General features: G+C 62.1%; 50 protein-coding genes (2 of these 50 only partly in view). 31 read left to right on the top strand and 19 right to left on the bottom strand.

Features of this window, described 5'->3' with window-relative positions; all coding sequences use genetic code 11:
* The 3 genes from VKV28_02105 to VKV28_02095 all read left to right on the top strand — a co-directional run.
* Positions 1-6, top strand: partial view of a Phenylacetic acid catabolic protein gene (locus tag VKV28_02105; protein ID HLH75577.1) — the final stretch only. 723 nt of this gene lie to the left of the window's left edge; only the last 6 of its 729 coding nucleotides appear in the window; the start codon falls outside the window, past its left edge; its stop codon occupies positions 4-6.
* Positions 7-21: 15 nt separating this feature from the next.
* Complete coding sequence (locus tag VKV28_02100) at positions 22-222, top strand: hypothetical protein (protein HLH75576.1); 201 nt, start codon at positions 22-24, stop codon at positions 220-222.
* 155 nt (positions 223-377) lie between these two features.
* The gene (locus tag VKV28_02095; GenBank protein ID HLH75575.1) at positions 378-2,000 is read left to right on the top strand and encodes a benzoate-CoA ligase family protein; all 1,623 of its coding nucleotides are present in this window, start codon (positions 378-380) and stop codon (positions 1,998-2,000) included.
* 56 nt (positions 2,001-2,056) lie between these two features.
* On the opposite strand, the gene VKV28_02090 is transcribed toward VKV28_02095, so the two are convergent.
* The 6 genes from VKV28_02090 to VKV28_02065 all read right to left on the bottom strand — a co-directional run bounded on the left by VKV28_02090 (position 2,057) and on the right by VKV28_02065 (position 8,883).
* Entirely contained in the window at positions 2,057-3,556 is a 1,500-nt protein-coding gene (locus VKV28_02090; GenBank protein HLH75574.1) for a mechanosensitive ion channel family protein, read from the bottom strand.
* Between the two features lie 128 nt (positions 3,557-3,684).
* Positions 3,685-4,308 (bottom strand): non-canonical purine NTP pyrophosphatase, encoded by a 624-nt coding sequence (locus VKV28_02085; GenBank protein ID HLH75573.1) that lies wholly within the window; start codon positions 4,306-4,308, stop codon positions 3,685-3,687.
* Between the two features lie 9 nt (positions 4,309-4,317).
* A complete protein-coding gene (locus VKV28_02080; protein ID HLH75572.1) occupies positions 4,318-5,433 on the bottom strand; it encodes a D-alanine--D-alanine ligase family protein in 1,116 nt (371 codons plus the stop codon).
* 29 nt (positions 5,434-5,462) lie between these two features.
* Positions 5,463-6,917 carry an IMP dehydrogenase gene (guaB, locus tag VKV28_02075; GenBank protein HLH75571.1) on the bottom strand — a complete coding sequence of 485 codons (1,455 nt, stop codon included), beginning with the start codon at positions 6,915-6,917 and terminating at the stop codon, positions 5,463-5,465.
* A gap of 210 nt (positions 6,918-7,127) precedes the next feature.
* Positions 7,128-7,616, bottom strand: a complete 489-nt coding sequence (locus VKV28_02070; protein HLH75570.1) for an aromatic-ring-hydroxylating dioxygenase subunit beta — start codon at positions 7,614-7,616, stop codon at positions 7,128-7,130.
* On the bottom strand, positions 7,609-8,883 hold the full coding sequence (locus VKV28_02065) for an SRPBCC family protein (protein ID HLH75569.1): 1,275 nt from the start codon (positions 8,881-8,883) through the stop codon (positions 7,609-7,611). The genes VKV28_02070 and VKV28_02065 overlap by 8 nt, the downstream gene beginning before the upstream one ends.
* A gap of 749 nt (positions 8,884-9,632) precedes the next feature.
* On the opposite strand from VKV28_02065, the gene VKV28_02060 reads away from it, so the two are divergent.
* The 3 genes from VKV28_02060 to VKV28_02050 all read left to right on the top strand — a co-directional run bounded on the left by VKV28_02060 (position 9,633) and on the right by VKV28_02050 (position 11,776).
* On the top strand, positions 9,633-10,016 hold the full coding sequence (locus VKV28_02060) for a septum formation initiator family protein (GenBank protein ID HLH75568.1): 384 nt from the start codon (positions 9,633-9,635) through the stop codon (positions 10,014-10,016).
* A 108-nt stretch (positions 10,017-10,124) separates the two neighbouring features.
* Positions 10,125-11,363 carry an MFS transporter gene (locus VKV28_02055; protein HLH75567.1) on the top strand — a complete coding sequence of 413 codons (1,239 nt, stop codon included), beginning with the start codon at positions 10,125-10,127 and terminating at the stop codon, positions 11,361-11,363.
* Entirely contained in the window at positions 11,363-11,776 is a 414-nt protein-coding gene (locus tag VKV28_02050; protein HLH75566.1) for a CopD family protein, read from the top strand. The genes VKV28_02055 and VKV28_02050 overlap by 1 nt, the downstream gene beginning before the upstream one ends.
* 59 nt (positions 11,777-11,835) lie before the next feature.
* Here the strand turns inward: VKV28_02050 and VKV28_02045 are convergent, their stop codons facing one another.
* On the bottom strand, positions 11,836-13,071 hold the full coding sequence (locus tag VKV28_02045) for a VWA domain-containing protein (GenBank protein HLH75565.1): 1,236 nt from the start codon (positions 13,069-13,071) through the stop codon (positions 11,836-11,838).
* The gene (locus VKV28_02040) at positions 13,068-13,943 is read right to left on the bottom strand and encodes a MoxR family ATPase (protein ID HLH75564.1); all 876 of its coding nucleotides are present in this window, start codon (positions 13,941-13,943) and stop codon (positions 13,068-13,070) included. Before VKV28_02040 ends, VKV28_02045 begins: the two co-directional genes overlap by 4 nt.
* Before the next feature lie 133 nt (positions 13,944-14,076).
* Between VKV28_02040 and VKV28_02035 the strand changes: the two genes are divergently transcribed.
* Entirely contained in the window at positions 14,077-15,174 is a 1,098-nt protein-coding gene (locus VKV28_02035; protein HLH75563.1) for a hypothetical protein, read from the top strand.
* Between the two features lie 19 nt (positions 15,175-15,193).
* Positions 15,194-16,339 carry a cobalamin-independent methionine synthase II family protein gene (locus VKV28_02030; protein HLH75562.1) on the top strand — a complete coding sequence of 382 codons (1,146 nt, stop codon included), beginning with the start codon at positions 15,194-15,196 and terminating at the stop codon, positions 16,337-16,339.
* A gap of 4 nt (positions 16,340-16,343) precedes the next feature.
* On the opposite strand, the gene VKV28_02025 is transcribed toward VKV28_02030, so the two are convergent.
* The 4 genes from VKV28_02025 to VKV28_02010 all read right to left on the bottom strand — a co-directional run bounded on the left by VKV28_02025 (position 16,344) and on the right by VKV28_02010 (position 18,892).
* Positions 16,344-16,946 (bottom strand): uracil-DNA glycosylase, encoded by a 603-nt coding sequence (locus VKV28_02025; GenBank protein ID HLH75561.1) that lies wholly within the window; start codon positions 16,944-16,946, stop codon positions 16,344-16,346.
* 10 nt (positions 16,947-16,956) lie between these two features.
* Positions 16,957-17,382, bottom strand: a complete 426-nt coding sequence (locus tag VKV28_02020) for a hypothetical protein (protein ID HLH75560.1) — start codon at positions 17,380-17,382, stop codon at positions 16,957-16,959.
* Positions 17,383-17,410: 28 nt separating this feature from the next.
* Positions 17,411-18,238 carry an FAD-dependent thymidylate synthase gene (thyX, locus tag VKV28_02015; protein ID HLH75559.1) on the bottom strand — a complete coding sequence of 276 codons (828 nt, stop codon included), beginning with the start codon at positions 18,236-18,238 and terminating at the stop codon, positions 17,411-17,413.
* An 87-nt stretch (positions 18,239-18,325) separates the two neighbouring features.
* Positions 18,326-18,892: a DUF29 domain-containing protein gene (locus VKV28_02010; protein HLH75558.1), complete on the bottom strand. Its 567-nt coding sequence runs from the start codon at positions 18,890-18,892 to the stop codon at positions 18,326-18,328.
* A 408-nt stretch (positions 18,893-19,300) separates the two neighbouring features.
* Here VKV28_02010 and VKV28_02005 point away from each other — a divergent pair, with 408 nt between their 5' ends.
* The 3 genes from VKV28_02005 to VKV28_01995 all read left to right on the top strand — a co-directional run bounded on the left by VKV28_02005 (position 19,301) and on the right by VKV28_01995 (position 21,892).
* Positions 19,301-20,335, top strand: a complete 1,035-nt coding sequence (locus tag VKV28_02005; GenBank protein ID HLH75557.1) for a quinone-dependent dihydroorotate dehydrogenase — start codon at positions 19,301-19,303, stop codon at positions 20,333-20,335.
* Positions 20,336-20,399: 64 nt separating this feature from the next.
* A complete protein-coding gene (locus tag VKV28_02000) occupies positions 20,400-21,212 on the top strand; it encodes a rhodanese-like domain-containing protein (protein HLH75556.1) in 813 nt (270 codons plus the stop codon).
* 17 nt (positions 21,213-21,229) lie between these two features.
* Positions 21,230-21,892 (top strand): pyroglutamyl-peptidase I, encoded by a 663-nt coding sequence (locus VKV28_01995; GenBank protein ID HLH75555.1) that lies wholly within the window; start codon positions 21,230-21,232, stop codon positions 21,890-21,892.
* On the opposite strand, the gene VKV28_01990 is transcribed toward VKV28_01995, so the two are convergent.
* Complete coding sequence (locus VKV28_01990; GenBank protein HLH75554.1) at positions 21,876-23,003, bottom strand: response regulator; 1,128 nt, start codon at positions 23,001-23,003, stop codon at positions 21,876-21,878. The two genes, VKV28_01995 and VKV28_01990, sit on opposite strands and share 17 nt — an antisense overlap.
* Before the next feature lie 325 nt (positions 23,004-23,328).
* Between VKV28_01990 and VKV28_01985 the strand changes: the two genes are divergently transcribed.
* The 13 genes from VKV28_01985 to VKV28_01925 all read left to right on the top strand — a co-directional run bounded on the left by VKV28_01985 (position 23,329) and on the right by VKV28_01925 (position 41,572).
* Positions 23,329-24,612 (top strand): VWA domain-containing protein, encoded by a 1,284-nt coding sequence (locus VKV28_01985; protein HLH75553.1) that lies wholly within the window; start codon positions 23,329-23,331, stop codon positions 24,610-24,612.
* A gap of 62 nt (positions 24,613-24,674) precedes the next feature.
* A complete protein-coding gene (locus VKV28_01980) occupies positions 24,675-25,370 on the top strand; it encodes an FHA domain-containing protein (protein HLH75552.1) in 696 nt (231 codons plus the stop codon).
* A gap of 169 nt (positions 25,371-25,539) precedes the next feature.
* On the top strand, positions 25,540-27,075 hold the full coding sequence (locus VKV28_01975) for a protein kinase (protein ID HLH75551.1): 1,536 nt from the start codon (positions 25,540-25,542) through the stop codon (positions 27,073-27,075).
* Positions 27,072-28,967: a Stp1/IreP family PP2C-type Ser/Thr phosphatase gene (locus VKV28_01970; protein HLH75550.1), complete on the top strand. Its 1,896-nt coding sequence runs from the start codon at positions 27,072-27,074 to the stop codon at positions 28,965-28,967. The genes VKV28_01975 and VKV28_01970 overlap by 4 nt, the downstream gene beginning before the upstream one ends.
* A 2-nt stretch (positions 28,968-28,969) precedes the next feature.
* A complete protein-coding gene (locus VKV28_01965) occupies positions 28,970-31,336 on the top strand; it encodes a serine/threonine-protein kinase (protein ID HLH75549.1) in 2,367 nt (788 codons plus the stop codon).
* 66 nt (positions 31,337-31,402) lie between these two features.
* Positions 31,403-32,275 (top strand): FHA domain-containing protein, encoded by an 873-nt coding sequence (locus VKV28_01960; GenBank protein ID HLH75548.1) that lies wholly within the window; start codon positions 31,403-31,405, stop codon positions 32,273-32,275.
* 6 nt (positions 32,276-32,281) lie between these two features.
* Positions 32,282-33,031 (top strand): hypothetical protein, encoded by a 750-nt coding sequence (locus VKV28_01955; protein ID HLH75547.1) that lies wholly within the window; start codon positions 32,282-32,284, stop codon positions 33,029-33,031.
* Between the two features lie 38 nt (positions 33,032-33,069).
* Positions 33,070-33,861 (top strand): enoyl-CoA hydratase/isomerase family protein, encoded by a 792-nt coding sequence (locus tag VKV28_01950; GenBank protein ID HLH75546.1) that lies wholly within the window; start codon positions 33,070-33,072, stop codon positions 33,859-33,861.
* Between the two features lie 680 nt (positions 33,862-34,541).
* Positions 34,542-34,745 (top strand): cold-shock protein, encoded by a 204-nt coding sequence (locus tag VKV28_01945; GenBank protein HLH75545.1) that lies wholly within the window; start codon positions 34,542-34,544, stop codon positions 34,743-34,745.
* Between the two features lie 905 nt (positions 34,746-35,650).
* The gene (locus VKV28_01940; protein HLH75544.1) at positions 35,651-35,998 is read left to right on the top strand and encodes a hypothetical protein; all 348 of its coding nucleotides are present in this window, start codon (positions 35,651-35,653) and stop codon (positions 35,996-35,998) included.
* A gap of 788 nt (positions 35,999-36,786) precedes the next feature.
* Positions 36,787-38,241: a hypothetical protein gene (locus tag VKV28_01935; GenBank protein HLH75543.1), complete on the top strand. Its 1,455-nt coding sequence runs from the start codon at positions 36,787-36,789 to the stop codon at positions 38,239-38,241.
* A gap of 110 nt (positions 38,242-38,351) precedes the next feature.
* A complete protein-coding gene (locus tag VKV28_01930; protein HLH75542.1) occupies positions 38,352-39,086 on the top strand; it encodes a hypothetical protein in 735 nt (244 codons plus the stop codon).
* Between the two features lie 110 nt (positions 39,087-39,196).
* Positions 39,197-41,572, top strand: a complete 2,376-nt coding sequence (locus VKV28_01925; protein ID HLH75541.1) for an MMPL family transporter — start codon at positions 39,197-39,199, stop codon at positions 41,570-41,572.
* Positions 41,573-41,729: 157 nt separating this feature from the next.
* Here VKV28_01925 and VKV28_01920 read toward each other — a convergent pair whose 3' ends face one another.
* On the bottom strand, positions 41,730-42,590 hold the full coding sequence (locus tag VKV28_01920) for an alpha/beta hydrolase (GenBank protein HLH75540.1): 861 nt from the start codon (positions 42,588-42,590) through the stop codon (positions 41,730-41,732).
* Positions 42,591-42,759: 169 nt separating this feature from the next.
* Between VKV28_01920 and VKV28_01915 the strand changes: the two genes are divergently transcribed.
* The gene (locus tag VKV28_01915) at positions 42,760-43,785 is read left to right on the top strand and encodes an amidohydrolase family protein (protein HLH75539.1); all 1,026 of its coding nucleotides are present in this window, start codon (positions 42,760-42,762) and stop codon (positions 43,783-43,785) included.
* A 13-nt stretch (positions 43,786-43,798) separates the two neighbouring features.
* On the opposite strand, the gene VKV28_01910 is transcribed toward VKV28_01915, so the two are convergent.
* From VKV28_01910 to VKV28_01900, 3 genes are all read right to left on the bottom strand, one after another.
* Complete coding sequence (locus VKV28_01910; protein ID HLH75538.1) at positions 43,799-44,800, bottom strand: hypothetical protein; 1,002 nt, start codon at positions 44,798-44,800, stop codon at positions 43,799-43,801.
* Between the two features lie 102 nt (positions 44,801-44,902).
* Complete coding sequence (locus VKV28_01905) at positions 44,903-45,940, bottom strand: amidohydrolase family protein (GenBank protein ID HLH75537.1); 1,038 nt, start codon at positions 45,938-45,940, stop codon at positions 44,903-44,905.
* A gap of 155 nt (positions 45,941-46,095) precedes the next feature.
* Positions 46,096-47,481 (bottom strand): MFS transporter, encoded by a 1,386-nt coding sequence (locus VKV28_01900; protein HLH75536.1) that lies wholly within the window; start codon positions 47,479-47,481, stop codon positions 46,096-46,098.
* A gap of 168 nt (positions 47,482-47,649) precedes the next feature.
* Here VKV28_01900 and VKV28_01895 point away from each other — a divergent pair, with 168 nt between their 5' ends.
* Complete coding sequence (locus tag VKV28_01895; GenBank protein ID HLH75535.1) at positions 47,650-47,892, top strand: hypothetical protein; 243 nt, start codon at positions 47,650-47,652, stop codon at positions 47,890-47,892.
* Between the two features lie 17 nt (positions 47,893-47,909).
* Here VKV28_01895 and VKV28_01890 read toward each other — a convergent pair whose 3' ends face one another.
* Together VKV28_01890 and nrfD are read right to left on the bottom strand one after the other, a co-directional pair.
* Positions 47,910-50,750: a molybdopterin-dependent oxidoreductase gene (locus VKV28_01890; GenBank protein HLH75534.1), complete on the bottom strand. Its 2,841-nt coding sequence runs from the start codon at positions 50,748-50,750 to the stop codon at positions 47,910-47,912.
* 6 nt (positions 50,751-50,756) lie between these two features.
* A complete protein-coding gene (gene nrfD, locus VKV28_01885; GenBank protein HLH75533.1) occupies positions 50,757-52,283 on the bottom strand; it encodes an NrfD/PsrC family molybdoenzyme membrane anchor subunit in 1,527 nt (508 codons plus the stop codon).
* Between the two features lie 125 nt (positions 52,284-52,408).
* Here nrfD and VKV28_01880 point away from each other — a divergent pair, with 125 nt between their 5' ends.
* The 5 genes from VKV28_01880 to VKV28_01860 form a co-directional block, all read left to right on the top strand.
* Entirely contained in the window at positions 52,409-53,362 is a 954-nt protein-coding gene (locus VKV28_01880; protein ID HLH75532.1) for an ABC transporter substrate-binding protein, read from the top strand.
* A 203-nt stretch (positions 53,363-53,565) separates the two neighbouring features.
* Positions 53,566-54,633 (top strand): cytochrome c oxidase subunit II, encoded by a 1,068-nt coding sequence (gene coxB, locus VKV28_01875; protein ID HLH75531.1) that lies wholly within the window; start codon positions 53,566-53,568, stop codon positions 54,631-54,633.
* Between the two features lie 15 nt (positions 54,634-54,648).
* The gene (gene ctaD, locus VKV28_01870; GenBank protein HLH75530.1) at positions 54,649-56,328 is read left to right on the top strand and encodes a cytochrome c oxidase subunit I; all 1,680 of its coding nucleotides are present in this window, start codon (positions 54,649-54,651) and stop codon (positions 56,326-56,328) included.
* Positions 56,325-56,927: a cytochrome c oxidase subunit 3 gene (locus tag VKV28_01865; protein ID HLH75529.1), complete on the top strand. Its 603-nt coding sequence runs from the start codon at positions 56,325-56,327 to the stop codon at positions 56,925-56,927. Before ctaD ends, VKV28_01865 begins: the two co-directional genes overlap by 4 nt.
* A gap of 13 nt (positions 56,928-56,940) precedes the next feature.
* On the top strand, positions 56,941-57,671 hold the 5' portion of the coding sequence (locus tag VKV28_01860) for a hypothetical protein (GenBank protein ID HLH75528.1). 100 nt of this gene lie beyond the right edge of the window; the window shows 731 of its 831 coding nt (coding positions 1-731); it begins with the start codon at positions 56,941-56,943; its stop codon lies beyond the right edge, outside the window.

The following is a 57,671-nucleotide window of genomic DNA, read 5'->3' as shown; positions in this document are numbered from 1 at the left end:
AATTAAATCGGAGCCAAGCCCATGACCACCATGGCCAATGCCGAAGCTCTCGACGCATACATGTATCAGCTTGTGCGCGCGCTCCATGGCGCGGTGCGCAGCGCCTTGCCCCACGTCAACGACGATCCGCAACTGGTCGATCGTACGCTCCAGGACTGCGGCGAAATTCTCGACGTCATCCTCAAGGGAGACGTCGCGCAGTGGCTGGCCGACGAAGACTGACGACAACGCCATTGCCGATTGTGGCGGTTTGATTGGGATGGTTTGCCGGCTGCATCGAGATAGACGTGGCGTTTCGTCCGCGCGCGATCATTGCAAGAGTGTGACGGCCGCGGCGCGTTTAGTCGCGGCCTAGTCGATTGTCCCAGGTGAGCAGGATGGCGCAGACGCGCAAAGCCATCAGTTTGGCGGAGCTGACCGGCGAAGGATTGGAGCAGACGCGCGCCTGCTGGGCTCAGCTGCCGGCACAATACAACGCTGCCAGTCACTTCATCGACCGCCATTTGAATGAAGGCCGGGGGGCGAAAATCGCCTTCATCGATGACCGCGGGCCGCATTCCTACGCCGCCTTGGCGGCACGCGTCAATCGCGCCGGCAACGTATTGCGCTCCCTGGGCGTGCGGATGGAAGAGCGGGTGATGCTGTGTCTGCACGACAGTGTCGATTTCATCGCGCTGTTTTGGGGCGCGGTCAAGATTGGCGCGGTGCCGGTGCCGGTCAATACCCTGCTCAAGCCCGCCGATTACGACTTCATGTTGCGCGACAGCCGCGCCCGAGTATTGGCAATTTCCGCCGACGTTGTTGAACGTGTTGAGCCGCTGCTGGCCAATCATGCCGGGTTGCAGGCCGTGCTGATTTGTGGCTCCGGCGATGGCGCCGTGCGCGGTCGCGACTTCGAGGCGCTCAGCGCACAGGCGGCGGCCGAGTTGACTCCGGCGCCGACCAAGCCCAGTGATACGCTCTACTGGTTGTATACTTCGGGCACGACGGGCGCGCCCAAGGGGGTGATTCATCGTCATGCCGATATACTGCATAGCGCCCAATTGCTGGGTGAAAAGACCCTTGGTATCGGGCCCGACGACGTGATTTTTTCCGCCTCCAAGCTCGCCTTTTCGTACGGCTTGTGTTGCGCCAATGCCTTCCCCTTGCATGCGGGCGCAAGCGCGGTCCTGATGGCGGGGGCGCCCAGTGTGGACAATGTGGCCAGCGTTATCGCCCGCCATCGGCCCACTATCTTTTGCTCCGTCCCGACTCTTTACGCGCGCCTGCTTGGACATCCCATCGCCAGCCAGCCAATGGCAGGACAGCGGCTGCGCTTTTGCCTGTCGGCCGGCGAGCCGCTGCCCGAGGCGATCGCGCGTCGTTGGAAGGAGCAGGTGGGAGTGGAAATTCTGGATTGTATCGGCACTACCGAGACTCTCCTGATGTTCATTTGCAACCGACCCGATGATGTCCGCTACGGCAGCAGCGGCAAGCCGATCGCCGGCTGCGAGGCGCGCCTGCTGACCGCCGAGGGAGCTGAGGTCGAGGCGGGTGAGGTGGGCGATTTGTGGGTTTATTCGCCTTCCACCGCCGCCGGCTATTGGAACAATCCCGGCCTGTCGGCCCGCACCTTTGTCGGCGGATGGTCGCGCACCGGCGATAAGTACTGGCGCGACCCGCAAGGGTATTATCGCTACGCCGGCCGTGCTGATGACATGCTCAAGGTAGGTGGCATCTGGGTCTCGCCCTTTGAGGTCGAGGCTACTCTCAGCGCCCATCCTGAGGTGCTTGAGGCGGCGGTGGTGGGTGCGCTCGACGATGACGGTCTGACGAAGGCTAAGGCCTTCGTGGTGCTCAAGAAGCCTGCCGCGGCCTCGCCGGCGCAGGCCGAGGCGCTACGGGAATTTGTCAAAAGTCGCTTGGCCCCCTTCAAATGTCCGCGCTGGGTGGAATTCTTGCCCGAACTGCCCAAGACTGCCACCGGCAAAATTCAGCGCTTCAAGCTGCGCCAAGACTGATCGCCCGGCGCCGGTCACGAACTAAGCTGTGGCGGCGGAAAGCTGCGCACGTACGGTTAAAGGTCGAATAGCTCGCGCATCTTGCTCACCAACCAGCCGCGTTCGCCGCGGCGCTCGCCAGTTTCGCCCGCATTGCGTAGCCGCTCGCGAGTCTCGCTCAGGCGCTGATCCATCACCGCGCTGATCTCCTCCAATGCAGCGGGCCGGCGGCGGAATAGATCGGCGAAGGCCTGGCGGTTGAGCTCCACCACTTCGACTTCCGAGCGCGCAATTACGCTGGCGGTGCGCGGCTCGCCGGTCATCAGCGCGATTTCGCCGAAGAAGGCCGGCGGGGTGAGGTTGCCCAGATGCAGGCGGCCGCCGCCGGGCGCGCGGGCGCTGATTTCGACCTGTCCGCGGCGCAAAATGTGCAAGCAATCGCCAGCCCCGCCCTCATGCATCAGAACCTCGCCGGGTCCGAACTGATGGATGCGGCAATTGGGGAGCAGTGCCCCAAGATCCTCGTCACCGAGCCCGCGCAGGAAGTCGACCTGGCGCAATTCTCCCATCAAACGCTGCTCCTGAGCCTGGGGCCGTTGGCTATCCGGCTGGGCGGGGGCTCGCAACAGCGTACGCGTGGGGTAGGGTATTTCGATACCGTTTCGCTTGAGCGCATACCAAAGATTGCTCAGGATTGAGTCGCGCGCCTCCTCGTGAATCCCATAGTCTGCCATCCAGAATCGCATGCGATAAGAGATTGCGGACTCGGCGTAGCCTACCACCAGAACCTGAGGTTCGGGCTTGTCCAAAACCCCGGGCGTGCTGCTTAGGACCGCCATCAAAATTTCTTTAACCTGGTGCGGAGGCTGGCTGGTGGGTAGGCCGATCAGCAGATCTTCGGCTACCGCGGCGGCCGCGTAGTTGATCAGCACCTCCTTGGATAGCAGGACGTTGGGAATCTCCAGCCGCTCCTTGGTGTGGGTTAATAAGCGGGTAGCACGCCAACCGATTCCCACCACTTGCCCCAGATGATCGCCGTAGCGCACCCAATCGCCGGGCTCGAAAGGCTTTTGCAATTGCATCGACAAGCCGCTGAAGATGTTACCCAGGGTTTCCTGTAGGCCCAGGCCCACAATGACCGAGAGCACCGCCGAAGTGGCCAGCAGCGATGTCAGATCGACCTTGGTAGTCGCGCGCAGCACCAACATCACGGTGACCGTGTACAACAGCAGCATCAATAAGTCGCGAAAGATGTTGGAGGCGTTGGCGCCATGCGGCATCAGTAGGCGCAGCAGATCGAGACCTAGGCGGATGACGCCGAAGAAAAATAGCACCAGGCCGACGGCCTCGAACGATACCGCCAGCTCGGAGTGCGCCGGCATCAGGCGCATGATCAGGTCTGCCCCGAAGCCCAGCGCTATCATGACGAAGGGTGCTGGCCCGATCAGGCGTTCGCGCCGGCGCAAGGCGAAGCCCGCCAACGCGGCCATCACCATCGCGCCGGTTTCGATCGCCAGGCTTAGATAGCCGGGCAAAGTAGCCAGTCCGAGTAGCGTTTTCAGCGAGGGAGGTGTCACGGAGGATACTATAATTTCTCCAAGTTAGCAGTTAGGGTCCTGCTTGGATGCAGTATCATACTGGGCAGCGTAACCGCTATCTAAGGTGTCCACCACGCTTAGAAACCTCGAGCGAGTGAATCGAGGGTTTAGAGTTGTGCGGTCGCGATAGCGGTTAAATGACTAGCGGCCAGTTCGATAGCGGTTCGGCGTTGGCTGAGCCGCGCCTCTTCTTCCTCGCTCAATTCCGACACATAGCAAGCGTGCTGCGGCAGATACAGCACCGCGCGATAGGGAAAGCCCGGCCGCAGGGCGGGATGAACCCGCGACGCGATCAGCCCTTCCATCGCGGCTTCTGTCACCGCTTCGACCGCTTCGCCGTTGCACTCGTAGCGCAGCGCCAGGGCGCAGCGCAGACGCGCGGTGCGCGGCACGCCGTCCAAGGCGTTGACCCGTGCCACCACCGCTTCGGCCAGTGCTCGATCGTCGGCCTGTGCGCCCAGCCAGCGATGTGAGGCGACGCCGGGAGCGCCGCCGAGCGCATCGACCTCCAAGCCGCCGTCGTCAGCCAGGGTGGCAATTCGAGCCAAGCCGAAATAGTAGCGCGCCTTGAGCAGGGCGTTGGCGCTGAAGGTCGCGCCGGTCTCCTTGGCTTCCAGATCGATGCCAACTTCACGCAACGAGAGCAGTTCCAGCGGCCAGGACCGCAGCAGCCATTTATATTCCGCCAGCTTGGCCGAATTGGTGGTCGCGATCAGCAGGCGTGCAGCCATGGTTAGCACCTATACCGCGCGGCCCGAGGGAAGATAGTCCACCGTCAGCCGTTGACGCTCGCGATGTTCCTGCAAGGCTAGCTCGATCAGACGGTCCAGCAAGCTTGGCAGTGGCAACCCCGAGACTTCCCATAGCTTGGGGTACATGCTGATAGAGGTGAAGCCAGGGATGGTGTTGACTTCGCCCACTACCAGGCGACCGAGATCGGCGCTGGCCAAAAAGTCCACTCGCGCCATGCCGCGCAGCCTAAGGGCCTGGAACGCGGCGCACGACCAGGCCTGGATGCGTTCGACGATGGGGGCGGGGAGATGAGCCGGGATTGCGTAATTGGCCCCGTTTTCATCGAGATATTTCGACTCATAGCTGTAAAAGTCGTGACTGCTGGAGACAATAACCTCGCCAGGCAGCGAGGCTTGAGGCTCGTCGTTACCCAGCACCGCGCATTCGAACTCGCGCCCCGAGCAGGCCGCTTCGATCAGGACGGCTCGATCGTAGCGAAAGGCGTATTCGATCGCGCCGTGTAGTGCTTCCTCGCTCGTGACGCGACTCATTCCGATGGACGAACCCAGGGCGTTAGGCTTGATAAAGACCGGATAGCCCAGCTCTCGAGCCAACACAGGTGCGCTTTGCGGGTCGCGCTCGTACTCCTGTCGGCGCAAACTATGGAATTCGACCACCGGGACGCCGGCAGCCGCCAGCAACCGCTTCTGGATAGCCTTATCCATTCCGATTGCCGAGCCCAGCACGCCGGAGCCGACGTAGGGGACGCCTTTCATCTCAAGCAGCCCCTGGATAGTGCCGTCTTCGCCGAAGCTACCGTGCAGCACCGGAAAGACTACATCAATTGGGGAGGGACTAGGAGAATTGGCCACCCGCACGCCGCCCTCGTCCGCCGCTACCAGGTCGGTCGCGATGCCTGCGTGTTCGGGCAATTGGCCGCGACCGGCGACGATCGGCTCGAGCGTGGTGGCGGGCTCAGGTAAATATCGCCAGCGGCCCGCGCGCGTGATTCCCACGGCGAACAACTCGTGGGCCGGGTCGAGCGCCCGAATAACGGTCAAGGCCGAGCGCAGCGAGATCTCGTGCTCGCTGGAACGGCCGCCAAAAACAATCGCAACCCGCATCCTACCCCGCGCGCCGCTGGCACTTCCGGCTAATCAAGCCGGTAATTGGGAGCTTCCTTGGTGATAAATACGTCGTGCACGTGGCTCTCGCGCTGGCTGGCCTCGCTGACCTTGACGAAGCGGGCGCGCCGGCGCAACTGGAGCAAATTGGCCGCGCCGACGTAGCCCATCCCGGCCTGCAAGCCGCCCACCAGTTGATCGATGTTAGAGGCCAGCGAGCCGCGGTGAGGGACGCGACCTTCGATGCCCTCGGGTACCAGTTTAGCGTCGGCCACCAGATGCTGGTTGTAGCGGTCACGACTGCGCTCGTGCATCGCGCCCATCGAACCCATGCCGCGATACAACTTGTAGGTGCGACCTTGATACAGAATGGTCTCGCCCGGACTCTCTTCGGTGCCGGCAAAAAGCGAACCTATCATCACCGAGGAGGCGCCCGCAGCCAAGGCCTTGGTGATATCGCCCGAGAAGCGGATTCCGCCGTCGGCGATAACTGGCACGTGGGCGGCCTCGGCGGCGGCCACGCAATCCATGATAGCCGTCATCTGCGGCACCCCCACGCCCGAGACCACGCGCGTGGTGCAGATAGAGCCGGGTCCGATTCCCACCCGCAGGGCGTCGGCGCCAGCCTCGATCAGGGCGCGGGTGCCTTCGGCGGTGGCGACGTTGCCGGCGACCACGTCGATGTCGGTCTGGCGCTTGATGGCGGTCAGCGTTTCGATCACGTTGCGGGAATGGCCGTGGGCAGAGTCGATCACAATCACGTCGACGCCCGCGCGCACCAGCGCGGCGACCCGCTCCTCGCGATCGGCGCCTACGCCAACCGCGGCTCCGACCCGCAGGCGGCCCAAGGAGTCCTTGCTGGCATTGGGGTAGCGCACGGCCTTGTCCATGTCTTTGACCGTGATCAACCCACGCAGGCGATTGTGTTCATCCACCAGCGGCAGCTTTTCGATCCGATGAGCCTGCAGGATTTCCTGGGCCTGCTCCAGCCCGATCCCCAACCGCGCCGTAATCACCTTGGAAGTCATCACCTCGCGCACCGGTTTATCCAGTTGCCGGGCAAAGCGTAGGTCGCGATTGGTCAGGATGCCCACCAGGCGGTCGTCGCTCACCACCGGCAAGCCCGAGATCCGATAGCGGTGCATTACTTCCAACGCGGCGCGGATAGGCTGCTCGGGGGCGACCGTGATCGGATCGCTTATCATGCCGCTTTCGTACTTCTTGACGACCTCGATTTCGGCCGCCTGGCGCTCGATCGACAGGTTGCGATGAATGAACCCCACGCCACCCAACTGGGCAATCGCGATCGCCGTGGCCGACTCGGTCACGGTGTCCATTGGGCTTGCCACCAGCGGAATGTTGAGCGCGATGTGGCGCGAGAGCACAGTGGTGACATCGCATTGATGGGGCAGGACGTTGGATTCCTGCGGGAGTAGCAACAGGTCGTCAAAGGTCAGCCCCTCGCGCAGCTCGGGCAACGGCATGGGCGGTTCTCCTTTAACTGACAGCTAGAAAACGGCCCGCCGAAGGGGTGGACCTGCAATTCGCAACCGAACCGAATGTTGGGTTAACCAGTGGGAGTGCCATGTTTGAGAATAACAAATAGCGTCCGCGGGTGCAAATCAACTATGTGCGCCATGGCGAAGGGTGCGACGCGACAAGCGCTGGCCGGGATTTGCGCGGCTTGCCGCAGACTAAAGCGGTGTTACCAGCAGGGTGGGAATCTTGGCCGTGTCCACCACTACGATCTTCTCGCGCACACGCAACTGGCCTTGTTCCCACACCAGACGATCCTGGTATTCACCCACCGCGAACAGTTCCGAGCGCCCGTAATCCGCCGGGTCCAACATCGTGCGGTAGACCGCCAGGTTGGCACGCACCTCGACTGTGTTCTCCGCCGGCGCTTCCCTCACGCGGAGCGGACCCAACAAATGGCGATAACGATGGGGTGCATAAAGATTGGCCCGCCGATGGGCAGTGACGCGATCGCGCAACATAGCCTGGCTGTCGCCAAACATCAGTGCCACCGGCAGATGCTGGGCCACGTTCTCGTACGGGATGACCTTGTAGACGCAATGCTCCGTGAACAGCGCCGGCCATTCCTCCAACCGATCATCATCCAGGCAAGCGGTGTAGGCGGCCAGAAATTGTTCCACCCGCAGGCGCAACGCTATCTCATCCATGCGATGCTCCGAGGCCGGCGCCGGCTGCTGCCTCCAGCCGCAGTCCCATTGCCTGCCCCCAACTTCGCCAGAACGCCCGCAGCGCGTTTTCGGTAACCAAGGTTTGCGCCGGAGCAGTGTCACGGCCACCCATTTCGATTACCGAATGGGTGGTGGGATGATTAGCCAGCGCGCGCTGGACCAATTCCACCGCGTAGCCGTCTTCCAACGAGATATATCCGGCGGGGCCAATCAGATTGGCCTGCTTGAGCCGGATCGCCCGTAATTCGTCGTCGTCGTCCTGATAGCCGAAATAGGTCACGACCAGCTCGAAGCGATCGACCTCCAGCGGCACAATCTGGCGGGTCGCCAAGGTATTGCTGATCTGCTGCACTACCAGGTTGGGGAAAATCGAGAGTACTGACAGCGCTCGCCGTCCGAACTCGGGCCGCCCCGCCATCAGCGAGGGATCGGCCAGTTTGTATTCGGTGGTCGCGGCCTCCTGGCGGAAGGCCGAGGCTTCGGCCTCGTCATCGCCCTTGAAGGATTGAATGTGGCCGTGATTGGGCCCGGTGGTGGTGGTGCCCTCGGCGGTGGCGCGATGGCTGGTGAAGGTGGCGTGAAACAGATGAAGCAGGCTGGCGTGATAGGGGTCGCGGGTATTTTCCGCGTACAGCTTCCAGTTGCTCCTGATTTCCTGCCGGCTGTAACCCAGAATTTGGATTGGGCGATTGAACACCCGCGCCAACTCTTCCACTACCGCGCTGCCGAGGTAATCGGACAACGCGGGCGCCTGCGGACTGAAAGAGCCAAATAGAACCCCCTGGCAGGATTCCAGCCGCAACTCGGTCAGGCCATGATCGGACAAGCTGAAGTCGGCCGGGTAGCCGCCACGGCCGTTGACCCCGGCGCGAAAGGGAACGCCGCGCAGGCGCCCGGCCAAGTCATAATTCCACTGATGGTACGGGCAGACGATGGTTTTGAGCCGACCGCGCGGGGCCCTGCACACCATCGCGCCGCGGTGGGCGCAGCGGTTGAGCAGCAGATGGAGCTGCCCCTTGAGGTCTCGAGTTGCCACCACCGGCGCGCGCCCAATGGTGGTGGTGCGAAAGGCGCCCGGCTCGGCTAGTTCCGCCTCCAGCCCGACGTAACTCCAAATGGGCCCCTGCCACAACCGATCCTGCTCTTGCTCCTGCACCTCGGGATCGACAAACAGTCGGTAGGGGATACAGGTGCAGTCCAAGCTGGAGCGGTCGGGCTGGGACGCGTCGCGCCGCGCGTTATCCATGGCTGACCTCGGTCTGAACTCCTGATCGTGCTTTAACCGGCGGTCTGCACAGGGTCAAGGGGAAGCGGCGCGGTGGCTGGGCCGGGGGCAGTTGCTCATGACCAGCGACCCACCCACGCACGGATGAAACTGGGTATATCTAGGCTGCGGCGCCGTCAGCGGCCAGCGCAGAGCGTGGATTTCATCGCCCCGGTTGCCCCATCGCTCCTGCCTGATCCTGGAAGGGATTTAAGGGGTAGGCACATTTATCGCCCCGAGGCTTTGCCTGCGAGCTGAGCCAACCGTTATTTTCAAAGCCAGGGGGATGACCGGATGCGCCGCACGGCAGAAAAGGAAAAGCCCTCTGGTTAAGAGGGCTTTTCCGTTTCTCGAGGCCCTGAAGAAAAGGGCCTCGGCTCGTCCCTAGTCTAGCCTCACGGTATCTTGAGCCAGCCCCTTTTGCAGGGGAGTTTTGGGAAGCTTACTTCTTCTTTTTCTTGCCGGCCTTCTTCTTCATATCTGCCTTGAGCTTAGGTTTGGATTTTGCTGCTTTTGAAACCGTCTTTTTTACTGGCATCCGATACCCTCCTCCCCATCGTGATTCTCTACTGGACGAGCTCCGAAACTTATCCGTGGCCTAACTTCAGCCACCAAACGCCAGCGATTATAGAAACCTGTTTTCCAAAATGCAACACGCTGAGCTCAGATTTTAAAAAAAAATTATAAAACGAGAACAGCGGCCATCTGACCTTTGGTTTTCAGCAATTAAAATGGCGTTCAGAGATAAGGTCAGCTTGAATAACAAGCCACACCAGGTTTACGATCAATCGATGCTGCGAGTTAGCCAATGGCTGAAGCGAGAGCGGCTGTCTCTAATCCTGCTGGGACTACTGGTCGCACTTTCGCTTAACTGTCTGCTAGCCCCGCGCGGGGTGCGAGATCTGCTGATCCTGCGCCAGGACCGGATCGCGCTGGGAAATCAGATCGTGCGCGATGCCCAGGAAAATCATCAACTGGTTATCGATATCGATAATTTGCAACACAATGACGCTTATATCGAACGCTTAATCCGCAAAAACCTGGGCTATGTACGCTCTGATGAGTTGGTTTACCGATTTCACTCTGACAATACTGCTAGCGTAAGCTCACATTGACATATCCGGGCTCGGCCGGTTTTCCCCGCCTGTTGTTTCATTCGAGGAGCTGGCCAACAATCCTTTCAAATTCACCCGCCCGACCCTTGGCAATTGTAAAGTTTCTCGATGACCAACGCCGAAGCACTCCACCTCCAGTCTACCCCCGCAAACGGCCGGCACGCCCTGCTCATTCTGTTTCTAACGGTCTTCATCGACTTGCTGGGCTTCGGGATTGTCATTCCTTTCCTACCCTTGTTTGCCGCTCAGATGCACGTGCACGCCGCCGGCATTGGGCTGGTTTTGGCCAGCTATTCGCTGATGCAATTCCTGCTGGCCCCGGTTCTGGGCCGGCTTTCCGATCGTATCGGACGCCGGCCCATCATAATGCTGGGACTGCTGGGTTCGGCGTTGGGCTACTTACTGTATGGTTTTGCGACTACGCTGACTGGATTGTTGCTTTCCCGAGTCCTGCATGGCGGATGCGCCGCGACGATTTCCACCGCCCAAGCCTTTGTGGCCGACACCACCACCCCAGGCAAGCGCGCCCATGCGATGGGAATGATCGGCGCGGCCTTCGGCTTGGGCTTTGTCCTAGGTCCTGCGGTGGGCGGATTACTGGGCCATTATGGATTGCGGGTGCCGGTATTTTTCGCCGCCGTCCTCTGTCTTGCCAATTTTTGTTTTGCCGCCTGGAAATTGCCTGAGTCCCATACCAAAGCCGATCCGGCCGCGGCGCAAAGTAGCCTGATGTGGACCCTGACCGAGCCGTGGCGGCGCCTGCCCAAGCTCGTGACCGGCGGCGGTCCTGGCTTAATGTTCGGTCAAGCCTTTCTGCTGACCTCAGCCTTTGCGGTGCTTGAGACCACCTTCGCCTTGCTCGCCGCCCGCCGATTTGGCTATCGCGCCGGTGCGATCGGCGGCCTGCTGGCCTATGCCGGGTTGCTCCAAGCGCTGACTCAGGGCTACATCGTTGGCCGCCTGACGCGCCGGCTACAGGAGGAACACCTGATTCGCGCCGGCGCGCTCCTGATGGGGTTGGGAATGGCGATACTGGGTTTAACCGCCAGCACACTTTTGCTGTTCATCGCCCTGGCCCTAATCGCGCTGGGCTACGGATTGTCCAGCCCCGCCATTGCCAGCCTGCTTTCCAAGCACACCGAGATCGCCGCTCAAGGCCAGGTCCTCGGACTTAATCAATCGGCGCTGTCGTTGGCTCGAATCTTTGGTCCACTCGTGGGCGGTAGCCTGTTCCAGCTCGCCGCCGGTCCAGGAGCTTATCTGGGCGCGGCTGCGCTCAGCGTGGGCGCACTGGCGCTGGCGCGTTCCCTGCCCACCCGCAGCGCCCTATCCGGCGGAGGAAAGTGATGGCCTGGGTAATCGTCGTGCATGTCTTCGGCGTGATCTTTTGGCTGGGCAGCCTGTTGGTTATCTGTTCGCTGTTGGGACGGTCCGCCGATACCGCGGCCGGCGGCAAGAGCGAACTTATCGGTGCCACCCGCCGGCTTTTCAACGGTGCGCATGCCGGAGCACTGATCACGATCGTCTGCGGCATCATCCTGATCGCGATGGATCCGGTGGTGATGGCCGAAGGCTGGATGCATCTGAAGTTGGGGCTGGTGCTGCTGCTGATCGGCGCCGACCTGCTCTTGTGGCGGCGGATGGTCGCACTGGAAAGCAATCCCAGCGCGCTTGGGCGTAGCCAGTTCGCCATGCTTCATGGGATCATCAGCCTGCTGTTATTGGGGATTCTGATCCTGGTCTTCGTCCGCCCGTTTTGAGCAGAAATCAAGCCAGGGAGGGCCGAGCTGCTCCGAAGATAGGCCCTGAACGCGCGGTATTAGGCCGGCGCGGCGCGGACGGGGAGGCGGCGGGCCAGGGCCTCGGGGTGGGCGAGCCGCTCCAAGCCCAGTTCCAGCGCGCGCAAGTCGCGGCATTCGATCAGCCGGTCGGCCACGCGCGCATAGGCCGCGATCGCGCTGTCGCCCGTCCCCCAGCGCTCGCGCGCCTCGGGCGTAAGCCACAGCACGGTATGGCATAGACGGCGCGCTTGCAGGAGCAAATCGGCGCGCGGCGGGCGGCGATTGTTGCGCCCGTCGCCCAGAATCACGATCACCGTGGCGGGCGTGAGCAGGCGGCGGCGAGTGGCGAGCAATTCGTTCAGCGCCCGGCCGAAATCTGATCGCGCGTAGAGGTCTAGCGGTGGGGTTATGACGAGATGGCCCTGTTCGAAGCTGGCTTCGGCCAGGCGATCGATGAAGACGAAGCTGTTGACGCGGCGGAAAAGATCACGCGCCCCGGCGATCAGCGCCAGCATCAGGGCCGAGGCGTAACGCACCGAGCCCGAGACGTCGCCCAGGATTAGCAAGTCGAAATGGCGCGGCCGGCGCGCGCGCCACTTTAAATCGATAAGCGTGCCGCCGCGCGAGACCGCGGCGCGGATAGTGCGGCGAATATCCACTCGGCCCTGGCGCGCGTGCTTGAGCCGGCGGCCTAGGCGCAGCCGAAAGCGCCGGCGCAGCAGGGCCAGGGTCTGTTGGGCCTGCTCATAATCCAACTCGTTGTAAGTGGCGAAGGGGCGGCTTAACGCGGCGCGATGCCGGGCCAGATGACCCGGCATCGCACTGGTCAGTTGCGCCTGGTGCTCGGCCCGCTCGTCAGTCGTCGAGGCCTGCTCAGGGCCGCCAGATTTTCCCGCCTCCCGATCCTCGGTGCGGGGCTGCGCCCGCGGCCGTAAGCCCGCGGTCGGCTCGGGCTGGCGCGGGGGGTGGGGCGCGCCACCGCCGCTTTGGCCCTGGCCGTGACCGCCCGCCATCCCCTGCCAGCTCTGGCCCTGTCGCGCCGCGGGCGTCCGGAGCAGGCCGGCGCGAAAGAAGCGCGCGAATTCCTGGTCGAAAGTCGCGCGGTCCGCTTCGTCCTTGATCAAACTGGCGGACAGAGCCTCGCGCAAGCGCTCGCGCTCCAAGCCCGTGGCCGCTACCGCCGCAATCGCGTCGAGGCTTTCGGCCACCGAAATCCGCACGCCTGCGGCGCGTAGGCGCACCACGAATTCGTGCAGCCGTGAGCGGAGTGTCACTTGGTGCTACGGGCTAGCAAGGCTGCCCCTTTACCTTCGACCAGGGTCCGATCGGCTTCGTGTTTGAGCAGCAGGCCCAAGGTTGTTCGCAATGCGGCCGCGTCAAGTTCTTTGATTTGCAAGGCCAGCAGCGCACGGGCCCAATCCAGAGTCTCTGCGATAGAGGGTGGTTTGATCAGCTCCAACTTGCGCAATGTGTTGACGAAGCGGGCTGCCGCGGCGGCCAAGGCCGGCTCGAGCTCGGGCAGTTTGAGCTCCAGGATTCGTCGTTCCTGCTCGATGCCGGGGAAGTCGATAAACAGGTACAGGCAGCGCCGGCGCAGCGCCTCTGACAGCTCGCGCGCGCGATTGGAGGTCAGCACCACGACTGGGCGCAGGGTGGCGCGAATGGTTCCTAGTTCAGGGATGCTGACCTGGAAATCGGAGAGCAGCTCGAGCAGAAAGGCCTCAAATTCTTCGTCCGCCTTGTCGATCTCGTCGACCAGCAAGACCACCCGCTGCGGCGAGGAGATGGCCTTGAGCAGCGGGCGCTGGAGCAGGTATTGCGAGGAGAAGATGTGCTCGGAGAGTTCTTCCCAACGCAGGCCGCCGGCCTCGTCCGCCTGCAGGCGCAAGAGCTGTTTTTGGTAATTCCATTCGTACAGCGCGCGCGCCTCGTCCAGCCCCTCGTAACATTGCAGTCGCACCAGTTCCAGACCCAGCATCTCGGCCAGCACCTTGGCGACCTCGGTTTTGCCCGCGCCGGCTGGTCCTTCGATCAAAAGCGGCTTCTCCAGGCTGAGCGCGAGCTGGAGGGCGGTGGCGACCCGCTCGTTGGTGACATAGCGGGCGCGCTCCAGCGCGTCGGCGATAAATTGGGGCGTGACGGTCACAGCAAAAGCATCGCCGCCCCCGACTCCGTAGTCAAACCGGGCCTGGGCGCGGCGGTTGCGCCCACGGTGCGACTGCGCTAGCGCTCAAGCAGCGACTGCGGTGGTTTAATCGCTCTTCAAAGGAGGCAGCCTCATGGGAGAAATCCTCGGTATCGGCGCACCCCACAATCCGATGGTGTGTTGGAACGACCAGCGTATGGCGCACGGTCACGAGGTTGTGATGCGGGCGCCCAAAATCGCCCCGCGCTATCCCGATCGCGCCGCCTGGCCGGCGCCGCTTCTGGCCGATCTCGGCGCCGACCAGGGGCTGAGCACCTCGCACCGCTACCATGAGGCTTATCGGCGCAATTTCCTCAAGCTTCAGCGCGTGATCGCAGGGTTCAAACCCGATTTTATGATTATCGTGGGCGACGACCAGTATGAAAATTTCACCGAGGAGATCATCCCACCCTTCTGTGTCTTCGGCCTGGAGGACAGGGTGGAGATTCGACCTTGGAGCCATGGGGTTGGCGGTAAAGGGCTCAATCAATGGGGTGAGCCCGAAGATTATGTTTTTACCTTGCGCGGCCATCGCGAAGCCGCCAAGTACATTACCACCGCGCTCATCGAGAGCGGTTTTCCCATGCCCTACGCCTACAAGCTGCGCCATCTCTCGCACGCCTTCGTCAACCCGATGCTATTCTTGGATTGGGAGCGCACCGGCTTTGCGGTCCCGATCGTACCGATTCAGGTCAATTGCTACGGCAGTTCGGTGCTGGTGGCCAAGGGTTTCGTCGATCATCTCTACCATGATCTCGCCGCCGCGGGTTCGCCCGACCCGCCCGCGCCCACGGCGACAGGCTGTTGGAACCTGGGCCTAATGCTGGCAGATCTGTTGGAGCGCAGCTCCTATCGCGTGGTCATCATGGGCTCCGCCAATTTGTCTCATTCCTTCCTGGCCTCGCGCACCGGCTACGTGCTGTGCGATCTGGAGGCCGATCGGCGCGTGATCGAGGCGCTGGAAGAGGGCCACCTGCGCTACCTGGCTTCCTTGTCCAAAGAGGAAATCGAGGAGACGGGCTTGCACGAGATTCTCAACTGGACCGTGCTGGCCGCGGCGATGGATCGGCTTGGCTACCAGTGTATGCTGCAGGACTACCTGGGGGATAATCACATGTTCCTGTCCACTGCGTGCTGGGCCTGGTTCGGAGCCCCGGCGCGCTTGGCGGAGATCAAGGCCCAGACTGCTTAACCACCGGAGGAAACCACCAATGCGCCGCAGTATCGAGCGGATCATCACGACCCACGCTGGCAGCTTGCCCCGCCCCGACGATCTCACTCAGATGATGTGGGAGCACGCCGAGGGCAAAACATTAGACCAGGAGCGGCTGGGGCAACGGGTCAAGCAGGCGGTGATGGAGGTCGTCACGCAGCAGCTCGCGGTCGGCCTGGACGTAGTTAGCGACGGCGAGATGAGCAAGCCCGGCTTCAGCAACTATATCGGCCAGCGGCTGTCCGGTTTCGAGGCCAGCGGACCGCGCAAGTTCGTCGCCACCGATATCGCCGACGTGCCCGGTCTGGGCCGGCGCGCGGGGCAGAGCGAAGCCCAGCGCCGGATGGTGATGCCGGCGTGCGTGGGGCCGATCGCAGTGCGCGATCGGGAGGCGGTCCAGGTGGATATCGCCAACTTCAAGGCGGCCCTGGCCGGCCGCGATCTTGACTTGGCATTCATTCCGGCGGTGACGCCCAGCCATCTGACCTTCAATTTTCCCAACCGCTACTACGGCTCATTCGAGGCCTACTTGGCGGCGGCGGCCGACGCGCTCAGCTATGAGTACGAAGCGATTGTCGCGGCCGGCTTCAATCTGCAACTGGACTCGCCCGATTTGGCGATGGCCGGTCACAGCTTCTCCGACGGCACCGAGCCGGTGGACCTGCAGAAGTACGTGCCGGTGGCGATCGAGGCGATCAACCACGCCATTCGCAAGCTGCCGCCCGAGAAGGTGCGGCTGCATCTATGCTGGGGCAACTACGCCGGCCCCCATCACAAGGACGTCGAGTTGCGCCGAATCATCGCGCCAGTGCTCAAGACCCGCGCCGGTTTCATTTACGTGGAAGGGGCCAATCCACGCCACGAGCACGAATGGGAAGTCTGGCGCGAGGTCAAGCTGCCCGAGGATAAGGCCCTGATTGTCGGCATGATCGACACCGTGACCAACCACGTCGAGCACCCGCGCGTGGTCGCGCAGCGCTTGGAGCGCTACGCCTCGGTGGTCGGTAAGGAGAACGTAATCGCCGGTACCGACTGCGGCTTCGGCACCTTCGTGGGGTGGTCCAACTGCGACCCGCAGGTGGCTTGGCTCAAGCTGGAGGCGCTGGTAAATGGAGCGCGGATGGCCTCCGAGGAGCTGTGGTAGAGGGCTAAAGCTGCTCCAGCACGCGGCGCAGCCGCAGGAAATCTTCGCGGTAGCGCGCGCGCGAGTAGGCGCCGCGGATCACATAGCCGGGGTGGTACATCGGATAACAACGCCATCCCTGATGGGCGTGCGGGGCCGGGCAAGCGGGATCGAAGGGCACGCGCGCGCCAGCGACATGATACCAGGCCAGGCGTCCCAGGCAGGCGATTATCGGCGGGGAGGCAAGGACCAACTCGGCGTGCAGGAAGCGGCGGCATTGGGCGATCTCACGCGGGCGTGGATCGCGATTGCGTCCCTTGCGGTCGCGCGGGCTGCATCGTACCAGGTTGGTGATAAAGACCTCGCTCAGGCCGGCCTGCTCGATCATCTCGCGCAGCAAGTCGCCCGATCGATCCCCCAGAAAGGGCACACCGGTGCGATCGCCGCCCAAGCGTCCGGGTGCGATTCCCACAAATGCTACCCTGGCTGGGAGGTCGCCGGCCCCGGCGACCACCTGGGTGCGGCCGCGCGCCAGCGCCGCGCAGCGCCGGCATTGGCCCATCGCCCGGGCCAATGCGGCCAATTGCGCCGCAGGCGTCAAGAGGGGCGCGGCGGTGCAGGCTGTCATCTTAACCTTGTTAACCTTGCTGGTTTGAATCCGTACGTTGGAAAACTATTCGCGGGGCACGGCGGCGTTCCAAAAACAATTGCGCGCGATAGCGCAGCGCACCGACCTCCAACTCACGCGGGCTTTGCCGCAGGTCGTCGTTGAAAGCGGACAGTTCCTGGCACAGTCGCTCTATGTCGATTCCCGCGTAGCTGGGGCGCAGATCCTCCAGCGCCAGCATTGCTTGGGAGAGCAGATTGATGGTGGCCTGACGACCACCGCGCTCGAAGCGCAGATGGAGCCCAGCGGCGATGCGATTGAGTGCTTCCAGCAGTGGTCTGTCTTGCTCCGTACTGTTAGCCAGAAGCTCGAAGCTTTCGCCGGCGGCGAAATAGTCGCCCTGGTTGAAGCGCGCGATGGCAGCGTGCAGATCGAGCTTAGGTCCGTCGTCGGTCATGTTGTAAGCTGCGCCTTGCCCCGGGGTTTCAGAGCCGCTCTTTTTCCTCGACCGTGCGGAATTCCTCGTCGGCCAGGGCGCGGACCTTCTGGCTGCCGTACAAATTGTAGAGTTGGAACAAGGCGCTCTTGTGCGGACGCACCTTGCCCAGCGGGCATTGCCGCCAATCCTCCAGCGACTCGTCGCAATAACCCATCCGCCGCTCGCCGCATTTGGGCTGCAGGTAGAGCGCTAGCTCGGGCAGCACGCGTTTGATCTCGGCCCGCATCAAGGCCACCATTCGCCGAATTTCCCACTGCGCGCGCACGCATAGACGAACGTCGCAGATATGGAGCAATTCGGCAAAATTCACCATGATTTGGAAGTTAGTGGGGGCCGCGTTGGGCAGCACGAAGCGGGCGTCTTCGGCCGGCACCCCGGCTTTAAGAGCGCGCGCGTAGAGCTGGGAGATCTGCTCGCTCAGTTCGGCGTAATCTCCGCTCAGGCCGGCGCGTGCCCACGATTCCGGCATTACGTAGGTTAGCCGCTCCTCTTTAAACTTGACGTAGCGCTGGCTTTGCTGTTCGAAGCTAATTCCGATGCGGTGGCGGACCAGCTGATGGGATAGCGAGCGCGAGACGCCCGCGATGGCGAACCAGAAGACCACCTGTTCCAGCGGCGAGGCGTGGCCGGTTTGCAGCCGCTCGCCGATGAAGCCGCGGATGCGCTCGGGGCTGATGCGCTGGTCGCGGATCTTTTCCCAGATCTCGATTGGGCTGTCGGCCGAATAGCAGGTGCGAAAAGCGGCGTAGAGCTTCTCTTGCGGCATCGCCGCATAGTCCACCAGCCTGACCTGCATTGTCGCCTGATTATCCATCAAGCCTATCATTATAGACTTGGCAAGTCGGCGGCAAAGCCTCTGACGCGGCCTTGTCCACAGCACCAAGCCCGCGCTGGGGCGTTCTTACCCGGCCCGGTCGGAAGCGGCGGAGGGGAAGTTGAAATCCAGGATCTGATCCACCGGCCATGGGCATTGGCTGGGTAAGCTGGTCTCAACCAACCCGCTTTCCACGCTGGCGGCGTGGCGGGCGCGCTGGTAAGCGGCCTCGAGCGCGCTTGCGAATCGGGATCCCAGGCTGGGGCTGCGCGCCACCAAATCAGCCAGCTCCAAGCGTTGATCGTGCATTGCAACTAGCCATTCGCGGCATCGCCGAACTGGCTGATGATGCCATTGAAGCAGGTACATCAACAGCCGTGCGAGATGAGCAAACCACAGCCGCGCTTCGCGCTCACCCAGCCGCTCAATCTCCTCCGCCAGCCGCGGCCAATGGATAGCTTCGGGGCGGTGCTTGCGCAGGGCCTCGGCGGTCACCAGTGCCCATCGATGGAAGTCGCGCCGATAGAGCGCGCAGTGGGCGAAGCGATCGGCAAAGCAAGGTTCGGCGCTGACCACGACGGGGTCGTCCCACTCCATCCAGTCCGCGATAGCGACCGCCGCGCTCGCCAGCCGCTCGATGTCGTACGCCCGCATCGAAGCGATTGTCAGCTGTGAGCCCTCGCGGTTCAGCTCTAGTGTTGCCGGCGCTAAATCGCAGGTGGTTCCCGGAGCGCTCGCGCAAGTTGGTTGGAATATAACTCGCTGCTCGTCCAGAATGACTTCCCAGCTATCGCCTGTTGCTTGCCCCAAAGCAGCAGCCAGCTCCCGCCGTTGCTCGACTTCGGCTAGCGCTAGCCATCCTTGGCGCGCTCGCGCTGGCGGCTGGCGAGGCTCGATTAGCACGGCCGTGAGCTGCATCGGAATTCCATTATATAGCACAAGAGAGTCGCGGTTGGATGTCAAGCCGCTTGCCGTCAGGCGCTCGGGAAGAAACACTGGCAAGCGATGGCTTCGACCCAATGGACTTTTAGCTCATGGCGGTCGGCATGGTGGGGCCGGCTGATGCGCCCACTGCTGTTCAAGCTTGAGCCCGAGACCGCCCACCGCGTGGTGCTCAGTCTGGTTGCGGCTTGGCCGGCGATGTTTGCCGGCACCGATTCACCGGTACTGAAGCAGGATCTATGGGGAATGCCGTTCTCCAATCCGGTCGGACTGGCCGCCGGATTGGACAAGGATGGGATCGCGGTGGACGCCTGGCAAGCGTTGGGCTTCGGCTTGGCCGAGGTTGGCACCGTGACCGCGTCCCCGCAGCCCGGCCATCCGCCGCCCCGGCTCTGGCGTTTGCCCGAGCATAGGGCGCTGATCAATCGGCTGGGCTTTCCTTCTCAGGGCAGCGAGCGGGTCGCGCGGCGTCTGAGTCGGCTGCGCCAGCGCGGGATTGGCCTGCGGCTGGCGATCAACTTAGGACCCAATCGCGACACCCCGCCCGAGCGCGTGGCCGAGGAACTGGCCCAAATGGCGCACACGTTAGCGCCGCTGGCCGACTTACTGGTCGTCAATCTGAGTTCGCCCAATACGGCGGGCTTGCGCCAATGGCAAGCGCCCAATTTGATGCGTGCTCTGATCACGCAAGCTTTTCCACGCCCCTGGAGCGGAGCGCGAAAACCGCCGCTGCTGATTAAGCTGGCCCCCGATCTGGATCCCAGCCAATTGGCGCTTATATGCGATCTGATGCTGGATTTGGGGGTGGACGGCGTGGTGGCCACCAACACCACGATTGCGCGCGAGGCGGTAGGCGTTCGCAGCCCCCATCCCGGCGGACTCAGCGGACCACCGCTGCGAGAGTTGGCACGCGGGGTGATTCGCACTATTTATCGACGTAGCGCGGGGCGCCTGCCGATTATCGGCGTGGGTGGAGTGGCCAGCGCTGCCGACGCCTATGGCCATCTGCGCGCGGGTGCCCGGCTGGTCGAACTTTATACCGGGCTGATCTACGAAGGGCCTGGGCTGCCGCGAGCCATCAAGCGGGGTCTGACTCAATTGCTCGTTCGTGACGGCTTCGACTCAGTCGGCCAGGCGGTGGGTATAGACGCCTGAAGGGTTGCGACCAGCCCACTTAAATACGGCGTCCGATTGGTGGCGCCGGGAGGGGAGTAGCGAGATGGACCAGGGCTTTCTGGTTGACGAAAATTGGCTGACAAGGCATGCGACGGATCCCACCGTGGTCCTGATCGACACTCGCCCGGCTGCGGAGTACTGGCAAGGCCATCTTACCGGCGCGCGTCATTTCGATCCCTTTCCGTTTCATTGTTACGACACCGGGCCCAAGGGACTAGCTGAATTCATCGAGCAGTCGCAGTGGATTTTGTCGGCGCTGGGGGTAAGCGGGGACGAATCGCTGGTGTTCTATGAGAACAACTCCGGCTCACGCGCAACGCGCGGGGCTTGGCTAGCGGAATACCTGGGTCATCCCCGGGTCGCGATTCTCGACGGCGGCCTGGGCGCGATGCGCCAGCCCGCGCTCACGGCGGAGGCTGCGCCATATCGGCCGCGGCGGTTTGAGGCGCGGCCGCGGGCGGGGCTGGTAGCGACCGCCGCGAACATCATGGACTGGCGCGAGGATGCGGGTCATGCGCTGCTCGACGTGCGCAGCGCAGCGGAATATTACGGCGAGAACGTGCGCGCCAAGCGCGGGGGTGCGATTCCCGGCGCGCGCTTTCGCGAATGGCAACTTAACAACGACGCGCAGGGGCGCTTTTTATCTCCCGCGCAGTTGCGCGACGCTTTTGGTGCGCTAGGGCTGAGGCCTGAGCAGGACGTGGTGACCTATTGCCAAGGCGGTTATCGCGCCGCGCACGCCTTTTATGCGCTGCGTCTGGCGGGCTTTACGCAGGTGCGCAATTATCTGGGCTCATGGGGCGAGTGGGGCAATCGCGACGATCTTCCTATCGTGACGCCGCGGCGTCACGCCTGACGCCGGGTAAGCGCGCGTTGACCAGTACGGGCACGCCGGCTGGCGGGCGCGCTGTACCTCTCTTGCTGTTGGCAGGTTTCGAGCCCTTTGGCGGGGAGCGCTTCAACCCCTCAGGCCAGATCGCGCGTCAGCTCGAAGGCGAAGTGATTGGCGGCTTGCTGGTGCGTGCGCTGGAGTTGCCGGTGACTTACGGCCGGGCCCCCGCTCTGCTGGCGCGTGCCATCGCTGAGCTCTCCCCGGCGGCGATGCTGGGGCTGGGCCAAGCCGGCGCGCGTGCTGCCATCGCGCTGGAACGAATCGCGATCAATCTGATGGATAGCACGGCGCCTGACAACGCCGGGGGCCGGATGCGTGACCAGCGCGTGGTCGTCGGCGGTCCCGACGCCTATTTCGCCCGCCTGCCGCTGCGCCAAATTATGCGCGCTCTGGACCGCCGCCACATCCCTTGCGAGTTGTCGCTCAGCGCCGGCTCTTTCCTTTGCAACGCCGTGATGTACGCGGGCTTGCACGAATTGCGCCGCCGCCCTCACGTTCCCTGTGGCTTTCTGCATCTGCCTTACGACACCGCCCAGGCCGTGCACCATCGCGGCACGCCCAGCCTGCCATTGGACTTAATGGCGGCGGCGGTACGGACCGCAATCGCGGTAATTGGAGCTTGGCGATTTAAGGCCGCGAGTTAGTCAAGGGAACTTGGGGCCCTGGCGGCGGTTTGAGCGCCAGCGCGGCGGCATTATGCTGGCGCGCATGCAGCAAAATTTCGCGTAGCTTGACCGGATTGACAGGCTTCTTGAAGATGGCGCCTTCCAAGCCCTCCAGCCGGCTGCGCTTAATAATATGATCCTTATCGTAATGGTAGGCGGTCATCATGACCACCGGTAGCGCGGGCAATTCCTCGCGCACTTGCAGATAGAACTCGTAGCCGTCCATCTCCGGCATCACTACATCTGAGATCACCGCGTCCACTTTGACATTACGCAAAATCGCCAGGGCGCTGCTGGGGCGCAGCGCGGTATAGACCACGCAGCGTTCGGCCTTGAGCACGTCGGCCAACGAAGTGACCACCGTTGGGTCGTCGTCCAGGACCAGCACCACCATCCCGCTCAAGGGCCATTCGCTGACCGCAAGGACCTCGGCGGCAACCGGGGTGGGCAAGTCGACCATGCGCCTACCCTGCACATAGTCGCGGGTCTCGTAGGTGCCTTGGCGCGCCATTTCATCCAAACGAACGATGATCTCCTGCACCCGCGCAACGCCGCTCCTAATCGACTCCAGGCGCTCGCTTTCCACCACCAACTCGGCATCGCTCAGGTGTCCTTCCACCGCGCGTGCCAATAAGTCCACGTTGTTGAGGATGGCGGCCAACGGATTGTTGATTTCATGCGCTAAGCACACGGCGATTTCACCGGCGGTAGCAAGCTGCTCGCGCCGGCGCAGCTCGCGGATGTCGCGGGCAAAGCCGATGGAACCGATTTCGTGGCCCTGCTCGTCGTAGATCAAAGAGCCCGAGATCGCCACTGGGATGGATTGTCCCGCCTTGTTGCGAAACACAGTCTCGAAGCTGGCAATCTGGCCGTGATTGGCGCGCATCGCCTGCATCACCAGGCGTGCGTCCTGAGGCGAGCGATAGAGCATACGCACGTCGTGGCCAACCACTTCCTCAGGAGGAAATTGCAGACCAGCGCGTGCCCCATCGTTATAGTAGATAACGCTTCCTTGCTGATTGACCGCCACTACGATGTCGGGCGAGGTTTCAACCAGGCGCTGGAGGTATTTTGGATCCAGTGACAACATCGGTACTCCGCATCCCTCACCGGCAACCTACGTCCCCCAGCCGGGTGCCTGACCACCTGAAGCTAGCATTGCGCAGGGTCTGGAGCTTTGCAAGTGTGGGAAAATCCGTCCTATGCCGAGGCGACGAGAGGAAAAGCGGCCGGCCCCGACCTTGGCGAGTTGCTAATCCAAGGAAATTGCTCATAAAATAAACCGCTGATCGCCGGTATCCGAGCGGGGCCGCGCGGGTCAAGACTGGAACTGTGGCGCTATCGAGAAAGCGTTAGCCAAGCGCGCAGAGGCAGCGCAAGCACAATCCGCTCAGTAGCTGAAAAGGGGTTTGCCGATGGCACAGCCGCTTACTTTCCAGGTTTTGCCCAGCCGAGAATATGTCTTGTCCAGCGCCGAAAACTTCGTGCTTTATGTTCTTTTGGAAGCGCTGGCACAGGGCGGCGCAGGGGCGCGCCTGCCGCTCAACCTGGGGGTGGTGCTCGACCGCTCAGGCTCGATGTACGACGAGCGGCGACTTGAATTCGTGATCGAGGCTGTCAAATTTTTGATCGATAACCTCAATCCCGAGGACAAAGTTACCATCGTCGCCTTTGCTGATAAGGCCCAGGTCCTGACCTCGGGCGCGGCGGACGACAAGGCTGGGGCCAAGCGGGCCATCGACGACATCGATCTGCTCGAAATCGGCGGTGGTACCCAAATGGCGCTGGGGATGCGCGCTGCAATAACCGAGGTGCGCAAGAACTTAGGCGCGGAACGACTTAATCGAGTCCTAGTGCTCACGGATGGCCAGACTTACGAAGAGATGGCATGTCTGGAGTTGGTGCGGGCCAATCCCGACATCCAATTCTCGGCGATGGGAGTCGGGGTTGAGTTCAACGAAAAGCTGCTGATGCGCATCGCCCAGGATTCGGGCGGCAAGTACCATTTCATCGGTGACTCTGCCCAGATTCCCACCATTTTCGATGATGAATTACAGGGCTTGCGTGCCGTCGCGATTCGTAACGGCCGGATCGAAGTCACGCTCTCCCAAGGCGTTCAGATTCGCGAAGCCTTTCGGGCCAGTCCAGAAATCTATTCGCTCGGTGAGCCCTTGGTGGGCGAGGATCGCAAGGTCAGCTACCAGGTTGGCGACCTGGAGGCTGGCGTGCCGGGCTCGGTACTGCTAACCCTGGTCCTGCCGCCGCGCCGGCCTGGCCCGGTGCGGATCGCCCAGGCCAGCTTCCATTATCAGGTTCCCGGTGCGGCCGAAAGCGCGGTCAATGCCGATATCGCTATCGAATACACGCTGGATCGGGCCCTGACCAGCAAGGCCAGCGGGCGGGTCATGAACCTGGTAGACCAAGTCTCAATCGCCAAACTGCAGACCAAGGCTGAAGAGGAGTTGCAGGCGGGTAATGTGGACCGGGCCACCCGGCTTTTGGGCAACGCTATCCAGGGCACCCAACGCTTAGGCAACGTCAAGGCGACCCAAGCTTTGTCGGGTCTGATGGATCAGATCCGACAAACCCAGACCCTGGGGACACGGGCGGCCAAAACCACCTTGCTCAACGCGCAGGCGGTGGTGCGCAAGACCCAGATGCTCGATCCCAAGGCATTGAAAGATTTCAAGCCCGAATAAGTCTGGGCGCGGATGGCGGACGAAATCGACAACACAGACTAGCGCAAAGAGGCTAGGGCAACATGACCAAGTGTAGCGAGTGCGGATACGAAAACATGGATGGGCTGGACTATTGCGACAGTTGCGGGGCCAAACTGGCACCGGCGGCCGCCGCGGAAGCGCCCGCCCCAGCGCCCGGTGCGCCTGCACCTGAGCATCATGACAGCGGCGCCAACGGATCCGAGGCCGCGGCGGTGCGCGCACCGGCCCCGGAAGCAACCAGCACCGTTCCAGAGCCGGCTAGCGTCCAGGGACTGCAGGCCAGCGCAGTGGCGGCCGAAGCCGCGCCCGCTCCAGCGCCTTCGGCAGAAGAGCCCACCGGCGAGTTGCGCCCGCCGCCACCCAGTGCGCCGCCGACAGCGCCTGGCGCGGCGCCGACTTTCAAGGCCAAATTGAAGATTACGCGTGGCGGCCGGGTCGGACAGGAGTTTCCGCTGGAGGCGGGCAATAATCTGATTGGACGCTGGGATCCTGAAACCGGCTCCTTTCCCGAGGTCGACATGGAGCAGGACGACCCAGAGGCCAAAACCTCGCGCAAGCATGCCCTGATCCGGATTGAGGGGGACCAGATTACGGTGGAGGATATCGGGTCTCTCAACGGTACCTATGTCAACCGTGGCCAGCGCCTGGGCCCCGGCAATCCCGTCCCGCTCAAAAACGGCGACGAGGTCATCGTCGGTAAGACCTTTTTCAAGGTAATCGTCGAGCCGATATCCTGAAGCTGGCGGGAGTTTGGGCGGCGTCCGGGCTCAGCAACGGAAAATTACCGCGCACTGGGTTTGGCGCACCAGGTGACAGGGTGTTTCGGGTCGTGAGTGCAACGACGTCAGCGGCGGAGCTGTGGGCTCTGCGGAGCTGCCGTGTGCGGCGGGCGCCGGGGCGCCGGCGATGACCACCACCGGTGAGCCGCTGGCCACCGGCCATCTACTCGATGGCCGCTACCGCGTCGAGAAGGTCATCGGCGTGGGCGGGATGGGGCGGGTGTACATGGCCAACGACACCCGGCTGGCCAACCGCCCGGTGGCGGTTAAGGAAATGCTGGTGGGCGAAGGGCTCCATGAGCGCAAAGCGGTGGAAGACTTCGCGCGCGAGGCGGCCGTGCTGGCACCGCTTTCTCATCCCGGAATTCCCAACCTGATCGATTATTTTGCCGAGGGCGGCCGTCATTACCTAGTGATGGAGTATATCGCCGGCGGCGACCTTCAGGGCTGGCTGGATAAGCAAGGGCCCAAATTTCAGGTTCCCGAGCCCCAGGTCCTGCGCTGGGGCCGCGCGATTTTGGACGTGCTCTCCTTCCTTCATGCGCAGCAGCCGCCCATCGTTTATCGCGATCTAAAGCCCGGCAACATCATGATCAACAAAGATGGCCACGCCATGCTGATCGACTTTGGCATCGCCCGCTTCCTGCCACCGAGCGGCCGCGGTACCCAGATAGGCTCGGTGGGTTATGCCCCGCCCGAACAATATCTTGGCAAGTTGGAACCGCGCTCGGATCTCTATTCGCTGGCCGCTACGATGCATCACCTGCTGACTGGGCGCGATCCGCAGATGGAGCCGCCCTTCAGCTTTCCGCCCGTGCGCCAGCTTGCCCCGGCGGTGTCGGTCGCCACCGAGAGAGCGGTCATGATGGCGCTGGAGCTTGATGCGGCCAAGCGGCCCAGTTCGGCGGCTGAAATGATCGCGATGCTGCCCAATCCCGAGCCCGAAGGGGCCGTGGGAATCGTGCACAACCACGTCGTGGCCAACCCCTCACTAGCTAATCTCAAGACCGCGGTTCTGAACAAGCTGGCACCGGCCACACCGGCTGTGACCGCGCCGCCATCGGCCCCAACTGCCTCAACTCCGGTAGTCTCGCCGACGGCGAAAACCGCCGACCTCAAAGGGCGTATCGCCGCGCGCCCGGCGGTCGCACCAGCCCCACCGCAGCGACCTGCGGTGGTGGCGCACAAGCCCCCCACTCAATCCGCCCCGGCGCCTAAGCCATGGCCGCAGCGGCCGGCCATTGCGCCGGGAGCTGCGGTCAATGGAAAGCAGGGCGCGCGCCCGGTGGTCGCGGTTGCCACGGGGCCGGCGCCGGATGGCATGGCTAAGCCAGCGTGTGGCGCTAGCTTGATCGGCGTGAGTGAAGCGCGCCGCTTTGCGCTGACCGGTATGCAGGCGATCGTTGGCCGGCATACCGGTCCGGCGGATCGGGTAGATATAGATCTTGGGGTCTTGAGCCGGGGCAGCGAGCGAATTTCGCGCCGACACGCAGAAATTATCAAACGGGGCGACAATTATTTTATTCGCGACCTGGGCAGTCTCAACGGAACCTTTATCGTCGGAGTCGGGCGCCTGGGACGGGATCAGCTCTATCCCTTGAAGGATCGCGACCAGGTCGCTTTTGGCAGTGTCACTTTCGAGTTTCGAAAAGACGTCAAATGATTACTTGTCCTGAATGTGGCCAGACCGCCCCCGACGAAACCCGCTTTTGCGACCGCTGCGGCCGGGGTTTACACGATGTCCCTGCTCCTGTCGCGCTGGCTCCGCTGGCGGTGGGCACGGAATTGGCGGCGCGCTTCAAAATCGTCGAACTGTTGAGCCAGAGCTCGGAAGAAAATCGCTACCGCGCGCTCAGCTTGGAGGACTCGACCCGCGTAATCCTGCGCGAGCGCGAAGCGCCGCCACCGCTCGTGCTGCTTGAGGAGTCGGAGGCGACCAGTAGCGTCGAGCCGGCGCTCACCGAAGACCCCACCGGCCCCCATGCTAAAACCGCCGACCTGAGCCTGCGCGCGGCCGCTCAGGAGGAGGCCGTGCCCGCCGCCCAGGAGGTAGAAGCTTCGGCTCCGCTTTCAGCGGCGCCCTCCGAGCAAGCTCGGGTGGAACCGGAGGGCGAACCAGCGCCGCCCGCGTCCCCGGCGAACAACGGCGCAGCGCCGCCGCGTGCTGATCTAGGAGAAGTGTTCGAGCGCGTCTTGGCGCTGTCGCACAATCTGACCCATCCGGCCTTTTACTGCGCCCAGGAGGGCTTCGTGGCCCAGGGGCGTGCCTACCTGCTATATCGCGATGAGGGGCTGACGCCATTCGCGCGCGGCCAGCGCATTCCTCGCCAATCGCCTGAGCAGGCAATCTCAATCACGCTTCAACTCTGTCAGGGGCTGGCGTTCTTGCATCGCCGCGGGTTGCGTCTCAACGACCTCTGCCCAGCTTCGATGATGGTTGACTCCGCTGGCCGTCTGAAGCTGACCGGCCTGGATTATGTAAGCAACGATACCGAATTGCAGGAAGCCCCCATTCTCAACGATGGCTACACCGCCCCCGAGGTATATCGGGGCAAGAGTGTCGATAAGCGAGCCGATATCTTTTCCGCCGGTTGCGTGCTGTATTCCTTGCTGACTGGAGAGCGGCTGGAATGCGAGACGTGGCGGGAAGAGGCGGGAGCGGTGCGCTTGTATCCGCCCCACGTGATCGCGCCCGCGCTGGAAAAGACTTTACGGCGCGCCTTGGCATTCAAGCCAGGTGACAGGTTCCCTAACGTGGATGCTTTCAAAGCCGAGCTGCTAGGTGAGAATGCCGCCTTTTCGATGCGCTGCGGAGCGGTAACTGACGTGGGGATGGTACGCGAACACAATGAAGATGCGCTCCTAACCTGGGAATACTTTCGCGATTCCGAAGTCGAGCCGGCCAGCCGCTACCTTTACGTGATTTCCGACGGCATGGGTGGCGCCGAGGCAGGCGAGGTTGCGGCGGCGATTGCCGTGCAAACCATCCGGGATTATGTAGAAAATGGACGCACCGCGCACACGCCGCTGGCGGACTTACTCCGGGAGGCATTGGAGGAAGCAAACCGCAAGATCCTAGAGAAACAGGCGCAAGATCCGGCCAAGCGTGGCATGGGTGCCACGGCGGTCGCGGCCTTGATCGAGCCGCCCGAAGCCGCCATTGCCTGGGTGGGCGATAGTCGTATTTATCGATGGGAGCAGGGCAAATTGTACCAGCTCAGCAAAGACCATTCCTTGGTCCAACGCTTGATTGAGATCGGGCAAATCACCCCTGAAGAAGCCCGTCATCACGAGCATAAGAATGTGATCACGCGCTCGCTGGGGGCGCGTGCCGCGGGTCCGGCGGGGGCCGAGGCGACCGCCCTGCGGCTTAAGCGCGGCGACCGTCTGCTGCTGTGCAGCGACGGTCTGATTGCTCACGTGGAGGATTCGCAGATTGCCGAGATTCTCGGCCGCCAAGCAGATCCCCACGCGGCCAGTTTAGAACTGGTGGTAGCGGCCAACGCGGGAGGCGGCACGGATAATACGTCCGTGATTGTGATCGACACGCAATAAGTATGGCTGACAGCGCACAGGCTGAGGCCGGCAATACCGGGCCGTTAGCGACCGGCACGCTGTTACAAAACCGCTATCTGATCGAGCGCTTGATTGGTGGCGGCGGAATGGGAGTGGTTTATCTAGCGCACGATCAGCGCTTGGCCAATCGCCCCTGTGCCCTCAAGGAGATGGTCGATCATTTTATCGACCCCCAGCAGCGGCGCGAGGCCAGCGAATACTTCGCGCGCGAGGCTGATACCCTCGCCCAATTGCGCCACCCCGCAATCCCCGCCATCACCGACCGCTTCGACCACGCCAATCGCCATTACCTGGTGATGGAGTACGTCGAAGGGCGCAACCTGGAAGAAGAATTGGCCGTTGCCGGCCGGCCGCTGGCTGAGAGCCTGGTCGTCGATATCGCCCGCCAGTTGTGCGAGGTGCTGGCCTACCTGCACGGCTTCGTGCCGCCCATTGTGTACCGCGACATGAAACCCTCCAACGTGATGCTGACGCCCAAGGGCAGGGTGATGTTGATCGATTTTGGAATCGCCCGCCTGTTCAAGCCCGCCAGCAAGGGCACCATGATCGGCACCCTGGGTTTCGCCCCGCCCGAGCAGTATCAGGGCCAGGTCGATCCGCGCAGCGACATCTATTCGTTGGGGGCCACCCTGCACTTCATCCTAACCGCGCGCGATCCCGAAAAATATCCGCCCTTTAGCTTTCCTCCTGTGCGTTCGCTGCGCCCCACGACCTCGGTTAACCTGGCCGGCGCGGTAGATCGAGCCTTGAGCTACGACGCCGAGAAGCGCCCCGCCACTATCGGCGAGTTCCGCGACATGATGCTTTATGGCACAGGGCTGGAGGGGACGGCCCAAAACACAGTCAGCCCGCGCGGTGGGACCGCCGATCTCACCAGAATCACAATGCCAGAGCGCCCGGCGCCGCCGCGGACGCGGGCGCGCCGCAGCCGTCTGGTGCGGGCTATCCGGATGGCGGTGCTGGTGTTGTTGTTCGGCTCGGTCGCTTTTGGCGCGACCTACGTTTATTTCGATCCACCCCTGCAGCAGCGGCTGGGCTTGACTCCCTACCTGGACCAATTACCCTGGCGGCACGAACAACTGCTGGCCCAGTTGCGTGCCGACCCGCTGCGATTCGAGCGCATGACGGTGCAGCTTTCTACCCGCGAAGGTTCGCCGGTTTCGCCCCCGCAGGCCAAGTTCACCGACTCCCAACTGGCTAATGATCGCTACTTGAGTTGGGATGCCACTTTCAAAAACCGGCTGTATGGGATCGAGGGCAGCAGTCAGAAAATCCAGGCGCGCTTTTACGATCCCAACGGCTTGCAGGTCGCGGCCAGCAACGCCGATCGCTTCGTCAGTCCGGATGAAAAGACCACCGATTTTAGCGCCGTGGCGCTGCTCCCGGCGATCTCCCAGTTGTCCCGCGGCCCTTACACGATCGCGCTGTACCGGGACGATAAGCTGCTGGGGCGTGAGCAGTTTTCGATAGTCGAGGACCTGGCCGCCGAGAAACGGGCCGAGGCGGCGCAAGCGGCGGCGGCGGCGGCGGCCAAGAAAGCGGAGGAACAGCGTGAGCAAGACGCGCGCCGGCTGGCGATGATCGCCGAACGCCGCGCCCACCCGCTGGAACTTCTGAACATCTCTTTTCTCAATACCACCAAAACTGGAACCCCGCTCTCCGGCCCCTCCACGACCTTCAACGCCGCCAAGGTGTTGTTCGTGGGCTGGCAGGCAACCTTCAAGAACCGGCTCTTTGGCCTGGATATGAATCAGTATCGGGTCGACGCCGCCTACCAGGCGCCCGACGGTCGCACCCTGGGTAGTGTCGATGATGTCAGGATGGTCTCGGACAAGGCCAAAGAAGCCACCTTTAGCGGCCGAATCGGTAACTCTGCCGGTGGTGCCTTTCTACCCGGCTCCTATACGGTTAATTTCTACCTCAACGGCCAGTACTTGACCCAAAAGCACTTCCGCGTGGTGTCTACTCTAGCCAGCGCGGGCAGCAGCATGGGCGCAGGCAGCGGACTGGGCCTGCCCGCCGCCGCGCCGCCGCCCGTCAATTTCGACTCGCCAATGGTGGCCAGCGGCACCATCGACGGACTGGCGGGCCGTGACGGGATCGCCTTGGAAATGAGATTGCGGCCCCAACCCAACGGCTTCTTGCACGGCGAATTGGATATTCACCAGGCGGGCTACGGCTCCACTCCGATCGACGGCTTCGTGCGTGGCTCGCATATCGAGTTTCAAGTGCCATATGGCACCAAGACCCTTTATTTCGAGGGCGAGCGGCGTACCAGCGGCATGAGCGGCCATTTTCAATCCGAACCCGCCGGCGAACAGGGAAACTGGAATGCGCGCATCGACTAGCGGCTTGCCGTGCAACGGAGCTAGGGTCATTGTGAACGCTAAACCTATCAAGCCAGATTGATCTCAATGGCAAGCAACGTCTCTCGCGAAAAATTGTTGTTTTACGCCGTCGCCGGTGGTCTGGGCGGGCTGGGTGGCTGGGCTGCGGCGGAACCCTTCCTGGGAATCCATTCGGTGTACGGGCGCGATATCGTGTTAGGCGCGCTGATCGGTTTATTCATCGCGGCTTTCTTGGCCTCGATCGAGGCGCTCAGCGTCAGTCGTTGGCGCCAAGCTGCGCGCGCCATCTGGCAAGGTGGCCTGATCGGCGCCTGTGGCGGCGCCATCGGCTTGTTGATTGCCGAATTTACCTTCGACATCCTGGGTGGGCTCAATGGCCGGATCGTAGGATGGGGCGTGCTGGGAGTTGCGGTCGGCCTGGGGGTGGGGACCGCCGCCCGCTCGGCCGCGCGCCAGCGCAACGGCGCCTTGGGCGGCCTGTTGGGTGGGGCTTTGGGTGGCCTATGCTACCAAGTCCTGACGCTGACTTTTCCCCAGGTCTTTGGCCGTGCCATCGCGATTATCATCCTTGGCCTGTTGATCGGTTTCTTCATCGGCTTGGTCACCGAGCTACTTAAGCGCGGCTGGTTGATGGTCGTGCGCAGCGCCAGCCGCAACGCCCGCGAAGGGCGCGAGTTTCCCCTGATCAAGCCCGTCACGGTTGTCGGCCGGGCCGAGGAAAGCGACGTCGGGCTGTTTGGGGATCAAGCGGTGCTGCCTCAACATGCCATCATTCGGCGCGAGGGCAAGGTGTTTTACATCTCGCCCACCGCCGGGAGTGCGGTCAGTGTCAATCGCCTCCCGGTCAGCGGGCGCCAGATGCTCAAGAGCGGCGACCGGGTCGAAATCGGCGGGACCCTCTTCTTGTTTCGCGAGCGCAGCCAAGCCGCAGGTTCCTGAAGCGCGATGGCCCGCCCCGCCCTGCTCATGCTCGCGGCGGCCTTGATTTGCGCCGCGGCTTGCTCCACGGTGCTTCCCCCCGAACTCGCCCAGCCGGTTTCTCATCAGAAGCTAACCTACTATCCCGGCTTGGTTAAGGGTTTCGAGCACAGCTACCCGCCGCGCACGATGCTGGTGCTGCCAGTAATCGACAACTGTCTTGCCAACGCTCCCAGCGATGGCGCCGCAAACGGCGAACATCAGGTCGGCGTGACCACCGATGGGCAGGGCAATGTGCTCCAGCGGCTTTACCTGGGCCCGATCGCCGCCCAGGTGCAAAGCGCGCTAGTGGCGGCGGCCGACGAAGCCGGATTGCGAGCGCGCCCAAGCGATCGGCCCGGCTATGACGGCCAGTCCGCCGCCGCCGATTACGTCGTGCAGAGCGAGGTCACCCAATGCTCCCTTAAAAAAAACCGCATCAACGTAGGCGATCTGGGGCCGAACTGGCAAACCGTGGCTAACTTCTCGCTCAGTGTCACGATCTATAAACCGCCTTTCCGAATCCCCTTCTGGCAAGGCAGTAGTGCCCAGACCTACACCGATCCTCCCGATACCGGCAGCGGTTTGGACGAAGACGCGGCGCAGATCTACGATCAGCCGGGGCAGGTTTTATCGGTGGCCTTCACCCGCGGGGTCGAGGGGATCTTCGCGCGTCCCGACCTCCACGAACTGATCAGCGACGATCGCGTGCTGCGCCCTTCCGCCGGCACGCCCTGAGAGCATCGTTCGGTTATCGTAAAAAAGGGAAGCGGCTTATGGATTACAACGCCTATCAACATCTGGACCTGCGACTTCAACCCGGGGGCGTGATGTTGGTGACAATGAATCGACCGGAGGTGCTCAACGCAACCAACGCTCGCTTGCATTGGGAACTCAGCCACCTCTGGCGCGAGCTGGACGAAGACCCGGCCGTGCGAGTGGTTGTCATTACGGGCGCGGGGCGAGGGTTTTCGGCCGGCGGTGACCTCGAATTGCTACGCGAGATGAGCCGCGATCGCCAGCGCCTGCTCAAGACATGGCGCGAAGCCAGCGACATCGTTTACAACCTGCTGGCTTGCAACAAGCCCGTGATCTCCGCGATCAACGGTCCCGCGGTCGGCGCTGGCCTGGCGGTGGCCCTGCTGGCCGACATAAGCATCGTGGCCGAGAATGTGCGGCTGAGCGATGGCCATTTGCGCTTTGGGGTGGCGGCCGGTGATCACGCCGTTATCCTATGGCCGCTGCTGTGCGGGATGGCCAAGGCCAAGTACTATCTGCTCACGGCGGATTTTATCGACGGTAGGGAGGCCGAGCGCATCGGCTTGGTCAGCCTATGCGTACCTGCCGCCGAGTTGCTCCCCAAGGCGATGGAAATCGCGGGCAAGCTGGCGGCCGGGCCGCAGGAAGCGCTAGAATTTACCAAACGCGCACTCAACAATTGGATCCGCGCGGCGGGACCGGCCTTTGACGCCTCGCTGGCGTTGGAGATGCTTGGCTTTCTCTCCCCCGACGCGAGCGAAGGAATCACCGCATTGGCGGAAAAACGGCCGCCCCAGTTCAAAGGCTAGACTCCGCAGGCTAACCCGGCATGTCAGGGAGATGGCAGTGAAAATCAAATTTTTGGGCGTGCGTGTGCATGTGCGAAGTTTGCTCCCGTTCCTGATTGTGGCCTCGTTGCTCCCCGCCGCCAGTGTGCACGCTGCTCGCCACAAGGTCGATTGCCGACAGGTGATGGTCGCGCTCAATCAGGGCCAAAAGCCCAAAGCGGTCGCAAAAGCGCTGGGAATTTCCGCCAGCAGCGTTTACCGCTGCCGTAAAATGGGGCAAGCCGGTTCCAAACCTGCTGCGCCTCCTTCGGCCGGCAGATAAGCTGCCGCGCTTGCGATAATCCTGAGCGCTAGCTGGCCAAACCGTTGGGGGCAGCGCTGAAGAGACTTGGCCCAGGCACGATCGGTACGCTGCTCAGTTTGTTTTCGCCGTCTTGCCCCTATGGCTAAGGCACCTCATTGCCCTGTTTTAAATCCCCCTTGCGGAGACCTTCTCATATCCTGCTCGAAACCTGCCGCGATAAGCGCCTTTGAGCAGCAGGAAACACCAGTTCTGCCCTTTTCTCTTCGAATGTCACTCTTTTTCGCTTTGGCTTGCGTAAAATTTATGATATATGCGACGGCCATAATCTATACCGCGCTTTTGTCCGCTGAGGCGAAGAATCGGCGCGGGTGTGCTGCCCAAGGAGGTTGGTCGGCAAATGTCAATTGGTGTAGTCAAATGGTTCAGTCCTAAAAAGGGCTACGGTTTCATCACCATGGACGATGGCCAGGATGTCTTCGTTCATTACAGCGCCATAGGTGGCGTAGGCTTCCGCTCGCTCGAAGAAGGCGACAAGGTGTCGTTCGAGGTGATGCAGGGGCCCAAAGGCCTGCAGGCCTCCAACGTGTCGCGCCAAGAATAAAGCCGCACCAACGCGCCGCTGGGGGGCGGTCGCGCAACTCCATAATCTCTGCGCTACATCACTTTGGGGGAGGGGCGCCTTAGCAGGTCGCCCCTCGCGGCCTCGTCGCTCGAGCCCCCGAACTCTGCCGCCCCGGCCTTCGTTTAACCTCGATCATCGGGCAAGTCCGCGTCACGCGGGTCCATCCTTCGCCTTACCGCACAGCTTGACGCCGAGACCAAACGGCTCCGAGCTGATCAAATGCTCTTGCTGGAAGCAAAAGCTCCAACCAGGACGCAAGCCTCTGGTCATACTTGTATATCATAGTCATCTTGTAATTTAGTTTCGATATGGTCAGACTCCGATTATCGATACGAATGGATAAAGGAAAAACTTGAACGGGTGAACCCAAGGAGCTGCTGTCAATGAAATGCCCGCAATGCCAGCGAATGCGTGTCCGGGTTGAACGCCTCAGCGCGCACCATCCAAGTCTGGTGGAAGTTGCGGGTCAGGACCTCTGCCCAGCACGCATTCGAATCAGGGGCGGACGAAACCTGTGTTACGCACGCTGGCTACAAGACCCGGGCTGGACGGTCGATAGCCCCGGAGGTGGCGATATGGCGACGGCTAGAGTTTCGCCGCCCGCGGGCTTCGCTCAAGTAAAGGGGGACGGCGGAGCCCGTGGTCGATTAACCGCCGAAGGCGAAAGGTGAGCGCGTGGTCGCTAAACGAACCCGGCTGTCGTGCACCGTAATGATCGAACAACCGACTCTGTTCGCTGAAAAAAAACGGTGGTCATTACGAAGGAGGTGAAGGGCGGAGAACGGCCGCGGCGTAGCGATTGCGGCTGGCGGATTGATTGATGGAGTTCTGCCCGCGTGGTGGTCAGGCGGAGGCGAACACTTGCGGCTTTAGCGGTTCGCCCTATGGCGGGTGTGGAAATCGAAGCGAGCTTGAACCCCGGCCTTAAGCGTCAGATGTCGGGAGAGTTTCAGATGCGTCGGTACCACAATAATCGTAATGTCCAACTGGCCAAAGATTTGTCGCTCATCGCGGTGCGCAGCCAGATGCTGACCCTTAAGAGCGCGCCCGAGATCCTCAAGTTTTGCCACGATGTCGTAGCCGACTTGGTCAGCGAGCATATCCGGCTAACCGCCCTGATCGGTCAATCCCTCGCCACTAGGCGACGAACCCGCAAGCCTGCCAGAAGTCGGCGCGCAACTGGAGCGAAGCGGGCGATAACATTTAAACGGCCGCTATTCGAGAAAAACTGAAAAGAGCAGCTAAAAATGAATGGGGCGACAAATGAATGGGGCGACTCGTGAACTCTTCAGGGTGTCGGACAGTGCAATGTTCTCCCAAGTGTTGTTCAGTTCCACGATTAGGCAGACCTGGCGATCAAATCTGTCTGAACAGTTCAGATTTGGTAACTAGTGGCAAAAACCACACCTGAGCTGAAATTAGATGCGAGGAGCGGGTTTCTTCGAGTTCTACAGTGATACTTCGCGATGCTGGAAATCGTGGGCCGTGGTTTACTCGGCTCACGCGCGATGGCATCGCTTTGGCTACGGACAACCCAGGGGCGCCAGTTGGCGCTGCTGGTGGACCTCCTGGCTGGGCCTCCACGACTAGTGTGCTCGAAGTTGGCTTGAAATTTGGTGGGCAAAGTCGGACGGGTCTAGAGAGCTGGGCGACCTTGCTGGCGCGGGTCGTCCTACTGGCGCCAACGGTGGGTGGGCAAGGCCTCAGCCCTGGCGGCTCCGCCATCGCGTTCGTATGACGAAAATCACCATCGAGATTATGGCCCGGTAGATCTGCAATCCGAAAAAACTCCTCGCGCCAAGCATCAGGGCGATTTAAGTCTAGCGGTAACCGGTGGCCGGCATACAGATCCTGGCGTATGAGTTTGCCCGATATTCAACGGCACGGCACAATCTATCGACGTCCGGCTAACCGACATCAAAGGCAAGCGGCTACAAAGCCGCCGGTCGCGCTCGGAGCGATGCCGGAAAAGGCGTGTGCCCCTGAGCTTTCAGGGAATCTGACACTGGCGGACACAGGAATGCTTCTTGGCAAACCCCTAGCGATGTTTGCATTTTTTGTCACCATGCTCGGGTGTATCTCGTCGCTGGCCGGCGCGACTACGCCAGCCAATTCAACGGCGCTCGATCCTCGCGCGATAAATCTGATTTTCGTGGTCAGTGAGGATCAGGCTCACCACGCGCGGGGCGACATCAATCCAGTCACCGCAAACCTGACCGATCGAGGTTTGCGGCGCACCCTGATGATGGCAACCTATTTGCGGCGCCGCGTGTTCGGTGGGCATGACGTCGATGCCGTCTATGTGTTGGAACCGATGACCCATTTGCAGACCGCCGCCCAGCTGCCTGACCTGGTGGCGGCCGAGAGCGTGGAACAATTCGCGCTGCTCAACCAGATCTCCCTGCCCATTCGCGGCGGAGAAGTGGTTACCGCCAACAGCTTTCCACTTAACGTTACTTACGCCCCCTGGGCGCAGCCCCGGGGGCTGGCGACGCCACATCCTCCCTGCCCTGCCTGCCAAGGGCTGGATTTCGGCGACCGCAATGGGGACAACGAAGCCCTGGTGCGTGGTGTCATCCAGGCAGGAGCTGCGGGCTTCTACCTCTTCTGCGCGCCCTGGGAAACCCTCGCTCGTCTGATGACCGAAATCGACCGCGAGGGTCATTACCACTTGGTGATTCCGACCCGCTATCCTGGCCCCGATACCATTTATGCGATAGCGATTAGGCCACAAGCCACGCGCTTGATTGTTTACCGCAATCCTCTCAGCCCTGCGCCGACTTATCCTGATCTACCAGCGCCGCTGCCGATGAGTAAGTCGTGCATGGAGCAGCAACCCTTCAAAATCCAGATCACCGCGCGTGATGCGGCCCCAGTGCCCGGGCTCAATCGCGACGAAACCGTCTGGCTCATCCGTCACGCCGAAGCTCATCCGGGGCGCTTTTTCGAGGATGGCAACAACGTTTGTGCCGGGCAATGGCGGGCGCTGGCCCTGCCCGAGGTCTTGCGGGGTAAAATAAATCCGGATCTGGTCTACTCGGTGGACCCCGCGCAAACGGTCGGCGGCCGGCATCAGGGACGGCGGTGGTCCTACGTTAGGCCGGCGCTTACCGTGGCTCCCTACGCGATCGCCGACGCACTACCTTTCGGTCTGATGACCACTTCGCTGTGGAACGATTGTCAGACCAGAGCGCCTTTCCCTTGTCCTACCACCGACTTTTTCTTCAAGGGCGGAACTTTTAGCCATCACCGCCTGCTGATAGCCTGGGAACATAACCGCATTCCCGCGATTGTGCAGAATCTGATTGACGCCTATTATCCTACCGGCGCCGCGCCGCAAGTACCGGCCTGGCCCGCTGAGGATTACGACAGCATCTGGACCGTGCGTCTGGACCATCGGGGCAATTTGACGGTTGTCAACGGTTGCGAAGGAATTGACAGCCGCGCTTTACCCGCCGCCTGTCCGCTTTTCTGAGCCAAAATTTCGCGCTGCTTGCAACTGGCGGCCGTTGGGCGCTATGCAAGCGACGGAAGTGTACAAACATTTCGGGCAACCACGGCAAGCCTGAAAGCGGTGATCATTCGATGAAGAGTTCAACCGTGGTCAAGCGGATGGACCAAGTTGTCAGCGATTTCGTTGTGCGCACGCGGTTCTTCAATGAACCACTCAGCCGCGGCCGTGCGGCGATGTTCGTGTTTCAACATCGCCTCAACACGCGCCAGCGTAATTCGGTGCTTAAGCTGGCGGTGGCCACCAACACCCCGGATTGGGACCTGCGCCTCCGAATCATCGGTGCCAGCGCCGAGGAAATAATCGCCGATCACGCCCATGGCGGGGGCAAGCCACATTGGCGAATTCTGGAAGAATTGGGGGTGCGGATAGGGTTGTCGCTGGAGCGCATCCTGACCTATCCTGCGCTGGATTCCACCCGCATGTGCTGGTTGGCGTGGGAAGCGTTGATGAAAAACCGCCACTGGCTGGAGGGACTGGTGGCCAACACCTGCGCGGAGCGAATCAACGTCCCCGGCTACGGGCGCGGCCTGATGCGCGAGTTAGGCTGGTTTGGGCTGGAGCGGCGGCGCTGGGGCAAATTGTTTGGCCTGCGAGAGCATGAATTGCACTTTTTCGGCCTGCACGAGGCCGCCGACATCGAGCATTCCAACCTGGGCTGGAATGCAGTGGCGCAATATGCCGCCGACTTGAAGATGGAGGAGGCGGTAGTAGAAGCCTGTCGCATCAACCTGGTGGTCTGGGAACATTACCTGAACGGCATCGGTGCGGCTGGCGACCAGCTACCCCGCGCCGAGATTCCCACTTGAGCACTATTACCCATTTCCGCGCTGGCCTGAGCGCGCCGCTGGTCGCTTGCGCTCTTTGGGTGGCCCGGGACGCCTGCGCCCGCCTGATGAACATACATGGGGTACGCTGAATGAACGACCCAGAAGCTGGGGGCCTCGGCCGCCTGATTCTCAACCAGCGCCACTGGATTGGCGCGATTTTGTTGGTAGCGACCGCGCTGATGGCGATGGCGGCCCTCAAGGTTAGAATCGCCACCAATTTCATTGACTTGTTTCCCAGCGATCACCCCTACGTCAAGCTGTACGAACGCTACTTACATTACGGATCGGCCGAAAAGGTGGTGTTCGTGCTCCACGTCCGGCATGGCGACATCTTCAACCCCGACACCTTGGCCCGCCTAGAGAATATCCAGGACGACACCGAACGGCTGCCCCGGATTGACCACGACATGGTCTTCTCGCTGGCTTCTTACATGACCAGCTACGCTTCTGCGGTTCCGGGTGGGATCCGCTGGCGCAATTACATCGATCCGCAAGTGCCCGAGACTCCCAAGGAGATTGCACACCTACGCGAGTTGGTGCGGGTCCATCGCAACGAGGTGCGCAACTTGATCAGCCCCGACGACAAGAGCGTGGCGGTCGTGGGGACCTTGCTACAGAGCAACGCCGAAGACTATACCGCGCTGTTCGCCGCCATCCAGGCTATCGTTAAGCGCTACCAAAACGCCAACAACGCAATCTATGTCGCGGGTGAACCGGTGGTCCGCGGCTATGGCTACCATTATTTTGGTGTAATTAAAGGGATATTTTGCCTCTCCATCGGCTTGATGGTGCTGGCACTGTACCTCTGCCTAAGACGGGCGGGCTCATGGTGGGTGCCGGCCGTTACCGGTACTTTCTCGGCCTTGTGGGGCCTGGGTTGGGTGGGACTGCGGGGTTACGATTTCGATCCGTTGATGCTGGTGGTGCCCTTGCTCTTGACTGCGCGCGACATCAGTCATGGCGTGCAGTGGCAGCGGCGTTATTACTACCTGCGCGGGCAGCTCGGCGATTCGACCCAAGCCTGCATTCTGACCACCAACTACATGCTCCCCGCTGGCCTGCTCGCCATCATGGCCGATGTCGCCGGAATCATCTTTATCTCTTTTTGCGGGATTCCTGCTCTGGAACATATCGCCCAGGCCGGCACGGTGTGGTTGGCTGCCAGCCTGACGATGGTGTTCGTCTTTCAGCCGGTATTGATGAGCTATTTACCGGTACGCGAATTCGTTGCGCCGGCCCGAACCTATCCCCGTGTGCGTGAACTCGGCTACCGGCTGGCTCATTGGGGCACCGAGCCGGGCCCCGGCCGGGCCGCGCTTATACTCGGCGCGCTTGTCTTTTTGGTCTGGGGCGTGGTCAGCGGGTTGCGGGCGCGGGTGGGATATTTCGCGCCGGGCACGCCGTTGTACAAGGCTACCGCCAAGGTTAATCGGGACCTGGTTCAAGTAGAGCGCAATTTCCCCACCGACGAGGGCTGGGCCGTTGCGGCCGTGCCCAATTCTTCGAACCCGCCCGCATTGCGCATCAACGATCTCAAAGTGCTGCGCATGCAGGTCGCCCTGCGCGATTTCTTGCTGAACGACCCGGTAGTGCGGGATGTGCAAACGCTGGCTAATGACGCAATTATCCCTTCGCAACCGCTGCTTTACGACGGCCATCCCAAATTCCATGGGCTGCCCAGCGGCAATCGCATTGTCTTGTACAGCGTCATGATGTTTATGCATGGAAAGGCGCGGGCCACGCTCGAGCAGTTTTCCTATCGCAACACCACCTGCATTCGCGTCATCCTTAAAGATCACACCGCCGCCAGCCTCGATAATCTGCTACGCGCGTTAGGGGATTTCCAGCGTGGTTACCTGGCGCATCATCCCGATCTGCGCGGGCTCAGGCTGGAGTGTTTGGGCGGGATCGCCGGGCTCTACGCCGCCGCCAATGACGTGTTGTTTCGGCTGGACATGCGCAACATCTTTTTCGTCTTGGCGTGCGTTTTTGTATTCTGCACCGTGGCGTTTCGCTCCTTCAGTGCCGGGCTGTTGTTCGTGGGCGCCTGCATCCTGGCCAATTTCGGTGCTTTCGTTTATTTGCAATTGCGCCACATTGGCTTGACCATCGATACCGTGCCCGTCATTTCTCTCGGCATCGGTCTGGGGGTGGATTATGGAATCTATACGGTTTCGCGCCTGCGCGACGAAGTGCGAGGCGGCATGGGGCTGATCAACGCTGCGATTTTGGCCAAACAGAGTACTGGTGGTACGGTTCTGATGGTCTTCGCCATTATGATCGGCGCGCTCGTGCCATGGATGTTTTCGCCCGCCCAGTTCCATGCCAACATGAGCTTGCTGCTGGCGCTATTGATGCTGCTCAATCTGATCGCCGGGGTAGTGGTGGTTCCCGCCTTTATCACCTGGTTGGGGGTGAGCTTCGTGACTCGCGGGCAGGCGCGTAAGGCCCGCTCAGCGGCGTGAATGCAACGTGCTCGTCCAAGGTCTAGCGGGCTGGCAAAAAATCTGCTCGCTCTTAACTCGCCCGGTCAGCGGGAAAGACTGAGAAAGGCGGCCAGCTTTTACGCAGGACAACCACAAACGATGCTTGTGGGCTGCTCCGGGCTTTTTGATTCCGACTTCATAACCGAGAAATGTTGAGCTGAGTCAGCAGACGCCGGTACAAAGAGCCGTCGGGTTGGATTACGGCCTGCATGATATTGAAGTGATGGCAGTGTGGCTGGGCGCCCGAGTCCACCGTGAAGCCGACGCTAGTGGCGGCTGCGGCCAACACATGTGACTGACGCTGAAATTCCTCGGTTTCCAAATCTCCCCAGGCTACGATGAGCGGGCGAGGATGTCCGAGCTGGTACAGCGGACTCAAGCTGCGTGCGCTTTGCGCGTCGAGTTTCAAGGCCTGGTTGCGAAAACTCAGTCGCACCGGCTCGAGATCGTATAGGCCGCTGAGCAATACAGCGCTTTTGATGGTATCGGTAGGCAAGCCCAATGCCGCCTGCCAACCGTCCGCCAATTGCATCGCGGCCAGGTGGGCGCCCGAGGAATGGCCGGCGATATGCAAGTTGGACGGGTCGGCGCCCCAGGCCGCGGCGTTGGCATAGATGAAGGCGATCGCGCGGCGGATCTGGGCGACCATCTGCTCCAGGCCGTGCGCCGAGACCGGCTCGAAGTCGAGGGTGACCAGACTTATCCCGGCCGCCATCAAGGCTGGCGCCAGCAGAGCAGCGTCCTCTTTGCTGCGCGCCTGCCAACCGCCACCATGGCAAAAAATCAAGATCGGCGCGCCCGACCGAGAGGCAGCGTAGAGGTCTAATTTCTCCAATTCGCGGGGGCCGTAACTTACATCAACCGCCGTGCGAAGCCGCAAGGCCGCTGCCGCGAGCTCGCCATTACGCGCCATCGCGCGCTCCAAATCGGCCACCCCCGTGCGCGGCTCGAGTTGGCGATCGAGGGCTTCCTGCTCGTAGTCCAAAAATAGCGCCATGTTCGAACCTCCGCAGCGCTGTGCTCATTGGGAACCTTAGTTGCCGATGACCGCCGCGTCGAGCGCCGCCCCAAGCATGCCGACTCTCTTGACGGCGCGCGCGAGGGCGGATTAGCGTCAAACCAAGCCGGCTCGGCGCCGCAACCACCTCAATTGGAAGGAAACAGCGATGGAAATAATTGATGCTGACGGCCATATCAACGAGGGCACCGCGGCACTGGCCGAATACATGGAGCCCGCCTTTCGCGAGTACGGCCCATCGCAGGGGTTTCGTTCCTACTATCCCACCGACGCCTGGGATCGTTCGGTGCGGGGCAGCCTAGGCCACAATGTGCGCACGCCCGAGGATTGGCTGGAGGCGATGAAGCGCGGACCGATGGAAATAGCGGTGCTTTTTCCCACCCAGGGGCTGAGCATCGGCTGGATTCGAGAGGCCGATTTTGCCGCTGCCTTGTGCCGCGCCTACAACGATTTCTTCCACGCACAGTACACGCGACGCGATTCACGTCTGAAGGGGATCGCTCTGCTGCCGATGCAGGATGTTTCCGCCGCCGTGCGCGAACTGCGCCGTGCGGTTGAGCAGCTTGGGATGGTGGGCGCGATGCTGCCCTCGGTGGGTCTACGTCATCCCCTGGGTCACGAAATGTACTGGCCGGTATATGCCGAGGCCGAGCGGCTTAACTGCATGCTGGCCTCGCATGCCACCGTGCGCGGACCTCAATACTTCGGCGCCGATATCTTCGACAATTTCATCGAAGTCCACACTCTCTCCCACGCTTTTGCCCAGATGACCCAGTTCGCCTCGATGATTTTTCGCGGCGTACCCGAGCAGTTTCCCAAACTCAAGCTGGGCTTCATGGAAGCTGGCTGTACCTGGGTGCCTTTCTGGATCGATCGGATGGACGAGGAATGGGAGCTGCGAGGGAAGCTGGAGGCACCCAAATGCCGGCGCAAGCCCAGTGATTATCTGCGCCAGGGCAATATTTACTTCGGCCTGGAGGCGGGCGAGCAATCGATCGCCGAGATGGTGCGCCGCTTCGGTGACGAGATCCTGGTTTTTGCCTCCGACATCCCACACTGGGACTCCGAGTACCCGGAGAACATCCATGAGTTGGCCGAGCGCACCGACCTGTCGGAGCAGAGCAAGCGCAAGCTGTTTGCCACCAACGCCCGCACCCTGTACGGGCTGAAGTAGCCGCGGGCCGGCCTTAGTTCCAGCGGCCGAAGCCCAGGCCGATTCCGGTGCCCGCAGGGCTGCGATAGATCGGCACGTACTCGTGCCAGCGCATGGTGAAGTTCAGGCCAGCAATCGCGCCCGCCATCATGATCCAGTTGCGAATTTCGGAATTGCCCGAATTGAGCAGCTTGGCCGGGATGGTACGCAGAGTGTACTCGTCGCCGTCGCGCAGCGCGTCCAATAGCGTTCGGTCCAGCCATTCGTCGGTGACAAAATGGCTCAGGCCGCCTGAAGCCATCACCACCACGCGTGCCGGCTCAGGCCAGGCTTCGAGCGCCGTTCGCATCGCCCGCCCGATATCGAAGCAACGCGCCGGAGTGGGCTGGTTGGGTGGATAATAGGTATTGAGCAGAACCGGCACCACCGGAATCTGCCGCTTGCGCATCAGGCGGATGATCGGAAAGGTGATGGCGTGGCCGAAGCCGCCATGTTTGGAGGTTGGCGGCACCCCGCTGCTGGCGGCAACGTCGATTCCCTGCTCGATCAGATGTTCGATTAGACTTCGCGCGGCCTCGGGCGCACCGGCGAATTCATGATGGCCGTCCACGCCGTAACCTCGCTTGACGTCGAGCACCCATTGCTCGTCGCCGGGCGGAAAAGACGACCATTCGGTGCTAATGGTCGAGCCATAACAGATAGCCAACGCCGGCAGATTGTCCATCCCGAATAACTCGTCCTGGTCGTCGCCGATAATCACCACTACATCTGGATCGATCTCGGCCATGTCGTCAGCCAAACGGTCGAGCGCGCGCTGCGCGCTACTGTCCAAGCCGACGAAATTTTCCACCGTCGCCAGTGGCGCGTAGCGGCGCTCTACTTGGCGCTCCAGTTCGACATAGCTCACGCGCCGGCCGGTGCGGTCGTAGAGATCTTGGCTGTTCATCTCACGCTTGACCCGCTCGGGCCAAAGTTGCGGTTTGATAACCAGGACCGGGCTGTGAGAGGTGCCAATACCAGCGACAATTCGAGCCATGGCGCCCACCTCGGAATATTGGTCCGTTCAGTCTAATGCGCGTCGCCAGCCGAGGCAAAAAAGGGTGGGCCGGGGATGTCGGCATCCGCGGCCCGCGCCAGACTACTTCCTGCCTCGCCGCTTGGGCGGCGCCATTTTGAGCAACTTGTAGGCATTGTCGCTGTAAAGTTTGGCCAGCTCCGCCTTCTTGAGCTTGAGCCCGTCGATCGCGCGAATGGTCTCGCGGATGAAAGTGGGGCCACCCTCGGGATCGAAGGGACAATCGGTGCCGAACAGGACATGGTCGTCGCCGAAGAAATCCAGCCCGCAACGGATCGCCGACCGAGACCCATTGACCGCGGTATCGTTGTAGAACATGCGGAAGTAATCCACCGGCCGTCTGCCCTTGGCGTTCATCTCCTTGACGATGGTGGTATAATCCACTTCCGCCGTGCGGGTGCCAAGCTGATCCATTCCCAAGGCGATGCGCTGCTCCAAAAACGGCACCATCGCGCCCAGGTGATGGGTTATCAGCTTCATGTTGGGCCAGCGATCGAAGAAGCCCGAGAACACCATCCGCCCCATTGCGATCGAGGTTTCGTAGGGCCAGCCGAATAGCCACCACAACTCGTACTTGGACTTGGGCTCGCTGGCATAATCGGTCATGCCCGGCCCGCGCGTGGGATGCATCCAGATAGGCAGGTCGTAGGCCTGCATGCGCTCGAAGATGGGGGCGAATTCGGGGTCGTCGAGGGGCCGGCCGTTGACGTTGGTGAAAATCTGGATGCCGCGCGCACCCAGCTGATCGATCGCGCGCTCCATCTCGGCCAGTGCCGCAGGCACGTTGTTCATCGGCAGCGAAGCGGCAAAGGCCGGGAAGCGGTCGGGATAACGGCGGCAGATGTCGGCCATCCCGTCGTTGGCGATTCGCGCCAGCTCAGGCGAGCCGTCAGGCGGCGCGATGAATTCAATGGCGGGCAGGGACAGGGTCAGGATTTGCTGGTACTCCTGGAACTCGTCCATCATCCGCAGGCGGGCGTCCAGATCATAGAGCACCGGGATATTCAGCCAGCGCTTGATTGCGTTTTTGTCGGGTGCGACTTCGACCATCTTGTCAAAGAAGGCCCGCGGAAAAATATGCGGATAAACATCTACTTTCATGCGTCCTTCGCTCTCCTTGGTCAGCGGTGGATTGAGAAATAGCTTGTGTCCACCGCGCGCGGCGGACAGCGAAAACTCTGCCTACAGTAGCGCCCTCTCAAGCGCTGCGCCAACTGGATTGGATGCAGAAAAAGCGCGCGCGCCGGCAAGCAGAACTAAACTACCGGCGCCAGCTCTTCCATCACGCGGTTGCGAGTCTCGATCGCAAACCGCATGCAGATAAGCCCACCTAGCAACGCCGAGCCGCCGAAGACAGAGAACACCGCGCCCATCCCGGCCGCCGGCAGCACAAATCCCACCACGTAGGGACCGATCATCGCGGCCACGCGCAACCATGCCGCGGCCACGCCGCCACCCAGCGAGCGCAAGTGGGTGGGGTAGTTTTCCGCCGTGTACATGCCCATCGCAAGCGCCACCGTGTTCACTCCTGTCAGTCCCAACGCCACCAGGATCAGCACCCGGTTTGCGCTCATCGAAGCGCTGCCGGTGAGGACGAACAACGGGAGCGCACCCAGGATGAGGGCAGCGCTAATCCATGGCTTGCGGCCGGTATGATCGATCAGAAGCGCGACCGCCAGCGATCCCGCCAACGAGACCAGCGTCGTGATGAAACTGAAATTGAGTGCTTGGCGAACCGATAGGTGATAGACCGTCCGGTAAATCGTGGGCAGCCAGCCGGTCAGTCCGTAAGTTACCAGGTAGGTACAGAAATAGATCGACCACACCACCAGCGTGCGGCGCAGATATATCCCTCGGAGCAGATCGCTGAAGCGAGTGGAGGCGGCTACGACCGCGGGCGCCCGCTCGGGAATCGGCGGCAAAGGGCGGAGGCCGTGGTCGGAAATCGCGGCTTCTATCTTGCTCAGCACGCGGTCGGCTTCGACCACTTGACTGCGGCTGGCCAACCAACGGGGTGATTCGGGCAAGCCCGCGATCAAGGGCAGCATAATCAGGGCCGGGACCGCGCCCAGCACGAACATCCATTGCCAACCCAGATTGGGAACGATCCAGACCCCGGCCAGGGCTGACGCGCTGATGCCCAGCGGCGCCGATAGTTGATAGAGCAAAATGAAGCGGCCGCGCTGACTGGCCTTGGCGATTTCGTTCATGTAGGAATGGCCAACGGGGATTTCGCCGCCCAGCCCCAGGCCCTGCACGAAGCGAATGGTCAACAGTAACGTGTAACTCCAGACCGCGGCACACAGCAGACTGGTGACCGAAAAGAGCGCAACCGACCACAGCAAGGCCGGAATCCGGCCACGCCGCTCCGCCGTATAACCGAAATAGACCGAGCCCAGTGCCTGGCCGGCATAACCAATTGCGATAAGGCTACTGATCTGAACCGGGTTGAGCTTCCATAGCGGCACCAACACTGGCAAGACGTAAGCGATCGCCAGCGCATCGAAGGAGTCGAAAAACCAGGCAAAACCCACCACCAAGCGGACCCGGGTATGCCACCTGGCAATCGGCAGCCGCTCCAGGCGTGCCGCGATTTGGTAATCATGTGCCGGCTGCGCGCGCGGCGTCGATCCCGCTTCCACCGTAAGGTTGACCCTTTCCAACGCGCTGGCTACGGCCGCAATCCGCGCGCCTGTCTCCGTTACATGCTCCGTTTCGCCGCCGGGCACAAGCTGGGAAGCGCGCACCAAGGGGTGGGTTTTCTGTCCCGCGCGCAAGAGATAGTTTTGAGGGCAGGGATAGCCAGCGTTATGAAGCAATTTTGGCGCAATCTGATGTCCGGCGAGTTGTCTGCCGGCGCCGCCTTCTTACTTGTAGCAATCTTGATTTTCGGAACGGTCGCAGTTCTGGCCGTGGGCGAAGAAGCGGTCGAAGAACTGACCGGTATCAGCGAGCCCGCCGATAGCTCGGCCGCCTCACCCAACCTCCTCCCATCCGTGCAATTGCGGCTGGCCGATATAAGTTCCACGCCGGCTGCGCCACGGCTCGGTTAAGAACGGCAGAGTTGAGGCTACGGGGCCTCGCTGCCGGTTGTTGGAATCACGAAGGCGGAAGCGTCGGGCCGATAGACCCGCGCCAGCCATAAGGGGCGGCGCAGGTTGTCGGGGCCGGGCGCCGGGCGCGCCAGCTTGAGCCAACGCCGATACACTTCATGGGCGCGATCGGTATCGACGAAGACATCGCCGTAGCGGTCCTCGGGTGCGGGTCGCGTTACCACGACCTTCTGATGCCAGCAGTGTTGGCCGCTGACGGGGTCGGGCTGCACTGGAAAGGTCAGATTTTGATGGACCCCGGCGTCCTGCCACCACACCCGCTGCGAATCAGGATCGGCGCTGGCAAAGGGCTGGATGCCCGTTATTTGGCGCATCAGCCAGCGCCCAGGCTCGGCCTGCTTCAGATCCACCAGCGCGCTGGCCCAGCGCTCGCCTCCCTTATCGGCTGCCAGCCGCCAACGGCCGAGGTGATGGGAACAGGCAATGACGCCGGGGCGGATACCCTCGGTGACCCACACTCGATCGACGAAATAGCCGATCTCGGTTTGCACCTTGAGCAGATGGCCGGTGCGCACACCCAGGCGGATAGCGTCGCGCGGATGCAGCCACAGCGGGTTTTTATGGGAAATTTCGTATAACCACTTGGCGTTGGCCGAGCGGGTGTGGACGAGGGTGGGCAGGCGAAAAGTGGGCAGCAGCAGCATCTCGCCCTTTGCGGCATCGATCTGCGACCAATGGACATGGCTGCGGATGTAGGTCGGGACCGAGTACTCGGGCCACTTCCAGTCCTTCAGCGTCTTGGAATAAAACTCCAGCTTGCGCGAGGGAGTGGGAAAACCGACATGGCGCGCGCCGTCGATCTCAACGCCGATCGGTGTGCCGGCTTGGGTGACTATGCGGGTGGTTCGATCGACCTCGGTTTCGCCATGCGCGGCCGGCGCGGTTTCGTGGGTGCTATAAACCTGGTCCTCGACCAGAAAGGCGCCGTACTTGCGCATGTAGCCAAGCGGCGTCAGTCCCTGCTTGGCCGCGGCTTGGGGTAGGCCGGGGACGCTGTTCTCGAAGATCCAGCTATAGTAGTCATCCAGCGTGAGCTTGACTCCGGGTTGGTAGGGCGACTCGAAGTAGCGGCGGATGCCCAGGGCGCCGTCGGGGTCGATCCGCCAGGACAGCTCGATCCAGAATTCGTCCTCTTCCCACACCTGGCCCAGGCCGGCCGCCTGATGGGCTTCCCAAGTGGTGGGAAAGCGCTTGCCCTGGCGTTCCAAGGCCACGCGCAGGACGGGCTGGCGAAAGCCGATCCAGCGCGCGGCATGAGTCTCCTGGCTGAGCAGATCGTGGCGCTCCGAGGCATGGCCCATCGGCAAGACATAATCGGCAAACCAGGCAGTTTCGCTCCAAATCGGCGTCAGGCAGGCGTGGCGTGCGACCTTGCTTTCGTCGCTGAGCGCCTCGATCCAGGACAGGCCGTCGGGATTGGTCCACACCGGGTTGTAGGCGCGCGAGAAGTATATCGCCAGCTTGCTGCGCCCATCTTTGAGGAAATGGGGCAGCAGGAAGCTCATCTCGAAGAAGGCCAGAGGAAACTCCCGCGGCCACATCGTTTCATTCCAGATTTTGGGCGGCGGCGGCATCAGCGGCGGCGTCGGGATGAATTTGTTGGCTGCGGCCGGATGGGTACCGCCCGGAGTGGCCACCGCGCCCACCAACACGACCAGAAATTCCAGCGCCCGCGCCACCTGCCATCCGCCTAGGTTTCCCGCCGCCGCGTTGCGCCAGACATGGGTGGCGAAGGCGGAGCCGGCGCGGCCGATCTCGCGCGCCACCGCGACGATTGTCGCCGCCGCCGCGCCCGATTCGCGCTCGGCGAATTCCGGGGTGAATTCGGCGTAAAGCTGCTTTATCTCGGCGATGAAATTGTCGAAGGTGGGCGGCACATGGGGCCGCTCCTCGCGCATGAATTCTTCCCAATTGACCCAGCGGCGCACGAAGTCGCGATCGTAGAGCCCTTCGCTGAGCAGCACCTGGCACATTGCCAACAGCACCGCCGCCTCGCTGCCGGGCCAGGTTGCCAGCCAGTAATCGGCCTTGGCCGCGGTGTTGGACAGCCGGGTGTCGATCACGCACACCTTTGCGCCGCGCTGCTTGCCCTCGATAATCCGCTGGGCATGGGGATTGAAATAATGGCCGGCCTCCAGATGAGAGCTCAGCAGCAGGATAAAGCGGGCGTTGGCATGATCGGGCGAAGGGCGATCGATACCGTGCCAGAAGGCGTAACCGGTTCGCGCGCCCGCCGAGCAGACATTGGTGTGGCTGTTGTGGCCGTCGATCCCCCATGAATGAAGGATGCGCTGGTTGTAAATCAGCTCATGGCCGGGCCGCCCAACGTGATAGACGATTTCGTTGTGGCGCTTCTCGATCAGTGCGCTGCGAATGCGCGCCGCCAGATCGTCGAGCACCTCATTCCAACTGACCCGCTCCCATTGGCCGGTGCCGCGTGCGCCCGCCCGGCGCATCGGATACAGGATGCGCTCGGGATCGGTGACCTGGTTAAGGGTCGCCGGCCCCTTGGCGCAGTTGCGGCCGCGGCTGCCGGGATGCTCGGGGTTGCCCTCGAACTTGCGGATCTTCATCGCCGCCGGATCGACATACGCCAGCAGGCCGCATCCGGCTTCGCAATTAAAACAGATGGTCGGCACCAGGGTGTAGGCGCGCTTGACCTTGCGCGGCCAACTCGCGGGGTCGTATTCGCTCCAATCCTCCCAACGCGAGGAGGGCGGAAAATTTGCCAACTCGTTGGCTGGCGCCAGATCGCTTACTGCGGGATTGAGAGGCGCGGGATAGTCGCTGGTCTTCATTGGCACCTAGCTCAAGGGTGCGGCCTGCCCGGCCGCCAGCCACAGTAATTCGTATTGCCACAGGCCGGCCAACGCGGCAGCGGCGGCGAGCGGCGCGGCCACTACCGCGCCGCCGAAGCTCGCGCCCATCGCCATCGCAAACAGCGGCACAACCACGCCCAAACCGGCTGCGCCGCCCCAAAACCGCTTGGCCAGCGTGCCGCTCTTCAACAAATCTACCGCGAGGCGCGCGTCCTGGTTATGCGGCACGGCGTAGACTTCGGTTAGAACCATCAGCAGGTCCAGCACCAGCGCCGTGGCCAGGACGGCTTGCAATGCTCCCAGCAAGCGGTCCGAACCGACGGCGACCGCGAACATGATGAGCATCGCGGCGCCCGCGACCAGCGCCTGGATCACCAGATGCCAGGGGAAAAGCGGCGATTGCCACAAATCGCGCCCCTTGGCCTGAGCGAACAGGAAGCCCGAATAAGCCGCAGTGCCGATCGCCATCAACGCCGTCAGTCCGATCAGCCAAGCGGGAGGTTCGAGAGCGAATAGCCCTACAATCAGCCATGCCATGGCGCACAGGCCGTAACCGCCCAAAAAATAAGCTCCCAGGACCAGCCAGGATCTGAAATTCGATTTCGTCAGCAGGAAATAAAAGCGTTCGGGCCGCTTGAGGTCGATGGTAAGCAGCAATCCGGTGAGCGCGCTCCATCCCAAGGCCAGCGCGGGGGTGGCGATTCCAAACAGCCGCGCCTGGTCTGCGACCTTAAGCCCCATCAGCAGGGCCGCCACCAGCGTGACACCCGCCGCGATCGACTTGGTCCACAGGTAGGCGGCGATTTTGGCGCCCCAGGGGGCTGGATGGGAGACGTTATAGACTTCACGCGAGCCGGCGGGCGGCAGCGTCGCCTCGTCAGTCGACAAAGTGTAGATATTTCCATCTTTTTGTTTGTCGGCCCACAGGTAAGTAGGCTGCGCCGCGGGCGCGCCGGGGTTGAGCAGGTCGCCGTCGATCCCTATGTAAAAAAGCTTGGGCTGGGTGGCCTTTTCGGGCTTGCGGCTGACCACCTGGCGGCTGGCGACGGTGCGGCCGATCTCGCTTTCGGGCGCGTCCAAATCACCGGCGATAATCGCATGGGTGGGACAGACGATGACGCAGGCGGGCGCCAAATCGAGCTCCAGGCGATGAGCGCAGAAATTGCACTTGGCGGCGGTGTGACTTGCTGGATCAATATAGAGGGCGTCGTAGGGACAGGCTTGCATGCAGCTTTTGCAGCCGATGCAGCGCTGCGAGTCGAAATCGACCACACCGTTGTCGCGGCGAAAGAGCGCCTTGGTCGGACAGATCTCTATACAGGGCGCGTTGTCGCAGTGATTGCACCGCATCACGCCGAAATGGCGTTGTACCGCGGGGAAAGTTCCCTTCTCGATGTACTTGACCCAGGTCCGAAACACGCCCACCGGGACGTTGTGCTCTTCCTTGCAGGCCACCGTGCAGGCATGGCATCCGATGCAGCGTTCCTGGTCGATCACGAAGCCGTAGCGCATGATGTGCAACTGTGTGCAAAGCCTGACAAGGTGTCAACGGTCCACGGATTTGCCAAGCCGCCGGTTCCTGCGTAAGTAGAAATGACTGTCTGGTACGGCGCTTAGCCCCGACTTGGAGTATGCCGATGACGAAACTTAGTTTTCCCCTTGCCCGTCGTTACGACACTCGCTTCCTGCTCGACGGCACGGTCAAGGTGCCCGACGTGCTCGAGCTCTCCGAGATTGGTCCCGCCCCCTGGCCGTTGTTCGTCGATATGATCACCAAGCTCTCGCACGATATCGCCGAGCAGAGCTTTAGCAACTACGTCATTGCGCGTGACCGCGGCCAGCCGCTGACCGCGATCGCGGCCTTCCCCAGCCGCTTCTTTCCTCATTACGGCCTGATGGTGCACAAGAGCGCCAATATCCACACGCCCGCCGACCTGGTGGGCAAGCGAATTGGGATGGTCAGCTTCGGGGTCAACTACGCGATGTGGTTGCGCGGCATCCTGACCCATCAGTACGACATCGCGTGCGAGCGCATTCACTGGGTGGAGGATCACGAGGACATGAGCGGGCTGGAGTACCCGCGGCCGCGCCGTTATTGGATCGAAAAGAGCGCGATCGTGGAGCGGCCGGTGCGCGGTCTGCCCAACGCTCATAGGGCGCTGGAGCGCGGCGAGGTCGATGCGATCGCCGCCGCTGGCGGTGGTCCACCTCCCACCGCACAGACCGCGCGCCTGTTCGCCGACCCCGACGCCGAGATTCGCGCCTATGTGCGAGCCACCGGGGTCTTTCCCCTCAACACCTTAATCACACTCAAGCAATCGGCGCTGCGCGAATATCCCGACTTGGCCCGCGATCTCCTGGCCGTTTGCCAACAGGCACGCCGTCATTATCACGCCCAGTTCGAGCGCGGCGAGGAGCACGAGCACATGGGAACAGCGGCCCGCTTGCTGCGCGAATTGGACCTGTTTCCCGACGAATACGGCCTGCAGGTGCCCGATAATCGCAAGGCGATCGCGATGGGACTGCATTATGCCTACGAGCAGGGACTGGTGAGCCGCTTGTACGAGCCCGAAGAGATGTTCGCGGCCTGACAATCGAGCCCAGCCGAGCCGCGCCGTGCTTTGGTTGTGACAATTCCTTTGACTGCGGCTGGCGTTACAACGCTGGTCCTATTAGATTCAGAGGCAATGCGGCTGCTATGCGGTAATTTCGTTGCGGTGCCGTGCGACCTCCAACCGCGGCGAGCAATGGCCCGACAGCCGGGCGCGGATCCGGGGCGCCAGCGGAGCGTGATTTGACGGCGCGTGGGTTTGGAAGGCGGGCCGCCGCCGCGCTTGCGAGCATGACCATCCTGGCGCGGGTGGCGATGGCCTGGGGCCAGGATTGGGGCACCGGCGCCGCCAACGCCAAGCTGATGCCCAACAACATCTTTGCGCCAGTTGCGACCCCGGCCGCGGCGATCGCGCATCTGGCCTATTTCGTACTCAGTATTACCGGCGCAATCTTTCTGGTGGTGGCTGGCCTGCTGAGCTACGCGATTATTCGCTACCGCCAGCGCGCCGGCGATGACGGTCGCGAGCCGCCCCAGGTTTACGGCAGTAATCCGATCGAGCTTGCCTGGACCACGCTGCCGGTGCTGATTGCGTTTGTGCTGACTTTGATCACCGGGCGCACCATCTACATCGTGCACGCGGCGCCGCAACCGACCGATGCGTTGCGGGTGCGTGTGATCGGCCATCAATGGTGGTGGGAATTTCGCTATCCCAGCCTGGGGATTGTCACGGCCAACGAGTTGCACGTTCCAGTGAGCGATCCGGCCCATCCTCGGCCGACCTTGCTGACCTTGGAGTCGGCTGACGTCGCGCACAGCTTTTGGGTGCCGCGGTTGGCGGGCAAGACCGACGTTATCCCCAATCGGCGCAATGAGATGTGGATCGATCCCCATCGGGCGGGGACCTACCTGGGGCAATGCGGGGAGTTTTGCGGCAGCGAGCACGCGTTGATGCTGATCCGGGTGGTCGCGCAGCCGCCCGCCCAGTTCGCTCAGTGGGTGGCGGCGCAGCAGCGTCCGGCGTTGCGTGATGCCAGTACCGCGGCGGGTCGCCAACTGTTCCTTCACACCGCCTGCGTCAATTGCCATACTATCCGTGGCACCGTTGCCAATGGCCGTTTTGGTCCCGATCTGACTCACCTTATGAGTCGTGCCACCATTGGCGCGGGCGCTGCGCTCAATAGCCCGGCCCATCTGCATGTGTGGGTTGACAACCCAGCTACCATCAAGCCCGACGTGCTAATGCCGGCGATGAACCTGTCGCCCGCCGATCTGAATCAGGTGGTCGCCTACTTGGCGAGCCTGCGCTAGCGGGGAGAGAACTCGATGGCCGGTAGTTTCGAACCCGCGCTGACGTTGGAGGCGGAGGCGGTCCGTTTGCCCCGCTTGGAGCGTATCCACCAATGGGTGGTGACGGTCGATCATAAGCGGCTAGGCTTGATGTATATCGGCGGGGGGCTGCTGTTCTTCGTGATCGCCGGATTGCAGGCGGCGACGATGCGTATGCAGTTGGCGCTACCCGACAATCATCTGGTCCCGCCCGCGGTCTTCAATCGCCTGTTGACGATGCACGGCACCTCGATGGTATTTCTGGTGGGGATGCCGATTCTTATCGGCTTCATCAACTACCTGCTACCCTTGATGATCGGCGCGCGGGACATGGCCTTTCCCCGGCTTAACGCCTTCGGCTTCTGGTTGTGGTTGTTCGGCGCGCTGCTGCTGTATTTCAGCTACCTGGGTGCCGAAGGGCTGTACGGCGCGGGCAGTGCGCCCAACGTAGGCTGGTTTGCGTACGCGCCGCTGACCGAGCGTGCGTTTTCGCGCGGCAACAGTACCGATTACTGGATTCTGAGCATCTTCCTGACCAGCGTGGGCTCGACGGCCGCCGCGATTAACATCGTCGCGACCACCTTGAGCCTGCGCTGCGAGGGAATGAGTCTGAACAAGATGCCCGTGCTGGTCTGGCTGAGCCTGGTGACCGCTTTCCTGATGTTGGTCGCGTTGCCGCCGCTGTCCGCGGCCCAAGTGATGCTGCTGCTGGATCGCTACTTGGGCGCGCATTTCTTCGACACTCAGGCCGGTGGCTCGGCCCTGCTTTGGCAGCATTTCTTCTGGATCTTCGGCCACCCCGAGGTTTACATCCTGGTCTTACCCGCGTTCGGCTTTGCCTCTGAGATAATCCCAGTTTTCTCGCGCAAGGTGATCTTCGGTTACCAGGCGATGGTCGCGGCCTCGGTCGCGATCGGCTTCATCAGCCTGGGGGTGTGGGCTCACCATATGTTCGCGGTCGGGATGAGCCCGGCGGGCAACGCTTTTTTCGTCACCTCGACGATGCTCATCGCCGTGCCAACCGGGATTAAGATCTTCAATTGGCTGGCCACGATCTGGGGCGGTAAGCTGCGATTCCGGGTGCCCATGCTATTCTGTCTGGGCTTTCTCTTTCAGTTTCTGATCGCCGGCTTGACCGGCATCATTCTGGCGGTGGCGCCCTTCGACTGGCAGCTTACCGATACCTACTTTGTCGTCGCCCATTTCCATTACGTCCTGGTCGGCGCAATCCTCTTCATGATCTTCGCCGCCATCTACTATTGGTTTCCCAAGGCGACCGGGCGAATGCTAAGCGAGCGGCTGGGGCGATGGCACTTCTGGCTGCTCCTGATCGGCTTCCATCTGACCTTCGATCCGCTCCATCTGGCCGGGATGTATGGGATGCCGCGGCGAATCTATATTTATCAGGCCGGCCGCGGCTTGGAGCTGTTCAATTTGATCGCCAGTATCGGCGTGGCTTTTCAAGCCGTGGCAGTGTTGTTGTTTCTGATTAATGTTGTCCACTCGTTGTACGACGGGACTCTGGCTGGCGACGATCCCTGGGATGCCTGGACCCTAGAATGGACCACCAGCTCGCCCCCGCCTGAATACAATTTCGCGCAGCTGCCGGTGGTTCAAAGTCGCCGCCCACTGTGGGATTTGAAACATCCCGACGACCCCGATTGGAGATACGAATGAGCGTGTCAGCGGCACCAGCGATGGCGGTGTACGCGTTCACCGAGTCAGAGCGTCCGGCGCGCGGGCGGGTTGGGATGCTTTGCCTCATCCTGACCGAGAGCGCCTTCTTCTCGATCTTCGTTGCGGCCTATGTGTTTTATATCGGCAAAAGCCTGACCGGTCCCTATCCGCGTGATGTGCTCAGCCCACCGATCGTCAACACTATCTGTCTGCTCTCGAGCAGCCTGACGATCGTGCTGGCGATGCGCAATTTGCGGGCCGGTGCGCGCGACCGCTTCGCAATGTGGTGGTTGATAACCTGGTTGTTGGGATTGGAATTCCTCCTGGGCACTGCGCGTGAATGGTACGAGCTGATATACCGCGACGGCTTGACCATCCACACCAACCTCTTTGGCACCACCTATTATTCGCTGGTCGGCTTGCACGCTTTCCATGTCAGCGTGGGACTGATTGGTCTGGCCATCGTCTTGCTGCTTACCTTGCGCGGCAGTGTGGAGCGCCGCCACGCTGAGCGGATCGAGATGCTCTCGTGGTACTGGCATTTTGTCGATTGCGTATGGGTGGTGGTCTTCCTTACGGTCTACGTGGTGGGCCGCTGAAGGGGACAAGGCGATGGCCGAACGAGAAGCACAGACCCAGCCAACAATCGAGGTGCCGGCGCCTACCGCTTGGCCGATGCTCATGGCGCTGGGGCTGGCGTTCCTTTTCGCTGGTTTGGTCCTCAACTTGAGTGTGAGCCTGGTGGGCGCGGTCTTGGCGATTGCCGGGGCGGTGGGTTGGGCGCGCGAGGTGATACCGCAAGAGCATTGCGAGGCGATCGAACTCCCACGCCAGCCGGCGATTGCCTGGCAGCCGCATCCGGCGGCGGCGCGGCTGGAAATCGGCGAGGCGGGCAATCGCGCGGTCCTCCCGCTAGAGATCTATCCATATTCGGCGGGAATCAAAGGCGGGTTGGCTGGCGGAGTGGTCATGGCGGTGATGGCAGGGCTGTACGGCTGGGCGCGTTACGGCAGCCTCTGGTATCCGATCAACATTCTGGCCGCCAGCGTGATGCCCGGACTGGCCAACGCCAGGTTCTCGGAGCTGGCGCGTTTCAATCTGGAAATTCTGCTCATCGCCACGCTGATTCACGCCCTGGTCTCGCTGCTGGTTGGCCTGCTCTACGGCGTACTGCTCCCGATGCTGCCGCGCCGACCAGTGCTCTTCGGTGGGGTTATCGCGCCGCTGATGTGGAGCGGCTTTCTGTGGGCCAGCCTGAGCGTGATTAACCCAGTGCTCGATCAGCGCATCGACTGGGGGTGGTTCGTGCTCTGCCAATTCGGCTTTGGCCTAACCGCGGGATT

Source organism: Candidatus Binataceae bacterium (assembly GCA_035294265.1).
Classification (GTDB): domain Bacteria; phylum Desulfobacterota; class Binatia; order Binatales; family Binataceae; genus DATGLK01.
The sequence above is the reverse complement of the archived record's forward strand: the minus strand, read 5'-3'. Positions and strand labels throughout refer to the sequence as shown.

What these genes read in the sequence shown, in the direction of transcription:
- VKV28_02100 (HLH75576.1), top strand. Translation starts at nt 22, where the DNA reads ATGACCACCATGGCCAATGCCGAAGCTCTCGACGCATACATGTATCAG.
- VKV28_02095 (HLH75575.1), top strand. Translation starts at nt 378, where the DNA reads ATGGCGCAGACGCGCAAAGCCATCAGTTTGGCGGAGCTGACCGGCGAA.
- VKV28_02085 (HLH75573.1), bottom strand. Translation starts at nt 4,308, where the DNA reads ATGGCTGCACGCCTGCTGATCGCGACCACCAATTCGGCCAAGCTGGCG.
- VKV28_02080 (HLH75572.1), bottom strand. Translation starts at nt 5,433, where the DNA reads ATGCGGGTTGCGATTGTTTTTGGCGGCCGTTCCAGCGAGCACGAGATC.
- guaB (HLH75571.1), bottom strand. Translation starts at nt 6,917, where the DNA reads ATGCCGTTGCCCGAGCTGCGCGAGGGGCTGACCTTTGACGACCTGTTG.
- VKV28_02070 (HLH75570.1), bottom strand. Translation starts at nt 7,616, where the DNA reads ATGGATGAGATAGCGTTGCGCCTGCGGGTGGAACAATTTCTGGCCGCC.
- VKV28_02065 (HLH75569.1), bottom strand. Translation starts at nt 8,883, where the DNA reads ATGGATAACGCGCGGCGCGACGCGTCCCAGCCCGACCGCTCCAGCTTG.
- VKV28_02060 (HLH75568.1), top strand. Translation starts at nt 9,633, where the DNA reads ATGGCGTTCAGAGATAAGGTCAGCTTGAATAACAAGCCACACCAGGTT.
- VKV28_02055 (HLH75567.1), top strand. Translation starts at nt 10,125, where the DNA reads ATGACCAACGCCGAAGCACTCCACCTCCAGTCTACCCCCGCAAACGGC.
- VKV28_02050 (HLH75566.1), top strand. Translation starts at nt 11,363, where the DNA reads ATGGCCTGGGTAATCGTCGTGCATGTCTTCGGCGTGATCTTTTGGCTG.
- VKV28_02035 (HLH75563.1), top strand. Translation starts at nt 14,077, where the DNA reads ATGGGAGAAATCCTCGGTATCGGCGCACCCCACAATCCGATGGTGTGT.
- VKV28_02030 (HLH75562.1), top strand. Translation starts at nt 15,194, where the DNA reads ATGCGCCGCAGTATCGAGCGGATCATCACGACCCACGCTGGCAGCTTG.
- VKV28_02025 (HLH75561.1), bottom strand. Translation starts at nt 16,946, where the DNA reads ATGACAGCCTGCACCGCCGCGCCCCTCTTGACGCCTGCGGCGCAATTG.
- VKV28_02020 (HLH75560.1), bottom strand. Translation starts at nt 17,382, where the DNA reads ATGACCGACGACGGACCTAAGCTCGATCTGCACGCTGCCATCGCGCGC.
- thyX (HLH75559.1), bottom strand. Translation starts at nt 18,238, where the DNA reads ATGGATAATCAGGCGACAATGCAGGTCAGGCTGGTGGACTATGCGGCG.
- VKV28_02010 (HLH75558.1), bottom strand. Translation starts at nt 18,892, where the DNA reads ATGCGGGCGTACGACATCGAGCGGCTGGCGAGCGCGGCGGTCGCTATC.
- VKV28_02005 (HLH75557.1), top strand. Translation starts at nt 19,301, where the DNA reads ATGCGCCCACTGCTGTTCAAGCTTGAGCCCGAGACCGCCCACCGCGTG.
- VKV28_02000 (HLH75556.1), top strand. Translation starts at nt 20,400, where the DNA reads ATGGACCAGGGCTTTCTGGTTGACGAAAATTGGCTGACAAGGCATGCG.
- VKV28_01990 (HLH75554.1), bottom strand. Translation starts at nt 23,003, where the DNA reads ATGTTGTCACTGGATCCAAAATACCTCCAGCGCCTGGTTGAAACCTCG.
- VKV28_01985 (HLH75553.1), top strand. Translation starts at nt 23,329, where the DNA reads ATGGCACAGCCGCTTACTTTCCAGGTTTTGCCCAGCCGAGAATATGTC.
- VKV28_01980 (HLH75552.1), top strand. Translation starts at nt 24,675, where the DNA reads ATGACCAAGTGTAGCGAGTGCGGATACGAAAACATGGATGGGCTGGAC.
- VKV28_01975 (HLH75551.1), top strand. Translation starts at nt 25,540, where the DNA reads ATGACCACCACCGGTGAGCCGCTGGCCACCGGCCATCTACTCGATGGC.
- VKV28_01970 (HLH75550.1), top strand. Translation starts at nt 27,072, where the DNA reads ATGATTACTTGTCCTGAATGTGGCCAGACCGCCCCCGACGAAACCCGC.
- VKV28_01965 (HLH75549.1), top strand. Translation starts at nt 28,970, where the DNA reads ATGGCTGACAGCGCACAGGCTGAGGCCGGCAATACCGGGCCGTTAGCG.
- VKV28_01960 (HLH75548.1), top strand. Translation starts at nt 31,403, where the DNA reads ATGGCAAGCAACGTCTCTCGCGAAAAATTGTTGTTTTACGCCGTCGCC.
- VKV28_01955 (HLH75547.1), top strand. Translation starts at nt 32,282, where the DNA reads ATGGCCCGCCCCGCCCTGCTCATGCTCGCGGCGGCCTTGATTTGCGCC.
- VKV28_01950 (HLH75546.1), top strand. Translation starts at nt 33,070, where the DNA reads ATGGATTACAACGCCTATCAACATCTGGACCTGCGACTTCAACCCGGG.
- VKV28_01945 (HLH75545.1), top strand. Translation starts at nt 34,542, where the DNA reads ATGTCAATTGGTGTAGTCAAATGGTTCAGTCCTAAAAAGGGCTACGGT.
- VKV28_01940 (HLH75544.1), top strand. Translation starts at nt 35,651, where the DNA reads ATGGCGGGTGTGGAAATCGAAGCGAGCTTGAACCCCGGCCTTAAGCGT.
- VKV28_01935 (HLH75543.1), top strand. Translation starts at nt 36,787, where the DNA reads ATGCTTCTTGGCAAACCCCTAGCGATGTTTGCATTTTTTGTCACCATG.
- VKV28_01930 (HLH75542.1), top strand. Translation starts at nt 38,352, where the DNA reads ATGAAGAGTTCAACCGTGGTCAAGCGGATGGACCAAGTTGTCAGCGAT.
- VKV28_01925 (HLH75541.1), top strand. Translation starts at nt 39,197, where the DNA reads ATGAACGACCCAGAAGCTGGGGGCCTCGGCCGCCTGATTCTCAACCAG.
- VKV28_01920 (HLH75540.1), bottom strand. Translation starts at nt 42,590, where the DNA reads ATGGCGCTATTTTTGGACTACGAGCAGGAAGCCCTCGATCGCCAACTC.
- VKV28_01915 (HLH75539.1), top strand. Translation starts at nt 42,760, where the DNA reads ATGGAAATAATTGATGCTGACGGCCATATCAACGAGGGCACCGCGGCA.
- VKV28_01910 (HLH75538.1), bottom strand. Translation starts at nt 44,800, where the DNA reads ATGGCTCGAATTGTCGCTGGTATTGGCACCTCTCACAGCCCGGTCCTG.
- VKV28_01905 (HLH75537.1), bottom strand. Translation starts at nt 45,940, where the DNA reads ATGAAAGTAGATGTTTATCCGCATATTTTTCCGCGGGCCTTCTTTGAC.
- VKV28_01895 (HLH75535.1), top strand. Translation starts at nt 47,650, where the DNA reads ATGAAGCAATTTTGGCGCAATCTGATGTCCGGCGAGTTGTCTGCCGGC.
- VKV28_01890 (HLH75534.1), bottom strand. Translation starts at nt 50,750, where the DNA reads ATGAAGACCAGCGACTATCCCGCGCCTCTCAATCCCGCAGTAAGCGAT.
- nrfD (HLH75533.1), bottom strand. Translation starts at nt 52,283, where the DNA reads ATGCGCTACGGCTTCGTGATCGACCAGGAACGCTGCATCGGATGCCAT.
- VKV28_01880 (HLH75532.1), top strand. Translation starts at nt 52,409, where the DNA reads ATGACGAAACTTAGTTTTCCCCTTGCCCGTCGTTACGACACTCGCTTC.
- ctaD (HLH75530.1), top strand. Translation starts at nt 54,649, where the DNA reads ATGGCCGGTAGTTTCGAACCCGCGCTGACGTTGGAGGCGGAGGCGGTC.
- VKV28_01865 (HLH75529.1), top strand. Translation starts at nt 56,325, where the DNA reads ATGAGCGTGTCAGCGGCACCAGCGATGGCGGTGTACGCGTTCACCGAG.